The sequence below is a fragment of the Gracilibacillus sp. YIM 98692 genome, assembly GCF_010993965.1.
GTDB lineage: Bacteria > Bacillota > Bacilli > Bacillales > Amphibacillaceae > Gracilibacillus.
The window spans coordinates 119871-177541 of record NZ_WIXM01000006.1; the positions used below are offsets into that span (position 1 = coordinate 119871).

Consider the following 57671-nt stretch of genomic DNA (forward strand, 5'->3'; position numbering starts at 1 on the left):
TAAGGGATAAAAGATTGGTCGTATAATTTGACCAGTAATCTCTTCATCTGCCGCTTTTATGGAGTATTGGAATTCCCCTTTATCTTGAATTTGTTCTTTATCAAAGTTTTCAAACCCCCACTCAAATAACTGTATATGATCTTGCCAATCATCTGGTGCGTTTAATGTGACAGCTATTAATGTATGACCATTTTTTTCCGCAGTCGATACTAATGTTCTGCCAGCCGCTTTCGTATAACCGGTTTTACCTCCCGTACAATACTCGTAATATGCCGTTAACAGCTTATTTTTATTACGCCAAGCATAATCTCTGTCATTTGCTTTATATACTTCCGTTCCCGAAACCTTTTGAAAGGTCTCATTAGTCATAGCATATTGCATGAGAATAGCCATATCCTTTGCAGTAGAATGATGTGTATCACCGTCTAATCCATGGGGATTCTCAAAATTGGTATTTGTCATGCCTAACCATTTAGCTTTCTCGTTCATTAAGTAAACAAATCCTTCTTGACTACCACCTACTTGTTCACTAATAGCTGTAGCAGCATCATTCCCAGATCGCAGCATTAAACCATATACTAATTCTTCAAGTGTAAAAGAATCTTCTTGCTTTAAATAAATGGACGATCCTTCTACCCTCGTTGCTTTTTCACTTATTTTCACCTTCTCTGAAAGATCTCCAGACTCAATCGCTACTATAGCAGTCATAATTTTTGTAATGCTTGCTATCAATTTTTTTTGATCGGCATTTTTTTCAAATAATATTCTTCCTGATGACTGATCCATCAAAATGGCATTTTCTGCTGACACATTTATATTTGCCTGTAAAGTAAAAGGATGGGATAAGATCCCAATACAAATCACCAATATAGCAAATTTATAACGCACACTATTCCACCTCATCTCACTTTCCACCCAGTTTGTACCATTCTATGCGTTAAAGACAAGCATATGCTTTTAGATAAAGAAAAACTTGACCTTAATGATGTAGGTCAAGTTTTTCTTTACTCATTCAATTTGTCAAAAAATAAATCAGCTTCTTGTTCCATCTCACTATCTTGAATGTGATCAGGCAAAGGGGGTAAATCATCAATAGACTTCAAGCCAAAGTATGTTAAGAAATCAAGGGTTGTACCAAATAAAATCGGCCTTCCAATTCCTTCTTTTCGCCCCACCTCTTCCACTAATGCTCTGGCAATCAATGTTTGCACAGGTCGTTCACTTTTCACGCCTCTAATCTGTTCAATTTCGGTTCGAGTAATAGGCTGTAAATAGGCAATGATAGCTAACGTTTCTAAAGCCGCTTGAGATAATTTCGAACTTGTTTTGGTTTCACGTAATTTTGCGAAATATTCACTATGCTCAGGCTTTGTAGTGAAATACAAAGTTTCCTGTGTCTCCACTATCATCATACCTCTACCCGTATTCTCATAATCAAATTTTAATTCATTAATTAGATGTTCCGCCATATCTGTTTCTAAATCAAGAACCTTTCTTATCTCTCTCTTTCTAATCCCTTCATCACCAGATGCAAAAATTAAACCTTCTAAAACAGCTTTTACTTCTTGTATGTCCAATACCTTTACCTCCATCAATTTTCATGCGTTGTCTGATCTTCCGTTGCTGCTTCTGCTTTATATACCATAAGGTCATCAAATTGCTTCTCTTGTCTACATAGAACTCTTCTTTGTTTCATTAATTCTAGAATGGCAATAAATGTAGCTACAATGTAAGACCGGGAAGGCTCAGGGAATAATTGATAAAACGAGATACCTTGATGGCTTTGTGATATAGTTTTCATCACTTCATCCATGCGTTTCTCAATCGGAATTTCCGTTCTTTGTACAGTTGTTTCTAACGGTTGATTCCATTTTTTTCTCTCAAACACTTTACCTATCGCGCTTAACATATCGTATACATCTGCACCGCCTTCAGGGAGTTGGTATGTATCTATTTCTCTAAACGATAATGGGGGCCTTGTGTGTACTTGGCTTTGCTCCATTTCTCTTTCTTTCAACTGAGTGGCAGCTTCTTTATATTTTCGGTATTCAATTAACCGTTTCATTAAATCTTCTCTCGGATCTTCCTCATACTCTTCTTCTACTTCTATAGTAGGGTTTGGCAACAACAGCTTACTTTTTATTTCCAATAAGGTAGCCGCCATAACTAAATATTCACTGGCGATATTCAACTCTAACTCCTGCATCGTTTGAATATAGGAGAAGTATTGTGAGGTGATTTCTGAAACAGGAATATCATATATATCAATCTCGTATTTATTAATTAGATGCAGGAGTAAATCCAAAGGTCCTTCAAAGGCATCTAACTTTACTTGATAATGTTTTGACATTATGGAACCTCCACTAACTATAATAGTATCTCTCACAAACAAATCCTTTTTAACCATTATATCTGCCTATACCATTCATGATATCTCTGCATACATTAATTGCGAAAGATCAATTAAATACAATTGATTCAAAATTCATTATAGGAGGTATTAACATGGGCTACTCTTATGGTGGCGGCTTTGCTTTAATTGTTGTACTGTTCATTTTGTTAATCATTGTTGGAGCTGCATGGTTCTAAGTTAACCTTAAATAAAAACAGCATTTTGATTGAAAAGAACCTTTGCTATAGTCTTAGCAAAGGTTCTTTTCATACATATTATCAAGAAACGTTCAACATTATTGACATTTCGCGAAAAACATTTCTGTGCTTTTATTTGGCTTCACTTCAAATGAAGGACCATAATAATCCTTTACTGCATTTACCATATTTTTACCGATGCCCATATTACGGTGAGACGGATTAACTGTAATATGCTGTACTGTTACCGTATTGTTTTCAATCTCAACACCTATTGCACCGAGAACATCTTCTTCTACTTTCCATAAAAATAATTGCCACTGATCATTTTCTTCATACTCTTTTATGGTATACTGTAGCTTTTTAACTTCTTTTTCATCAGGCATAAATGATAATAAGCCCATTGCAATTTTTTCAAACCTTTTCTTAAATCTAATTAACATATTGAACCCCTCATTATTCATAACATATTGTATTTTAATGATATGTTATGTTATATCGGAGAAGTCGTTACTAGAGAATAATACATTTCAAGACGAAAAAACAATACCAAACCAATAGTAACAACCCCATACAGTTCCTAAAACAAGTAATATGATAAACAATAGCCAATTTTTCGTTGATTGTTTCATAAAAATCTATCCCTTATAGCAATTCCACTATTAACCTATTTCAACCTTAGTTTTACAATAGTATATTCCACCACACATGTCAATGTATTATCCTTTAATTATCAAATACACGTACAGATTCCATGACATCCCCTTTTTTAATGCTTAACACTGTATCCATACCTTCCACTACTTGTCCAAACACAGTATGCACACCATCTAAATGTGGCTGCGGTTCATGAACGATAAAAAATTGACTTCCTCCCGTGTCTTTACCTGCATGAGCCATAGATAAAGAACCAGCCACATGCTTATGCGGGTTACCTTCTGTTTCACATTTTATGGTATAACCTGGCCCACCAGCACCTGTTCCAGTTGGGTCTCCACCCTGTGCAACAAATCCTGGTATTACACGGTGAAAAGTAACACCATCATAAAATTGATCATTCGCCAATTTTTCAAAATTCGCTACTGTATTAGGTGCTGCTTCTTCATACATTTCAATTTTGATTTTTTCTCCATTTTCAAACTCAATAATTGCGTGCTTCATTACTTTTATCCTCCCTATTCATATGATCGATCATTTTGTATGACATCTTGATAAGTTTCTCTCTCGATTACTAGTTTATCTATTCCATTTTCAACAAAAACAACAGCTGCCTTTGGAAATCGATTATAATGATTTGACATAGAATATCCATAGGCCCCTGTACTGAAAACGGCTAAAATATCATTTGAATTTATTTTGGGTAAAGCAATATCCCAAATTAACATATCACCGGATTCACAACATTTTCCAGCAACAGAAACTGTTTCGTCCAAACTACTATTCATTTTGTTAGCCAGTACTGCATCATATTTTGCCTGGTATAAGGCAGGTCGCAAGTTATCTGTCATGCCTCCATCTACTGAAACATACTTTCTAACATCCGGTATTTCTTTTACGGAACCTACTGAATATAAGGTTAAACCAGCATCTCCGACAATGGAGCGGCCTGGTTCAATCCATATCTCAGGAAAATCCATTCCATACTTCTCAGTTTGAATCGTAATTTCATCTATCAGTGCTTCCACATATTTTTCTAATGGCAATGGTTCATCTTCATCAGTATAACGAATTCCGAAACCGCCACCTAAGTTTAAAACACTTGCAACAAATTGATATTGATCTCTCCATGTACTTAATGTTTCAAACAGTCGCTGAACAGCCATCATAAAACCATCTGTTTCAAAAATTTGTGAGCCAATATGACAATGCAACCCTTTAACGTGGATAGAATCTATGGATATAAGGTTAAGCAATGCCTTTTCTGCTTGACCATTTGTTAAATTAAAACCAAATTTTGAATCATCATGACCAGTCAAAATATAATCATGAGTATGTGCTTCAATCCCAGGTGTTACTCGAATTAAAACATCCATCGTTGTATTATATTCCTCGAGTATAGACTGCAACAATTCGATTTCATAAAAATTATCAATAACAATACAGCCTATTTGATGTTTGACTGCCATTTCAAGCTCTTCAAGACTTTTATTATTACCGTGCAAATGAATTTTGTCAACTGGAAAATCAGCTTTTAACGCAGTATAAAGCTCTCCTTGGGAAACAACATCCAGGCTTAAGTTTTCTTGTTTTGCTACTTGTACCATCGCAATGGAAGAAAACGCCTTGCTGGCATAAGCAACTTGTGCATTGACATCATGCTTTTTAAATGTTTCAACAAAAGCGCGAGCATGTTGTCTAATTCTTTCTACATCATAAACAAATAAAGGAGTGCCATATTTATTTGCTAAATCTATAGCATCTATACCACCAATGGATAAATGCCCCTTTTCATTCACATCAAACGGGTGTAACATCTAGTAAACCTCCACATAGATATTTCGAATAATATGTTGAAATGTGCAAAGAAAAACCCCTTATCCTCATTTCCTAACAATGTAGAGAATGAGCAGATAAAGGGATCTCTCGCGTTCCCATTTTCGTCTTTTTTATTCAAAGTATAGAAATAATTTATCACACGTCCTTTAACAGTTCAAGTTTTATATTATGAAGATTGTTTTTTATTGTTTTTGGGATGAACAATACTTGGTCTTGTCTGTGATAATGGATAAGATAATCGAAATAAAATTTGAGCTAAAGCTTTATCGTTAAATGGTATTAATGGCCATAAATAAGGTGTATTTAATGATCTTGTCGATATCAGAAAAAGTAAAAAAACAGTAACACCAATTACAAACCCTTGTACTTGAAAAAGGAAAGTAACGATAACTAAAAGAAGCCTTACCATTTTATTAGCAACACTTAACTCGTAGCTAGGTGTAGCAAAAGAGCCGACCGCACTAATCGCCACATATAAAATCACTTCTGCACTAAATAAACCGACTTGTATGGCAATTTCACCAATTAATACGGCAGCAATGAGGCCCATCGCCGTAGACAAAGGAGTTGGGGTGTGAATAGCTGCCATCCTCAAAAATTCAATACCAATATCTGCTAACAATATTTGGACTAGAATGGGGACATTTCCTGTTTCATTAGGCCCGATAAAATGCAGTTGTTCCGGTAATAAAGCTGGTTCAATTACTAATAACAGCCAGAACGGTAGTAAAAACAAAGCTGCAAATATTCCAAAAAAGCGTACCCAGCGAACAAATGTACCGACACTAGGTGATTCCCGATACTCTTCAGCGTGCTGGACATGATGAAAATAGGTGGTAGGCAGGATGATCATACTAGGGGAAGTATCCACCATGATTAGAACATGTCCCTCAAATAAATGAGTGGAAGCTACATCAGGCCTTTCCGTATAACGTACTTGCGGGTATGGATTAAAGCCTTGATGAACTAAATATTCTTCAATCGTTTTATCTGCCATGGATATCCCATCCACATCAATTTGATTGAGTTCATCTTTAACTAAATTTATTAAGCCTTCATCGGCTACATCTTGTATATAGGAAATGCAAATATCTGTTTTTGATCTTTCTCCAACTTGCAGGATTTCATGACGCAATCGCTCATCTCTCACTCTACGTCTAGTTAAAGCTGTGTTCTCAATAATATTCTCTGTATAGCCATCACGAGACCCTCTGATAACCTTTTCTGTATCCGGCTCCTGAGGTGATCTCCCCGGATAGCTTCTTACATCTACAATAAAACATTCTTCTTCTCCATCAATAAAGATAACCAATAGACCAGAAAGCATTTGATCAATCGCTTCATCATATGTCTTGGATTTTTCTACTTGTTGATGGACAATACGATTATCAACAACACTATACAGATCCGTTCCATCTAATTCATCATCATTAATCGATATTAATTTTTTTATAATTTCAATCACATAATCAGTATCAACTAGTCCTGTCACGTAGTATAGCTGTACATCTTTTTTTAATATCTTTATTTCCCTAAAACCTACATCAAAAGAAACTCCTATACCTAATTTCGACTCCATGTATGACTGAGTTTGCTTTAAAGATGCATAAATATTCGTCATATTTTTGTTCTTTGCCATGATGTATCCCTCATTACTATATTTTTTAACTATTAAATTTATCTACAAAAATAATCCACTGAAATAATGATCCTAAAATTTTCCCGATCACAATAGCCATTAACAACCACAATAATTCTTTATCAATTCCTAATCGTTTCATTAAAATTGGAAATACATTTAATACTTCCGTGAGTGCTGCTGCCAGCATACCAACAAAAATGCCTTGTAATAATCCCCAAAAAGCTAAGATAATCATTGGTACTTCTATCGTTCCACTTGTAAACGAAAGATATGTACCAAGTACCGCTCCAAAAATGACACTTGCCTGATAATATTTTAAAGATTGTACACTTTTACTTAATTGCACTAATCTAGGAATAATACCTAATACTGCTAAAAACGCTACAAACCCAGATCCAACAATTAATCCTGAACCAAACCCAATAAAAATCTCAGCGAAAGTGTGAAATATATGCCCTTTAATCATTTTTGTTTTTCAACAACACATTTTCATGATGAATAAGATATTGATCTAAGTCTTGTTGATAATTAAACATTTCTACTTCCAGTGGGCTTGGTTCTTCATTAAAGCGTTTCTTGAAAATATGATTAAAAAACAGAATCATACCGACACCTAATCCGATTGAATATGGGATTTGAATCCATAATGGCTTTTCTGTTTCCCTGCCAGTTAAATACAAGGAAAGACTTTGATGTACTTCCTGCATACTAACGTCATAGTGAAAATTCATGATAGCCATTGCAGATCCCACACATAATAAAAGCCAAATGAACAAAATGATGAAAATATTTGCTTTTCTTTCTTGCTTTTTCACTTCAATAATGACTTGATTAGGACCTATTAAATCAAAAGCAAGCTTAGGATATGAAACCATTAAAGTATCCAACAGATGGAACCCATCAATAACGGAAACATTTTTATCTTGTTCTGTTATTTGGTATATTTTTATATTTTTTACTTGTTCTAAGTAGGGAACATTACCCGTTACAAAAGCAATATGATCAAGCTTAATCAGATGGTTATGTTCGACGGTTATTTTTTTCTTTAGTTGTATATATACTTTCTCTTCCATAGACCATCGTCCTTTCGCCATCATTTCTTCTTTTTCTTAGTATGGAACGATTAAAATAAAACATACAAAAGAAGAGAAAGAAAAAAAGATTATCGATAACTCGATAATCTTTAACTCTGCATTTCTTCTTTTATTTTGTCCAATATCTTTTTTTCAATTCTAGATACTTGCACTTGGGAAATTCCTAATCTATTCGCTACTTCTGACTGTGTTTGATCTTTATAGTAACGGAGATAGACAATTAGTCTTTCTCGTTGGCCTAAGTCATTAATAACCTGCTCCACTGTGATTTTGTCAAACCAATTATCATTGGAATCAGCAATTTGATCTAGCAAAGTAATAGGATCTCCGTCATTTTCAAACACTGTTTCATGAATAGATTGAGGTTTTTTAGTCGCTTCCTGAGCATGGATAACATCTTCAGGAGTAATCTTTAGTGCTTCTGCAATCTCTTGTACAGTAGGGGCACGCCCAAACTCTTTCGTCAATTCATCTGTCATACGACGTATTTTATTACCTACTTCTTTCAAGGAACGACTAACTTTAACGGTTCCATCATCTCGAATAAACCTTTGAATCTCTCCTATAATCATAGGGACGGCATAAGTGGAAAATTTCACATCATATTCTAAATCAAATTTATCAATGGACTTTAAAAGCCCTATAGAACCTATTTGAAATAAATCATCCTGATCATACCCTCTATTTATAAAGCGTTGAACGACAGACCATACTAAACGGACATTTTTTTCTACTAGTATAGACCTCGCTTCTTCGTCTCCTTGTTGACTCAAAGCTATATATCGCTTTACTTCCTTATCGTCTAAAGTAGATGCATTTGAAATTTGTGTTTTCATTTGCATCACCTAATTAATGTAACTTTTGCTTTTTTGAAAATCTTTCATCATCATGACTTTCGTTCCTTGACCAGGATTTGATGTGATTTTTACTTTATCCATGAAATTTTCCATTATGGTAAAACCCATTCCCGATCTCTCTAGTTCAGGTTTAGAAGTAAATAATGGTTCTTTCGCTAAATCAATATTATCAATACCTATACCTCTATCTTCAATAGTTAATGAAAATGTATGATCATTTAATTCACACGTAATATAAACAGACTGTGTAGGGTCTTCATCATAAGCATGAATAATCGCATTTGTTACCGCTTCTGATACAACGGTTTTGATTTCGGTTAATTCGTCCATCGTTGGATCTACTTGTGAAACAAATGCTGCTACAGATACTCGAGCAAAAGCTTCGTTAGCACTTACACTTTTGAATTCTAATTGCATGGAATTGTTCATGACGCCACCCCCAAAGATAACAATGCGAAGGATTCATCTGACTCTAATCGAACAATCTTAAATATACCTGACATATCAAATAATCGCTTAACGGAAGGAGAAACAGAACAAACAATCATTTCCCCTCCTAATTGTTTCACTTCCTTGTAACGTCCTAAAACGACACCAAGTCCTGAACTATCCATGAAATGTAAGTTTTCAAGATTTAAAATAACATGCTTAATCCTTTCATTTTTCAGATACTCTTGCCACTCCATTTTCAGCCGAGATGCTGAATGGTGATCTAATTCCCCTTCTAAACGAACAATTAGCACTTCTTCAATTGTTGAAAATTGCATGCTTAGTTGCAATATAATCCCTCCCTGCGAATTCTTAAATATATTTTCTCTATTTATGCAGCTAAATCCTGCCACCCGACAAAACTAGTACTCATTCGATGCAACTTATGATGATTCCCTATAATTCAACAGACTACTTTTTAAAGAAAGTTTGGAATGTTCGTTGAATTAATTGGAATACATTAGCTTTATCTACTTCATCCAATAACACTAAATCTGTTTCATTAACAATAGTATCTCCTTCTTTTACTTCAAGCATACCTACTGAGGTACCTGCTTCTAATGGAAGTTCAATATTTTTTCGTATACGAATAGTTGTCTCAATATCATTAATATTTGTTCCTTTTTCATACACTAATGATATTGAGTCATTGGTCACTACATTAATTTCCTTCTTATCAGCTTTTAACCAATCAAGTGTTGTAACAGTTTGATGTTTTTCAAATAGTGGCTTTGTTTCATACTTTGCATAGGCGTAATCTAATAACTGACTAACATCACTATTACGGTTTTTCGTCGTATCTGCTCCCATTACCACCGCAATCGTACGCATTCCATTTATCTCTGCAGTTGCAGTAAGACAGTATTTCGCTTCGCTAGTATATCCGGTTTTTAAACCATCTACTCCATCATAGAACTTAACAAGCTTATTTGTATTTACTAACCAAAACTCGTTTTCTTCACCTTTACGTAAATAGTCCTCATATATACTGGTATAGTCTGTAATAGATTCGTATTTCAACAATTCTTTTGCCATTACAGCCATATCATGAGCAGTAGATATATGATTATCTGCAGGTAGGCCTGTAGCATTTTGAAAGTGTGTATCTTCTAACCCTAGTTGTTCTACTCTCTCATTCATCATTTGAACAAAACTTTCTTCGCTGCCTGCAATCCTTTCGGCTAATGCTACGCTAGCGTCATTACCGGAAGCCACCGCTACTCCTTTTAATAAATCCTCCACAGTCATTTCTTCTCCTTCTTCAAGGAAAATCTGGGATCCGCCCATAGAAGCAGCATTTTCACTAATGCGCACCTTCTCGTCTAATGTTAATTGGCCTTTCTCTAATGCTTCCATAATGAGTAACATTGTCATAATTTTCGTCATGCTTGCAGGGGGTAATTGCTTCCCAGCGCTTTTTTCATATAAAACAGTACCTGTATCCCGTTCCATTAAAATGGCAGACTTCGAATGTGTTGCCAAGTCTACACCTTGAGCGTTAACTTCTTGAGTATGTTCCTCATGATGATCCGCATAAATGATTTGATTGCCTGTAAACGTCATTATCAACAAGGCAGTTAGAGTTAATAATGTTATTTGTTTTATTCCTTTCACTCTCCATCACCTCCAAATATTCACAATTATATTTTTTCCAATTTAAACTAATTATATAACTAAGCTGATAAAAAACTTCTCACATTTTCAAGAAATAAAGATGCAAGCTAATGTATTTTCATATTGTTAATTGCCTAATGACACGCTTGAATAAAACTGCGACATAAGCCTTAAAAAAGCTCTGAATACCGCTCCAGAAATATACTTCGCTTTCCGGGGGCACGGCTTCAGCTTCCTCGGCAGCAAACTGCCTGCGGGACCTTCAGCTCGCGCTGTCCCCAAGGAGTCTACGTATTTTTCTTCCGCTGGTGAGTAGTAAGAATATGTTTTTTTCTCACTTAAAACGAACACTAATCCAAGCTGCGAAAAAATGCGAGACTCCTGTGGGAAAGGAACAGTCTGAAGACCCCGCAGCGTCGATTAAGCACTCACCATGAGACGAGTAGGGAAAATTATTAAAAAGTTATGTTCGTAGTTTATAACTATTGTGCATAAAGTTGATTTTAAGAAAAAGGCCTAAAAAAAGTGATAACGAACCTTCGTTATCACTTTTCGCTTTATTTATTTGATGACGTTGTAAATCATTTTTCTTCTTTCTGATTGTTTTGGTTTAATAGTAAAGGCTGATTTTACTAACTCTGCTACTTCATCTACTTTCTCCTGATTGCTGTGGAGGGTGACTAGAGTATCGCCAGCTTTAACTTGATCACCTATTTTTTTATGAAGAGATACTCCTACCCCATGATCGATTGTATCTTCTTTCGTTGCGCGTCCAGCTCCTAAATGCATAGCTGCTATACCTATCGTGTCTGCTTCCATGCCGTGAATAAACCCGGTGTTTTCTGCTTTAACATCAATATGATATTGTGAGGAAGATAATTGATGAGGATCATCAATCACAGAAGTATCCCCGCCTTGTGCTTTCACAAACTCCTTTAAAGCATGGTATGCATTACCGTTGTCCATAAGCTTTTCTAATTCAGAAGCTGCATGTTCATATGTCTGATAAACTCCTGCTAACAACGTCATTTGAGCGGATAGTTCGATTGCTAGTTCACGCAAGTCACTTACATTCTTTCCTTGTAAAACCTCAATGGCTTCTTTTATTTCATTCGCATTACCTACTTCATATCCTAGAGGCTGATTCATATCACTAATGACTGCAATGGTAGCCTTATCCAATTGATTACCAATCTTCACCATCTCTTTAGCTAATTGTTTGGATTCTTCATATGTTTTCATAAATGCTCCTGAACCAGTTTTAACGTCCAATACAATGCTATCAGCGCCAGAAGCAATTTTTTTGCTCATAATAGAACTTGCAATCAACGGGATCGATTCAACCGTTGCTGTTACGTCTCTTAAGGCATATAGTTTTTTATCAGCCGGAGCTAAATTACCCGTTTGCCCCACTACGGCTAGTTTATGGCGGTTTACATTATCCACAAATTCTTGGTTAGAAATCTCTACCTTAAAGCCAGGAATAGATTCAAGTTTATCAATAGTTCCTCCAGTATGGCCTAGTCCTCTTCCGGACATTTTGGCAACAGGAACTCCTGCTGCAGCAACTAATGGACCAACGATTAAGGTGATTTTATCCCCGACCCCACCTGTAGAATGCTTATCAACTTTGTGACCATTAATCGCAGATAAGTCAATAAGATCACCAGAATCCACCATGCTTTGCGTTAAAACAGCGGTTTCTTGTTGATTCATCCCCTGATAATAAATAGCCATTAGTAAAGCAGAGACTTGATAATCCGGTATGTCGTCATTCATATAATGCTGAATAAAAAAACGAATTTCCTTTTCTGTTAAAGCATCTCCATTTCTTTTCTTTGCAATAATATCAACCATTCTCAATGGCATTCACCCTTTTTGATTTATTATGCTTCATTTGGAAAAGACTTGATCAGAAGCTTCACTAGTGTAATAAAATCATCTCTTACTCTATTTGTTGTATCTATTACTTCTTGATGACTTAATGGTTGATCTAAAATACCTGCAGCCATATTAGAAATACAGGAAAGTCCTAAAACATCCATCTTGGCATGATTGGCAACAATAACTTCTGGAACCGTAGACATTCCTACTGCGTCCCCACCTAAAATACGGAGCATTCTAATTTCTGCCGGCGTTTCATAAGAAGGTCCAGTATTAGCAACATAAACTCCCTTTTGTAACCCTATATTTAATTGATTGGCACAATTTTCTGCATGTTGAATTAAATAAGGAGCATAAGCCTGAGACATATCAGGAAAGCGTTCACCTAGTTCTGGATCATTCTCACCAATTAATGGGTGATCTCCCATGTTATTAATATGATCTGTAATTAACATCAGGTCACCTGCAGAAAAATTTTCATTGACTCCTCCTGCTGCATTTGTAACCACTAACTGTTTTATGCCTAACATTTGCATCACACGAACAGGAAATGTCACCTGTTCTAATGGATACCCTTCATAATAATGAAACCTTCCCTGCATCGCAATGACAGATTTCCCTTCTAATTTCCCAAAAACTAACCGTCCTTTATGTCCTTCCACTGTAGATCTAGGGAAGTGTGGGATTTCATGATAATCTATCACTTCTGCCTCTTCTAATTCATCTGCTAGTACACCAAGGCCTGAGCCTAAAATCAGACCTATTGTTGCAGTTGAATGGACTCTTTGATTTATAAATTGTGTCGCCTCTTGCAGATATGTCTTATTCATATAATTCTCCCTCTATTCTTTAATCTCATGTAAAAAACTTTTTCCATATTGTGGTTCTTCCACTCCAAAATTCTCTGCAATAGTAGCACCAATGTCAGCAAATGTTCTCCGTAATGGTAATTCTTTTCCTAATGATATACTTTTGTGATAGACCAACAAAGGGACATACTCACGTGTATGGTCTGTTCCATGATGAGTAGGATCATTTCCATGATCTGCTGTAATAATAAATAAATCCGTATCAGATAATTTATTAAGCATTTCAGGGAGCCTTTTGTCAAAACTTTCTAACGCATCTGCGTATCCAGCTGGATCTCTTCTATGACCATATTTTGCATCAAAATCAACTAAATTTAAAAAATTCAAACCATGGAAAGGTTTATCCATGGATTTAATGAACTTCTCCATTCCATCATCATTATCTTTTGTACGGATGGTTTCTGTTACCCCTTCTCCATCATAAATATCAGAGATTTTTCCAATTGCTACTACGTCATGATCCTTATCTTTCAAGGAATTCATCACCGTTCGGCCAAATGGTTTAAGTGCATAATCATGGCGATTAGCGGTTCTTTCAAAACTTCCAGGTTTGCCAATGAAAGGCCTAGCAATTACTCTTCCAATCATATACTTCTCGTCTAATGTTAATTCCCTAGCCATTTCGCAAATTTGATAAAGTTCCTCTATTGGGACAATATCCTCATGTGCAGCGATTTGTAAAACGGAATCTGCAGATGTATAAACAATTAAGCTACCTGTTTCCATATGTTCGGGTCCTAGCTTTTTGATGATTTCCGTTCCAGATGCTGGATAATTTCCAATCACCTTTCGTCCGCTACGTTTTTCTATTTCTTGTATTAATTCATCAGGGAAAGCTTCAAAAGTTCGAAAAGGTGTGTCGATATATAGACCCATAATTTCCCAATGACCTGTCATAGTATCTTTTCCGTTCGATTTCTCTTGCATCTTTGCGAAATGAGCCATAGGAGTGTCCGCTTTTTTAATACCTTGGATTTCTCGTATATTACTTAATCCGAGTTTTGACATATTAGGCATATTCAATCCATTTTTAAACTCTGCAATATGCCCTAAAGTATCTGCTCCTTTATCATCAAATTGTTCTGCGTCAGGTGCTTCACCTATCCCTACAGAATCAAGAACTATTAAAAAAACGCGATCAAAATGACTCATGATTCATCCCTCCTAACAACCGATACCCTAAAACGAATATAGTTATGCTTCGATTTCATTACTTATCCTTATCTTTTTCTATAAATTCATTCTCATACTTTGCCACGAAAACAAATTGCCACGACATAACATCGTGACAAAACTATCCACCACCTATCTGCTTACTATGCTCTTGGGTGATGTGATTTATAGATATCTTTTAACCTTGATTTAGACACTTGGGTATAAATTTGTGTAGTAGAAATATCAGCATGTCCTAACATTTCTTGGACAGCCCGCAAATCAGCACCATTTTCTAATAAATGGGTTGCGAAGGAATGACGTAATGTGTGAGGCGATATTTCTTTTTCAATTCCTGCCTCTTTCGCAACTTGTTTGATTATTTTCCAGAAGCCCTGTCTAGATAGTGGTTTGCCATGATGATTAACAAACACTTGCTCTGTTTGTTTACGCTTAACCAATTTTGGTCTACTATCATGTAAATACAGCTCAATAGCTTCTTTTGCGATGTCTCCCATTGGTACAATCCGTTCCTTAGACCCTTTGCCAAAACATCTAATAAAGCCCATTGTAAGATGAAGATCATTTAAAGTTAAATCTATTAATTCCGTCACTCTCAAACCTGTGGCATATAACACTTCCAGCATAGCCTTATTTCTCAATGAAAACTTATCATCATATTGTATATGTAATAATTTCTCGACGTCATTAGTCGATAAAACCTTTGGTAAATGACGTTTAGATTTGGGTGTTTCTATATGTAAACTTGGATCTTCTTTCATATCAAATTCTCTAATTAAAAAAGAATGGAATAACCTTAGTGTGGATAAAGTACGTGCAATAGTAGCAGAAGACTTTCCGCTATCATTTAAAAAATACAGAAACTGCATTACATCTTGCCTCGTAACACGATGCCAGTTTTTTATTTTTCGAAACTCTTTTAAATATTCATAATACTTGATTAAATCCCGTTTATACGCTTGTAATGTATTTTCAGACAATCCTCGTTCTATTTTTAAATAACGGAAAAATTCTTCTACAGGATCTAATAACTCCTCCATAACTACTCACCCAATCGAAAAAATATACTTAATCGTTCCCATGCGCCATTATTTTCTTGTTTAAACACTTTAACAGCATTCCCTTGTGGTGTCTCGTAACGGTCCATTTTTTCATATTCTTGATGCAATGCATTAATTACATAATAAAATAGCAAAGTACAAATAACAAAAATAAAGAAAACTTTCATCATTTCTATACAAACTCGATAAAAGGTTGTCATTTCTCATTCTCCTAATAGAAAATTTATATTCTATTAGAATTTATGCCAAATACAACTAAAAATATACCTTATTCGTTCTATTCTTCTGTTTTATCTTTACTTTGACATTGTCTGCATATACCATGAAATGTTAGCCTGTGATCTTTGACAAGAAACCCCCATTGGCTTTGAACGATGTGTTCTACATCTTCTAATAAGTCATCCATAATTTCTTCTACTGACCCGCATTCTGTACATACCAAATGATGATGGAAATGTTTCGCACCTTCTTTTCGCAGGTCGTATCTAGAAACTCCATCACCAAAGTTTATTTTATCTACTACTTTTAATTCTGTTAACAGCTCCAGTGTTCGATAGACAGTAGCTAAACCTATCTCAGGTGCTTTATCCTTAACTAATAAATATACATCTTCAGCACTTAAGTGATCTTCTTCACGCTCTAGTAATACTCTTACTGTTGCTTCACGTTGTGGAGTTAACTTATAGCTTTGCGCATGCAACTCTTTTTTAATACGGTCTAATCTATGTTCCATAACTCCGACCTCCCTCACAGACTCAATTATAAATATACGGTAAGGAGGTGTCAATTAAAATAATTATTAATTACGAAATAATATTATTTATCAAATAATAATTTTTATTATTTAATAAGGGACTGAGAAATCATCTTCATAGATTCTAACGATATAACAGACTCTAGCATTGCTGCAATACTTACAACAGCTATTAATAAAACGAATACCCCAATATAACGGTAAAAAATTTGAATGATCGGAACCTTATACCTTTTTGATAGAATGCTTTGAAGCAATGTTAAGGAAAATATCATGGCAAAGGTACAGGCTATGATATATATAGGGATAATAATAAGATTTTGCGGGGCAATAGCTGAAAAAGCAAAAAACAACCCTTTCCATCCTAATTGATTAACAAAGAAACCTACAGTAAAGCCAATCGCTACACCCTTTACAAAGAGTAAAACCCATATTATAGGTAGACTGATCACTGCCAGACCTAAGAAAAATAGAAGTGCTAAAAATTGTATGTGGTATAAAAGTGAACTTTTAAATAATGCTCCTTTTGATATTTCTTCTTCATGAAGATAACTCTGGAAAAATCTTTCTAGATAAAAAAATAGATCTTGTTTTTGAACAAACGACATACTATTTACAATTATAGCACCAAAAATAATACCAGTTAAGAAAAGTATAATAGTGAAGATGTATAACGTGTGATATTGTACCAAATGTGAGATAAATATGTTTTGTTGTTTTGGCATAGAGTCACTTCCTTGTTTAGTTTCTCGTTTAACTCTATGTTTTCTAATATAGAAATAGAACTATAACTTAGAAGTGAATTCTGCATTTTTGTTAACATAACACTATTATGGTTATCTAACTTTTTACTTTCCCATACTTACCCCCTCCCCCTTTTTCTATAGAAAGACGTCCATTTCGTAAATCAATAATCCTGTCTGCAATCGGTTGACCCACAATACTAACTAAATGTTGATGCTTCACGAAATGAATGATGTTCATTTCATTTCCAAAGTGATCCAGAAGTTTTTGGTATGTTTTATGTCCTAATCCAGGAATATACTCTAAAGGTACTTGATATATATACGGTGGACGTTTTGATTGATTTATACTGCTTGAGGATATTTCTTTTATTCGGTCCGAAACACCTTTAATATAAGAAGAAGATTGGCATTCACTGCATACTTCCCCATTATGATAAGAAAAGCACTTTTTACAAACTGTCGCATAATATTTTCCTAACCTAGGATTCATCCCATAATTTGCAACAATTTTTCTCTGTCCTTCTTCTTTTAATGCAAGCTTCCATTCATCAAAGCATGGACTATTGAACTGCATGACTTGATACTCCCTTGCTATTTTAGCAAGAGAGTGAGCGTCCGAATTAGTTAAATATGGAAAAGAGTGTAACTCCTTTATTTGGTCTGCCATATCTGTATCAGAGCTTAATCCTAATTCAATCGCATCAATTAACGTTGAATCCAAAACTTCTGTTAAAGATTTGTTTACCCCTTTTCCATATAAACTTTTAAAAGGAGTAAAAACATGAGCCGGAATAAAAAGACCATTTAACTCTCTTACTTTTTGCTGTAATGAAACTGCAGAACCATAAAACCTTTGTGAACTTAACTCGATGTTCTTCATGTAGCTTTGTAGCCACTCAGAGAACCTTTCCATATCTGAAAGTGTTCGAAAGTAGCAAAGAACGTGAATAGGGCCTTTGCAATGGTCATCATATATTTCTAATTCACTACCTAATATAAGAGTAGTTCGGTCAAAGCGAATCCCCCCTCCTTCAATCTCTCGTGCATTTCCTGTTTGTATAGCCTTTTTAATCTCAGTCTGTACAGCAGGCGCATGACAATCAATTACCCCTACCATATCCATTCCTTTATTTTCAGATGCTTCCAACATAATATTAGTTAAAGTTAAATTTTTCGAAGCCGTAATTTTTACAGGCTTATGATAAATATTTCTTCCAATATGTATGTGCAAGTCGACAAAATAAGATTTCATGTTATTCCTTCATACCTTTATTCCTTAAATATAATATCGCATAAGCTGTTTTAGCATCATGAATTTCCTGTGTTAATACTTTTTCTTCCGCTTCTTCTAAAGTTAACTCTACCAATTCTACAAATTCATCTTCATCTAATGATTGAGCCTCTACCAGTTCCTTCAGATCACTTGTTTCATACAAATAAATTATTTCATCAGCAAAACCTGGTGATGTATAAAACGATGTAATGTATGTTAATTGTTTTGTCGTATACCCTGTTTCTTCTTCTAGTTCTCTTAGAGCAGTCACTTTAGGTGATTCTCCATCCTCTAATTTTCCTGCCGGAATTTCTATTAAAGTTTTTTCTAGTGGTTTACGATATTGTTTCACAAAAACGATTTTATTATCCTTTGTTTTTGGAATAATCGCAACCGCTCCTGGATGTTTTACAATTTCACGTTTCGATTGATTTCCATCTGGTAATGTCACATCATCTACTTGTAATCGGATGACTCTTCCTTCAAAAATATGTTCCGAATGAATGGTTTTTTCCGTAAAATTTGTCATCTTTTTATACCTGCCTTTTTTTAGAATAAACTACTATCATTGTATTTCTTAAAATGAATTTGTACAATAAAAATATAATGACTTCAGAAAGGATGGAATGCAATGCGTATAAATCAATTAGGTCAATCCGATTTACATATTTCTGAATTATCACTAGGTTGTATGTCTTTAGGCACGAATCAAAAACATGCTGAAGGAATTATTCACGAAGCTATTGATCTTGGGATTAATTATTTAGATACAGCGGATTTATATAATCAAGGGGTAAATGAAGAAATTATCGGAAAAGCGATTAAGTCTAAGCGGGACGATGTTATTCTAGCAACCAAAGTCGGCAATCACTTAAAAGATGATGGAAGCTGGTTTTGGGACCCATCAAAAGCATACATAAAAGATCAAGTAAAAGCGAGTTTACAGAGGCTTCAAACAGACTATATTGATTTATATCAGTTACATGGCGGTACCATGGAGGATCCAATCGATGAAACCATTGGAGCTTTTGAAGATTTAGTGCAAGAAGGGGTGATTCGATATTATGGTATATCTTCTATCCGTCCTAATGTTATTAGAGAATATGTAAAAAAATCAAATATCATCAGTGTGATGTCTCAATATAGTATCCTGGACAGGCGACCAGAAGAGGAAATTTTACCGTTATTAGAAGAAAATAATATTAGTGTGGTGACTAGAGGTTCTCTAGCTAAAGGTATGTTAAGTAACAAAGCAAGTCAACTGGTAGAACAGAAAGGCCAAGATGGATTCTTGGATTACAATGAATCAGAATTAAAGAGCACAGTGAAAGAACTGCAGAACATTTTAGAGCCAAATCAAACTCTTAATGGGCTTGCTCTCCATTACGTATTACAATCAAAAACGGTAGCATCTAGTGTAACAGGAGCTAGCTCTATTGAGCAGCTAAAAACAAATGTAAAGGCGTTAGAAGAAACATTTTCCGATGACCAATTAGAAAAAGTAAGAAGTATCGCAAAACAAAATGTATACCAAAACCATCGTTAACTATAAGTTTTACTATTAGGCTTTTTCCATATTCATTGTTGTTTTTATAAACTGTTGAACAAAAATACGACATAGTGAAAATGTTAAAAGAGTGCCTATAACTTTCTCATTATTGTTTACTGCTTTCATACGCTCCGACAACATACTTTGCTTTCCGCAGCGTCGATTAAGCACTAATCATAGGACGAGTGGAGTAAAACTATCCAAAGTTACTGCGCTGTTTATAGCTATGGTGAAATATGGTTACAACCTTCTTTTATAAGTAGAGCTCTAGGAAATGTTACCTAGAGCTCCACTGTTATGCTGTTAATTGATTAATGGATATAAAAGGGTTTAAGACTCCTTCATTACTGCTTAATCTAAATGTCTGCCCGTTAAAGTCTAATCGCATTTTATTTGCAAAAAATACTGATTGATGGTAATGAACAGTGACCGTAAAGACATCATTTTCCACCAGTTTATCCGCTTTATCTTGTTCCATTTTAAATTCTATTGTAGGCATTCCATTCACTCCACAGCCACAACCGTCTGTATCATATTTTAATGCTAATATAGAGTGAGAATGAGGTTGTAACTCTTTTAATTTTGAAATCGCTTCTTTCGTTATTTGTAATTTCACGTTTATCCTCCTAAAAATTACTTCTTATAAAATAATGGACGCAGTAATGTTTCCATCAAATGTGGACACAATTGGTATAACTTACTGCCTAATTGCATCCAATTCGGTAAATTTATTTCTCGTTTGGAAGTAAATAAGGTTTGAACAATTTTCTCTGCCACCCTATCAGGATCTAACATATACTTTTTAACATTTTTTATATAAGTACCTTCTGGATCTGCTATTGAAAAAAATGATGTACCGACTGGACCCAAATTAACGGACGTAACATAAACGTTCTCCATGTTTAATTCCAATCGCAACGAATTGGTAAAAGCTATAACAGCAGACTTCGTAGCGCTATAAACAGCAGACTTTGGTGTTTGTATTTTTCCTGCTTGAGAAGCTATATTTATTATATGTGAGACAGATTTTTTCTTTAACAATGGTAAGAAGTATTTGGTTGTGTACATAACCCCTAATACATTTAGATCTACCATCCCTTTTATATCATCTGATTCCAGTTGATCAAATCGTTCAAATAACCCGTAACCTGCATTATTGATTAATGCATCAATTTCTAAAACATCTGCTTCAATCTGTTTCATCGTAGCAAACCAACTCTCATGATTACTTATATCGGATACGTAGATATAAGCGCTCACATTGTATAATTGCTTGAGTTCTCTTTGCAATGCCTTTAACTTTTCTTCCGTTCGCGCAACTAATATAGGTACACCGCCATTTGCTGCAATTGTTTTAGCGACTGCTGCACCAATTCCATCAGATGCTCCAGTGATTAATATTTTCTTTTTATTAATTTCCACTATAACTCCTCCTGCAATTAGTTTAACATGAAAGACAGGTTACAAGAATATGATTGCTTACTAATGGAATATGATATAGCATTATAATCGTCCAACTAAGAAGCGCTTTCCGTATAAAAACGTGTCTAAGGGGTGATATAAGATAATGACTACTATTTATGCTCATCGCGGAGCAAGTAAACAAGCACCTGAAAACACAATGCCTGCCTTTGATTTAGCCTACCATTATGGAGCTGATGGAGTAGAAACGGACGTACAATTAACGAAAGATAATGTGCCGGTATTAATTCATGACGAAAATGTAAGGCGTACGACAAATGGGGTTGGATTTGTTCAAGATTATACATATAATGAACTTAAAAAGCTTGATGCTGGCAGTTGGTTCCATCCATCCTTTAAAGGTACACCCATCCCAACGTTAGACGAATTACTTACATGGAATCAAGAAAAAAAGATGAAATTAAATATTGAATTAAAAAACAATTTAATTGACTACAAAAACTTAGAACAAATCGTTTGTGATAAAATTATAGCTTACGATATGATAGATAAAATAGTGATCTCGACATTTAATGACAAATGTTTGCATCGTCTACATCAATTGCCATACGATATTTCTTATGCCTTCTTAACAAGTAAAAAGCGAAAAGACCTTATTCGTTTTGCAAAGCAACAAGGAGCAAAAGGACTGCATTTACGATATCGATTGTTGAATAAAAGGTTATTAGAAAATACAAACAGAGAGTCGTTATATGTAGCCGTGTATACTGTTAATCAACCTATATCGTTAGCTAGAGTCTTTAAGATAAATTGCCAAGCAGTGTTTACAGACGTGCCAAACATAGCGATTCGAATTCGACAGAAAATTCAAGATTGAAAATAAAGAAAACTCGTCGATTGACGAGCCTATAGCGAAGTTAGAGACGTAGTTGCACTTGTCTATCTTTCTTATCGTGGTATCTACGTCGAATACACTTCACCTGTAACACGATATAAATTTTGATATGGTAAAAAGGAGTTTAACATGAAAGTTTTATTTTTAGGTACTGGGGCTGGATTACCAAGTAAACAAAGAAATGTAACCTCTATCCTCTTAGACATACTTCAAGAAGACCAATCCATTTGGATGTTTGATTGTGGTGAAGCTACACAGCACCAAATATTGCATACATCTATTCGACCACGTAAGATCAATAAAATATTTATTACTCATTTGCATGGTGATCATATATATGGTTTACCTGGTTTCTTAAGTAGTCGTTCCTTCCAAGGGGGTACAGATCCTGTTACTGTATATGGACCAAAAGGTATACAAGAATTCATTGAAACAAGCTTAGCTATAAGCGAAACCAAACTTACTTACCCACTACATTTTCACCATATAACAGAAGGCCTGTTATGCGAAAATGAACATTTTTATGTTTATTCCAAAAAGTTAGATCATGGCATTCCTTCGTACGGATTTCGTATTGTTGAGAAAAATATGCCCGGCCCTTTGTTGGTAGACAAATTAAAACAAGATGGGATTATGCCAGGACCTGTTTATCAACAATTAAAAGAAAAGGAGCAAGTGCAATTAGAAGATGGCAGCATCATACAATCCAGTACATATATAGGGAAAGAAAAGAAAGGTAGAATCATTAGCATAATGGGTGATACTAGATATCGAGAAGAGCATATTTCTTTCGTGCAAAACTCAGATGTCTTAATCCATGAAGCTACCTTTTCTAAAGATCAAACTGACTTAGCTTATCAATACTTTCATTCTACAACGAAACAAGCTGCACAATTGGCTAAAATAGGAAATGTAAAAAAGCTAATGTTGACACATATTTCGGCTCGTTTTCAACAACAAGATTTAGATCATTTATTGCACGAATCGCAAGAGTATTTTCCTAACACCTTTTTAGTCTATGATTTTTTTGAACAAGAAATTTAATCATGATTCCGAGCTTCCTTTCTCTAATTCTTTCTTATATTGAAAAAGATCAAGCTGATAAGTAGCCTCTTGCTTCTTTATTGCTTCCAATACGGTTATCCCAAGTAACCGTATTGCATCACCATTCCAGTGTTGATCAAAAAGCGTGACAATATGACCATATATAACGGTCTGATCATCTGTATAAGTAGAGAGCTTTAACCTCCTAGTAATGGTAGTTCGATCATGATACCTAATGACTAATTGCAGAGTATCTCCAACTGCCTTTTTCCTTTGCAAGCGAATGGATACCCCATTAGCTAAATCCTTTAATTTACTTAACAATTGTTCATAATCAGATATGTCATGTGGAAATGTTTTAGAATTGCCTACACTTTTAAATGTTTGTGCTCTTTCTGGATCAACAGCCCTAGGATCATTTCCTTTTGCTCTAGCTTGTAATTTTTCACCATTTACGCCTAATAATTTTTTTAAGATAATAGGTTCTGCTTCTACTAAATCATTTATTTTGAATATATTACACCGCTTTAATTTTTCAGCTGTTTTCTTTCCAATCCCATACATTTCTTCGATATCAAGAGGCCAGAGCTTTTCAGCAACATCTCGCTTTCTAAGGATGGTAATACCATTAGGCTTCTTCATATCAGAAGCCATTTTCGCTAAAAATTTATTGGGAGCTACCCCAATACTACATGGAAGATGCAGTTCTTTTTTCAATTTAGCCTGAATCCATTCCGCTAATTGTATAGGAGTTCCTAACTGATGACATAATGTGATGTCCAAGTAGGCTTCATCTATTGAGACGGGTTCTACATATGGAGTGAATTCCTCCAACAATTGGAATATTTGAGAAGAAACAGCACGGTAGCGATGGAAATTAGGTCTTTTTACGATTAAATGAGGGCATAATTTTTTCGCTTCCCATAAAGTCATCGTTGTTTTTACCCCATACTTTCTTGCTTCATAACTGCTTGTTACTATAATACCTTTCCGTTCATCCGGATTACCGGCAATAGCGACAGGCTTTCCCCTTAAATCAGGATTGTCAGCTATTTCTACTGATGCATAAAAGCTGTTCATATCTACATGTAAAATAACTCGACCATTTTTAGGATACCATTTATTCATACTTCTCACTTCTTTAACCTAGGCTTTTTTCTAAAATATTGTTGATTTCATTGCACAAAATCCATAAACCACGACGTAAGTTTAGAAAGTTTTTCTCCCACTCGTCTCACGATGAGTGCTTAATCATCGCTGCGGAAAAACACTCGCTTTCCGTGGGGAACGCTTCAGCCTCCTCACGAGCAAAAACCGCTCGCTGCGGGGTCCTCAGACTGTTCCTTTCCCACAGGAGTCTCGCATTTTTCCGCAGCTTAATTAGTTCTCGTTTTAAGTGAGAAAAAAACATATTCTTACTACTCACTAGCGGAAGAAATATACGTAGACTCCTGCTTAGAACACGAGCTGAAGATCCCGCAGACAGCGAAGAATGAGCTGTCGAGGAAGCTGAAGCCGTGCCCGCGGAAAGTGAAGTATATTTCTGGAGCGATATTCAGAGCTTTTTCAAGGTTTATGTCGCAGTGTGGTTCTACTGTGTAATAACAACAACGAATATAAAAAGGGAATTAATCTATTCTGGTTTGTTTTATTATTTCGACCATTAATTCAGGAATTTTTACTAATTCTTGGATAGGCATTCTCTCATTTTTAGTATGGATATTCTCATATCCGATCGCTAGGTTAACCGTCGGGATGCCTTTACCCGATAAATGATTCGCATCACTTCCACCACCGCTGGTTTTTAATATCGGCTTCCGTCCTATTCCTGCTATAGCATTTACTACAGTTTCCACTACTTTATCATTTGATTTAAAATGGTAAGATGGATACATAGATTTCACATTTACTTCTACTTCTCCTCCCATAATAGTTGCAGTATGCTCCAAAGCTTCTATCATATTATGCACTTGTTTTTTTAGCTTATTTTCAGACAATGATCTGGCCTCAGCAATAAGCAATACTTCGTCACAAACTACATTCGTAGGACCCTTTCCTTCAAAGCTGCCAATATTCGCTGTTGTCTCTTCGTCTACTCTTCCCAGCGGCATTTTCGTAATAGCCTTAGCCGTTATACTAATGGCTGAAACACCTTTTTCTGGGTTAACCCCTGCATGAGCGGCTTTTCCTTTTATAGAAGCATATAATTTTGACTGAGCAGGGGCAGCTGTCATCACCTGTCCAACTTGTCCATTACTATCTAGAGCATAACCGTAATCTGCTGGAAGTAATGATGAATCAAAATATCTAGATCCAACAAGCCCGGACTCTTCGCCACTCATGATTACAAAGTATAAATCGCCATGGGAGGTTTCCATTTCTTTTAATACATGAATACATTCAATGATAGCAGCGATTCCAGCTTTATCGTCTGCCCCAAGAATCGTTGTTCCATCTGATAAAATCATATTTTCTCGTATAACTGGTTTAATGGATTTTCCTGGTGCTACGGTATCCATGTGAGCAGTAAAAAATATCGTTTCCGTATCACTAGAATTCCCTTCAAGCTTGCAGATTAGATTTCCGGCTTCATGTCTACTCTTGTCATTGGATTTATCTTCGATTACATCTAGGCCAATGGATTCCATCACGTGTATAAGGTAGTCAGCAATCTTTCTTTCCTTTGATGTTTCTGAATCTATTTGAACTAATTGTAAAAATTGATCTATTATTCTTTTTTCATTGACCATTATATCACCTTTCACCTAAAGATTTACTTGTCCATCCGCTTTATTCCATGTAAAATATATAATAGCAATGCTGTAAAGGAGGCTTATGTATGGCAACCAAACGAGAAAAAAGAGTAAAAGTTATTGTTTATATTATGATTATCGCTATGATATTATCTACTTTCACCGCAGGTTTGGCTGCATTTATTTAAGTAAGAGAATGAAATGATTACACTTAAAAGCGCTTCATTTCATTACCATATAATGATGAAAAAAAGAAAGACACCGATAAACGGTAGTCTTTCTTTTTACGTATTATACTTCTTCACAAAATTCGTCAAATAACCCTTGTAGGTTATTTACAACTTGTACTGGACTGTGTCCTTCAATTTCATGACGTTCAACCATTTTTAAAATTTCGCCATTTTTTAATAATGCAAACGATGGCGACGAAGGAGCATATCCCTTGAAGTATTGTCTAGCTAACTCTGTCGCTTCACGATCTTGACCTGCAAAAACTGTAACAAGTTGATCGGGACGTTTGTCATAGTGAATAGCGCTAGCAGCGGCTGGACGCGCTACTCCACCTGCACAACCACATGTAGAGTTGACCATAACTAGTGTTGTTCCGTCCTTTTCTAAAGCATTCTTTACTTCCTCTGGAGTCGTTAATTCTTCATACCCGGCTTGTCGAATTTCATTTCTAGCGGACTCCACGATGTCTCCCATAAATAGATTAAATTCCATGGTTATACAACCTCTCTTTAACATCCATATTTTATAATCATAGTATCAACTTCTTTTTCACATTTCAATTCATCTGATTGATTTTGTAGATACTATTGGGAAAGTAATTTGAAAAACAGTTCCTCTTTCATCACTTCTATATACTTTAATATCGCCGCCATGATTTGTTATTATCTTTTTTACAACATTTAACCCAAGGCCCGTACCATTAGATTTTGATGTTGAAAAAGGTTCAAACAATGATTTTTTTATATGTTCAGGGATTCCAGATCCATCATCTTCCACAAATAACTCATAATGTTTTCCTTTTACTTGTGACGAGATGCGAATATTCCCCCCCGATTCAATTGCTTCCATACTGTTACGAATTAAGTTAAGTAACACTTGCTTCAATTGTTTGGCATCCGCATAAATACATTCATCTTGCAGCTGTACGCTTAAATCAATTCCTTTTGCGTGTAATGTGTTAGTTAATAAGGGGACTAATTCTTCTAATACTTGTTTTATTTTAATTTTCTCTTTATTTGGTTCGTTTTGCTTAGACATAAGTAGCATCTGTTCCACAATAGAGTAAAGGCGATCCATTTCTTTCATCATTAAAGTGTAATTAAATTTCTCTAGGTCTTCTTCCTGAAGTGTCTCTGCCATCAATGCCAAAAACCCATGAATAACCGTTAATGGATTTCTTATTTCATGTGCAGATGAAGCAGCCATTTCCCCAACTAACGCTAACTTCTCAGATTGAATCATGCGTTTCTCTAATTTTGTTGTTTCTGTAATATCTACAAAATAAAAAGTCCGTCCAATTGGTTCTTGATTCTGATCTTTTAATGATGTTTGCGATACTAAGAATACATGATTTTCGTCGTTCATCATTAACTCAATTTTTTCATTATAATATCCTTTTTCTGAATAAAACATCTCTAACAGCCTATTTTGATTATTACTATGAAAAATATCATCATCTTTCAATTGTTTGTTCGAAATATGAAGCAAATCTTGGGCAAAAGAATTAATTAAATATTCATTTTCCGTATGATCATATGTCATGATACCTACAGGTAATGAATTTAAGACTTGTTCATGTTTTATTTTATCATTCATGATTTTATCAAATGATTGTTGTAAACTACTTGACATTTGATTAATGGATTTCGTCAATTGTTGTATTTCTGCTTGATCAGATGGAGTAATTTGTTCTCCATATTTTCCGTTAGCTATCTCATTTACTTTAGCTACCATTTGTTCAATCGGATTCGTAATAGTTTGACTCATACGGTAAGATAAATAAAATGAAATAGACACCCCAATGATGGTAATTAGAATCAAATACAGTAAAGATTTTTCAATAATAACCGGAAATGAATTAGAGTTTTCTTGGAATGCTGCAAACTCACTATTTCGTCTTTGAATGATTTGCTGCTGCAACCCATTTAATTTCGGCAAAAATTCTGATCGAATGACATTTTTCGCAGCTTCCTCATCATCATATTCTAACAAACCACTTACTTTGTTCATCATGATAAAGTCCAGTAACATAATGTCATTATTTATTTCCTCTAGCTCTTCTGGCAACTTTACGCTATTTACTAGCTGCTCCCTGTCTTCTCCCCAGGTTCCTTGATAATCCGTGATAATATTGGTTTCGGAATCAGTTTCCAAATAATTGGTTACTACATGTTCCTTAATGGCTAACTGTTTTTCCCAAAAATCTAACCAGGATAATTCTGGTAGGTTATCCTCTTTTATTTCATATGTGATATTACTAATCTCATCAATAGATTGTATTAGAAAAAGTGAAAAACCCGTAAAAATTATAATAATAACAAGGAGAATGCTTAATAATTTATTACGGATAGAGAACTGCTGGAACATCTTCTTCATATCGCACTTCTCCTCATTGAAAAATTACTTTAATGTTTAGCCAATATATCATCTTTCTTTTGTTGAATAATCTTCTTCTCCTGTTCGGTAAACATGGGGCCCAAAGGGGCAAGTTCATAAACACCATCTGTAGTATCTAAGTAATGCTTCTCAGAAGTAATGCCACCTTCACTATAATAATCTTTCATAATGGCTAAATAAGCATTTGGTACATTATTTAAAACGCTTGTTAACATTAATTCTTTTGCCATATAGGATTGATCTTCAAGATACCCGATTAAATAGATATCATGCTTTTTAGCAAAATTAATAACGGCCTTGTTATAACTGTTTCCTTTAGTGAATATGATATCTACTTCTTTTTCGACCATATCATTAGCTATCTCAACAGCTTTTGTTTTATTGTCTCTGCTGTACACCACATCATAGACTAGTTGAATCTCAGAATCTATCTCTTCTAATCCTGTAGAAAAGCCCCAATCTTTATCAAGATTATCAATCGCATCAATCACACCTACTTTTTTCGTAGATGTTTTTAGTGCTGCGGCAACTCCCGCAACAAACTCTATTTCTTGTTGATCAAACGTATATATAGCTAAATTAGAGTTTGTATTGTCACCGTGTACCGTGACGAACTCTGTTTCTGGATATTGTGGAGAGATGGAATGAAAAAAATCAGAAAATTCTCGTCCGTGACCTATAATGATTGCTGTATCATCCTGCACACTATTATGTATGATTTTTTCCGTTTGATTATCAAGACCAACCTCTGCATGAATATCCACTACCACATCATATTGTTCTTCTATCAATAATTTTCCTTTATATGCTAAGCTTCCCCAGCTCTGATCCGTGATTTCATCGGTTGTTAAGATGAGTAGTTTATCAGGATTCGTGGCTTGAGCTGTCAAGTTATTGATAATGTGATTAGATTTAACAAATAAGACAACTAAAACAATACTGATTATGATAAATGTGACAGAGAGGATATAAGTTAATTGCTTTTTCGCCTCCATATACCTCCTCCTTCCAAAATAATCACAACACTATTATACATAACTACAGAAGTTTTGGATACATACTTTAACAATTTTCTTCAATTTTCGACAACTATTTTTATGAATTTTCTAGCATATTTCCTCAACCCATATGCATAAAATGGAACAGTTACAATGTACAAGCCCGATTAAGATGGAAAAGAAGGTGATATTTTGGATATCTTTACATTATGGGAACAATTGACAGATATTAGCATGGTCAGTTTATTGCACGTTATTTCCATTGACATTGTACTCTCAGGTGATAATGCACTTGTCATTGCAATGGCCACCAAAAATTTAGACAAAAAATTGCAGAACAAAGCAATTTTGATTGGGGTAGCCGGTGCGATTATATTGAGAGTACTGTTTGCTAGTGGTATTATATTTTTACTAAAGCTCCCTTTTATTTACGCAATCGGAGGACTTCTGCTTATTTGGATAGGTTATAAAATTACTATTAAAAAAGAAGAAGAACAGCAACAGGTGACATCACATTCATCATTACACCGTGCTGTTCTTACGATAATACTTGCTGATGTTATCATGAGCTTAGATAACGTAGTTGCCATTGCTGGTGCTTCAAAAGGAAGCATTACATTGCTAACCATAGGTGTTCTCATTAGTATCCCATTAATGATATATGGCGCAAAGTTTATTGTCATCCTCCTAAAAAAATTCCCATTACTTGTGTATGGTGGTTCAGCTATCCTCGTATACACAGGTGCTGACATGCTTATTCACGATTCATTTGTATTTCACCTTTTTCGATTAAATGATGGTTTTATTACTGTGTTGCTTAACTTAATCATAACTTTCGCTGTTGTTTTTTCCGGTTACATTACAAACCAGCAGGAAACGAAACTAAATTAATCAGCTTGCTTTTGATTTCCGATGTACAACTGGAACATTCCATTTGCATTTCACTGCCAACATTCTTATCGTTAGTGTAACCGTTAAGCATATATACAAGCTTATTGTTGGAGTTAGCCAATCATATGTGGCAATAAGAGCAATGGAACCAGCAATAGAAGCAATCCCATAAACTTCTTTACGAAATACTAATGGGATCTCTTGTGCGAATACATCACGAAGTACTCCTCCACCGATACCAGTAACTAATCCCATAGCAATGATTAGAAAAGGTTGGGAGTAATCTAAGGAAATCGCTGCGTTTGCACCAACGGCTGTGAATACACCTAAACCTATGGCATCAAAAAAAGTAATGCTATGCTTAAATTCATGAATTTTTTCATAGAATAGTATAGTTGATAGACTAGATAATAGCGCTACTAGAAAATATTGAGGATCTGCTAAATTTGTTGGCGGAATATTGCCTATCATCAAGTCACGAATCACACCGCCAGCAAGAGCAGTTGTAAGGCCTAGAAGCAGTACTCCAAAAATATCAAGTCTTTTTTGTATGGCTAATAAAGAGCCTGATATAGCAAAAGCAATTGTACCTATATGAACAAATATATGAATAAGTTCCATGATGTCCTCCTACACATTAAAGTTGTACCTTAATATGCAAAGTATAGTAAACATACGTCAAAATGTCTAGGTCTTTATTAGTTTATTTCTCTTTTTCATTAAATGTTCCACTTTGTTAAAAATCAATTGTAATGCCATCCCCTGTATAGCCACACCTATAACGGAAGTGATCGTTAATAACATAATGGTTGGGAAATGTTCAATCGTCTGTATACTATTAGCAAAGACAAAAAGGTGTTGAAACACAATAACCAAAGCTTCGTGCCATTCTATTAAAATATTTTCCATACGCCATATAATCACAGTTGAAACAATTAAATAACCAAGGATGGTACACAGTATAAACAGCTTCCACATATCTGACATTTTATTTACATACGGTGTAATATAGTATTTTGTGATCGTTTTAATTCTAAATAAATAGATGATCCGTACAATTCGTGCTATTTGAAAAAACTGATCAAAGGGAATTACAGCAAGTAATAAAAAAGGGTTTTTTTTACAAATTCCCATTTGTTCTTAGAAACAAATATTCTGACTAAATAATCTATTAAGAATATCAACCACACAACCGTATTAATTGTTGAGTTCACAGAATGATCGATCCATAACGTTAATATGGTAAGGACAACTAGTAACACCATGATTAAATCATAAATCGTTTTAACTTTTTCACGCATTGTTAACACACCCAAAACCAAACGTATAGGGAAACCCAAAATGAGTTTCCCTTTCCCTGCTATATTATATCGTTTTGTTAATTCTGCGAAACATGTTTTGCAAAATTAATAGATAGGAGTAGTGTCACTTGAAATACTCTCTAAAATCGCTTTAACATGTGACAAAAATGCTCCACATATTACCCCGTCCAACACACGATGATCTAGGGATAAACATAGATTTACCATATCACGAGCGGCAAACATGTCATCAATGATTACTGGGCGTTTTACTATAGATTCCACTTGAAGTATAGCAGATTGAGGATAATTGATGACACCCATAGACTCCACCGAACCGAAAGAACCAGTATTATTGACGGTAAACGTTCCATCCTCCATATCTTCTTTTGACAATGTTCCTGTTCTTGCTTTTCTTGAAAGCTGGTGAATTTCTTTTGCAATTCCTTTGATACTTTTTTCATCTACATTTTTAATAACCGGAACATATAATTCATGTTCATGAGCGACCGCTATCGATAAATTGATATCATTACGTTGAATGATTTTATCTCCAGCCCAACAACTATTCAGCTCAGGGAATTTTTTCAATGCTTTTGCTACCGCATTTAAGAAAAAGGCAAAATACGATAAATTATACCCTTCATTTTCTTTAAATTTATCTTTTTCAGCATTACGGTATGCTACTAAATTGGTAACGTCTACTTCAATCATCATCCAAGCATGAGGAATTTCCGTCTTGGAACGCACCATATTTTGTGCAATCGTTCTTCGTAATCCTGTCACAGGAATTTCACGGTCACCAGGTCTTGCTTCTACTGATTTTCTTCGAATAATAGGAGGCGTAAATTCCTCCAAAGCTTCATTGTTTTGACTTGTTTCTTCCACTTGTGCTTTGTCTGAACGGGAAACTTGTTTTCCTTCTTTTACGATCTTCTCCACATCTTTTCTTGTGATTCGACCGTTTTTACCTGATCCTTCTACAGTAGTTAAGTCAATATCGTTTTCCTGAGCTATTCGCATAACTGCTGGTGAATAGCGATTTTTCATGGAGCGGTCAGACTGTTGAGTTGAAGTCTTTTCTACTGGCTGCTTTTGCTGTGTTTGCTCTGGTGCATTGCTTTCTGTCGTTTCTATGTAACACATTAGCTGTCCGACTTCTATTACTTCTCCCTCTATTGCAATAATTTCTTTTATTACACCGGAAAAAGAAGACGGAACTTCAGCGTTCACTTTGTCAGTCATAACTTCAGCAATCGGATCATATTTGTCCACTTGATCCCCTTCTTTAATCAGCCAGTTACTTATGGTTCCTTCTGTTACACTTTCTCCTAGTTGAGGCATATTGATTCGTTGTGTGGCCAAGGATCGTTACACTCCTTTCTAAAATTCTGCTAAATCTTTAATGGCTGCTTCAATTTTGTCTGGATTCATCATAAATTCCTTTTCTAGAGTTGGTGCATATGGCATTGCTGGTACCTCTGGTCCAGCTAGACGTTGAATAGGTGCATCCAAATCAAACAAGCAATGTTCACTAATAATGGCTGCTACTTCCCCGATAATGCTTCCTTCTTTATTATCTTCCGTTACTAATAAAACTTTTCCTGTTTTAGATGCCGAGTGTATGATTGCTTCCTTGTCAAGTGGGTAAACGGTACGTAAATCTAATATTTCCGTGCTAATACCTTGTTGTTCTAATTTTTCGGCAGCTTCTTTAGCAAAATGTACACATAATCCATAAGTGATAACTGTTACATCACTGCCTGTTCTCTTCACATCAGCTTTGCCAATCGGTAAAGTATATTCACCTTCAGGTACTTCTTCTTTTAATAAACGATAGGCCCGTTTATGCTCCAAGAATAAGACCGGATCGTCATCTCGTATTGCTGCCTTTAATAATCCTTTAACATCATAAGGGGAGGAAGGCATGACAATCTTTAATCCAGGTTGATTTGCGAATACTGCTTCAATCGATTGTGAATGGTATAATGCCCCATGAACACCTCCACCATATGGTGCACGAATCGTTATAGGACAATGCCAATCATTATTAGATCGATAACGAATTTTAGCCGCTTCTGAGATGATTTGGTTCACAGCTGGCATAATAAAATCAGCAAATTGCATTTCTGCAACTGGCCTCATCCCATACATAGCTGATCCTATACCAACACCTGCAATAGCAGATTCTGCTAATGGGGTATCTAATACACGCAGTTCACCAAATTGCTCGTACAATCCTTCAGTTGCACGAAAAACCCCGCCTCGTACACCTACATCTTCTCCCAAAACATATACTTTTTCGTCACGTTCCATTTCCTCTTTCAATGCTTCTTTAACAGCTTGAATATAATTTAAAACAGGCATCGTTTACCTCCTAACCCCATATACATGCTCAGTAATCGTTGAAGCGTCTGCATATGCTGCATTCTCTGCATACTCTGTTGCTTCATTTATCTCTTTTTTAATCATCTCTTCTATTTCACTTTCGATTTCAGCAGTCAAAATATTTTTCTCTTTTAACTGATTGTAGAATGTGTATAGCCCGTCTTTTTCTTTTGCTGCGTCTACCTCTTCTTTTGTACGGTAACCAGAGTCATCATCATCACTTGAATGTGGTGTTAAGCGATAAGAAACAGCTTCAATTAAAGTTGGCCCCTCACCTTTTAAAGCTCTTTCACGCGCTTCTTTAACAGCTTCATAAACAGCGAACGGATCGTTACCATCAACGGTTATACCTGGCATCCCATATCCGTTAGCACGATCTGACAATTTTTCACATGCCACCTGTTTGGATAAAGGAACAGAGATCGCATACTGATTGTTCTCTACCATAAAAATAACCGGCAGCTTATGTACAGCTGCAAAATTTAATCCTTCATGGAAATCTCCCTGGTTGGCAGAACCTTCTCCCATTGTGACAAATGTTGCAAATGACTTTTGTTCCATTTTAGCAGATAACGCAAATCCTACTGCATGTGGCACTTGAGTCGTAACAGGAGAAGAACCAGTTACAATGCGACTAGCTTTTTTACCAAAGTGACTAGGCATCTGTCTTCCACCGGAGTTCGGATCTTCTGCCTTAGCAAATGCCTGAAGAAATAATTCCCTTGTCGTCATACCAAAGTGAAGCACTACTCCAATGTCTCGATAATATGGCAATACATAATCTTCCTCCTTATTTAGTGCAAAGGAGGCTGCGACTTGCTGCACTTCTTGTCCTTGACAGGACACAACAAATGGGATAGTTCCTGCACGATTTAATAACCACATTCTCTCATCAATTCTTCTAGCTAATAAAATTTCTTTATACATACTTAATAATGTTTCTTGATCCTTGTCAAAATTTAAGGTTGACTTAACCATGAATTTTCCTCCCTTCTGCCGCTAAGGCAACTTCCCCTAATATTTCACTTAATGTCGGATGAGGATATATCACTTCTGAAATCTCAAGTCCAGAACCATCAAAGTATTTGGCCATACTTGCTTGTCCAATTAATTCTGTGACATGCTCTCCTACCATATGAATTCCTAGTAAATCATCCGACTCCTTGTCTAAGATAATCTTAGCAAATCCATTTACCTCTCCATTTACATGAGCTTTTCCAATCGATTGAAAAGATGTTTTATTTACTTGCACTTCATAGCCTAGTTCTGATGCTTCTTCTTCAGTCAAACCAATCGCAGCAATCTGTGGACTTCCATAAATGCATGTTGGAATATCTTTATGAGATAAAGTCACGGGTTGTTTTCCGTGAAGATGCTCAACGGCGACACTACCTTCGTATGTAGCAGCATGGGCTAACTGTTTTCCACCATTCACATCTCCAATAGCATATATATGAGACTCTTTTGTTTGGTAGAAACCATTTACCTCAATAAAGCCATGGTCATTTGTCTTTATATCTGTATTTTCTAAACCAATATTTTTCGTATTAGCATTTCGACCAACCGCAACTAAGATTTTTTCGGCAGTTAAAGTAATCGAACCTTCTTGTTGTTGAACCGTTAAGTTGACTTCATCCTTGTTTTTCACAACTTGAGATGGATCTACTGTGGCATTGTTATAAATATGAATACCCTTTCTCTTCAACAACCGCTTCATTTCCTCTGCTACTTCCTTATCAACAGAAGGAAGGATTTGGCTTCCAGCCTCTATAAGAGTAACTTGCACGCCTACATCATGAAAAAATGTTGCCCACTCAATCCCAATTACTCCTGCACCAACTATAACAATAGAAGAAGGCAATGTTTCTAATTGCAAAGCATGATCCGAAGTTATAATTTGATCCCCATCAGCTTCGAAACCTGGGATAGCACGAGGAGAAGACCCTGTTGCAATGATCACATTTTTAGGAACCAATATATCATTCTCTGCCTCTCCCTTATATTCTACAGAAATGGAACCAGACATTGGTGAAAAAATAGAAGGTCCTAAAATCCTTCCATAGCCATTATAAACATCAATTTTTTCTCTTTTTATTAAAGAAGATACTCCATTATGTAATGAATCAATAATATTATTTTTTCGTTCCATAGCTTTCGTTATATCAAAGCCAGTTTTTTCAACGTTTACGCCGTATTGATGGGCGTTTTTCACTTCCTGATAAACGGAGGCACTTTTTAAAAGAGCTTTTGTCGGAATACATCCCTTGTGAAGGCATGTCCCACCGAGGCTGTCTTTTTCTACAATAGCTGTTTTCAACCCTAATTGTGCCGCTCGAACAGCAGTTACATAACCTCCTGTTCCACCTCCTAATATAACTACATCATATTCTACTGCCATAATGACACCTCATTTATTTAAAATCTTTTAATAATTTTTGATCTGCTCTTTTCCTTTCATGGCACGTAATGTACCTTTGGCAAGTGCGAGCATTACATTTTCACCTGGAATTACATATACATCTGCAATCCAATGAATTCGCTCCATTATCTTTTCATTTAACAATGGAATTTTAGCAAGATCTCCTGTTAATACAACAGCATCCACTTTCCCCATTAAAACCGTACCCATGGCACCTATTTCTTTCGCTATTTGATAAGCAAGTGCGTTTATAATAGGAGCAACTTCTTCTTTGTTACGATCTAGCAATTCAAGTACATCATCCACTTTATTTGCTTCGGTATATGCTTTTAGCCCTCCAAAAAAGGTGATTTTATTTTGTATTTCTTCTTTCGTAAAAGAGTTCATAAAGCACAATTCAATTAATTCATTATTGGGAATAGTTCCAGCCCTTTCTAATGAAAACGGACCATCTCCATCAAATCCATTATTTACATCAATCACTTTTCCGAGATAATGAGCACCTACTGTTACTCCTCCGCCCATGTGGGCTACGACCATGCTCGTATTCTCATAAGATTTATTTAACTGCTTTGCAATCTCTCGTGCAACTGATTTTTGATTTAACGCATGAAAGATACTTTTTCTTTGAATATTAGGTAATCCAGTCATCTTAGCCACCGGCTGCATCTCATCCACTACAACAGGATCCACTATAAAAGACGGAATATTTAGATTGGAAGCAATTCTAAAGGCAATTATTGCACCTAAATTGGATACATGCATGCCATTCTCACCTTTATATAAATCATGCAGCATCGCTTTTGTTATTTTATAAGTACCACCACTAATTGGTTTTAACAAGCCGCCTCTTCCACAAACTGCGTCTAGAGAAGTTAAGTTCAATCCGATTAATTGTATTTGATTTAGGATAGCTTTTACTCGAACTGTTTCTTGTTCCATTAGATCGAGATAATTTTCATCTTCAGCCAAAGGCAATTCCATTTCAAATAGGTTTTGCTCTCCTTGAAAGATTGCCATTTTAGTGGCATGAACCAAAGGATTTACAACTAAGATACGGTAGTCCTTGTCTATGACTTACTCCCCCTATCTATGTGAAACTTATCCATTTTATAATAAAGGTTCCTTATTGATATTCCTAACTCTTTAGCTGATTTTGTTTTATGATAATTATTTTTTTTCAAAATCTCTAACAAATAATTTCTTTCAAAATAATCCATTGCTTGTTGTAATGTTTTTGGTTTAAAGATGGTCTGAGTATGTTTATTGACTTGTTGAAAATGCGGGAAATGATCCAATGTTAATATTCTAACATTCATCCCAATGCCTTTCACAGCTTGTTCTAATATCCATTCTAACTCTGCTATATTTTTAGGCCAATCATAATCAGTAAATCTTCTCATAACCTCTTCATCTATATTCTCTATAGCTAAATGATACCTTATATTTAAACATTTCAGTTTATGAAAGGCAATCATTTTTAAATCTGATTTCCTTTCCCTCAATGGTGGAATTTTTAATTTGTAACGATTGATAAGATCTTGAAACTTATCTGTTAAATGCTTGTTCGTAACAGGAGTTGCAGAACTAAAAATAAATTGTATATTAAAAGATTTTTCATTCTCACCTTGTATAAAATCGAATAATTTTTCTTGTGTTTCTTTAGAAAGAAAATTGATTTCCTCCACATATAATGTTCCATTCTTAACCTTATGTAATAAACCAGAATCTGTTTTATGACCGAATAATACACTTTCAAGAGAGTTTAAAGGAACCTCTTTTACATTTAAATGGTAAAAAGGATAAATCCTTCGCACCCCTTCTGAATGCATTGCTTTTGCTAACATAAACTTGCCTGTCCCTATCTCCCCTTCGATAAATATAGGCTCCGTTAAATTTTTATACAACTTAGCTTGTTCTTTTACAACGTTTAATTCAAGAGATTGCCCAATCATGTCGTCCAATTGATAATTTTTTTCAAGGTGACGTATTACTTGCCTAGCTATCTCCAACTCATTATTCTGAGTGTTTTCAAGTTTTTGTTCCATTGTTTGAACAAAACCTATTAACCGGCCTTTAATAAATACAGGCTTTGCATTTATTATATATATGGCCTTTTTGCCATGTCGTTTTACGGTAAAATAGGATTTCTTTTCGCGTCTATACTGCATGGATTGATCGATATTCTTCACAATTGTTGCACATAACTCGTCTGAAGCTTTTTGCATATGAATGAAATGATGCCATTGATCATTAACGAACCATTCTTCTTGATTGGGAAAGAGAAACCGAATCGCCTGTTGCGAATGAGTTGCCAACACTTTCAACACTTCTTGATATAACGAGTAATCTGTGTGAGTTATCACCTTGTGATAAAATTGATCGTAAGGTTGCATCATTAAAAGTACACCAATCAGTTTTTTTTGCTCGTCTAAGAACGGTATATAATGTACCAACATTTTTTTATTTGTTTTATTTAAATATGTGACTTTAGTTAAAGATTGTCTAGATTGTAAAACAGTGGTCACATATGATGTGTCTAAAAAACGATGTATAGGTTGTCCGGTGATACTTGGATGCAGTTCAGAAAGCAAATGGTCTCCTAGCTGATTTACATTGATGATACATTCATTTGTATCAATCAAAATGATTGCAAACGGAAGATGATTTATAATATCTATATGATTAAAGTTTGTATTTGTTCTCATACACACCACACCCTGCATCTTTTTGCATACTACTATCATACGCTTTTCTGCAATCCTTAGCAAGTTTCTTGTGTTTTGCTCTTAAAGAAAAGATTATGCTATACTGTGACAAAATAAAACAGAGTGGAGGAACCAATATGCGAATTATCGCATTCATTATACTAGTATTACCAGCAATCTTTGCTACTTATGGAATCAAATTAATGCGAGATGCTTTTTTTGGGGAACTTACTTTTATATTTTTCCATGTCATCATCCAGTTTATTGTTGGACTGATTCTATTTATTGGCGGACTATGCTTTATTGGAGGATTTATTCTACACAGAGACCGAAAAAGAAAACTGGTTAAAGGAGAAGAACATAACAGATATGAATCATAGGAAAGGCTGTTGAGAAAATTTCTCAACAGCCTAAATTAATACTTTCCAAAGAATCTTCTATTCAAAAAATGTTTCGTATAATGCTCGAACCGATTCATCTACTTTAGAAGCCTTAATACCAAACATCATCGAAACTTCTGAAGAACCTTGATTCATCATTTCGATATTAACATCTGCCTTTGTAAAAGCATGGGTGGCTTTATCCGCTAAACCAACTGTACTATCCATACCTTCACCAACCACCATAATTAAGGCTAAATCGCGCTCTACATCAACTGTATCTGGATCTAATTCTTCCTTAATTCGTGCAATAATTCGTTCTTCTTTCTCTGTTGTTAATTGTGAGTCGCGAATAATGATAGAGATATCATCAATACCAGATGGTGTATGTTCAAATGAGATATCCTCATCCTCTAATATGGTTAATAACTTTCGACCGAAACCTAACTCGCGGTTCATTAAGTACTTGCTCACATAGATACTAATAAAGCCTGTATCACTCGCAATTCCTACCACTGGGTTTGGTTGTGGTTCTTTTTTCGATACGATAATGGTTCCAATTCCCGTAGGATTATTGGTATTTTTAATACAAACTGGAATATCTGCTTTAAAAGCTGGAATCAATGCTTCGTCATGAAAGACAGAAAATCCTGCATAAGATAATTCTCGCATTTCTTTATAAGTTAATGCTGTAATTTCTTTTGGATTATCTACAATGGTTGGATTAACACAATATACCGAGTCAACGTCTGTAAAGTTTTCATAAAGATCTGCTTTCACACCTGCTGCTACAATGGAACCAGTAATATCTGAACCGCCACGCGAGAAAGTAATTAGCTTCCCATCCTTAGAATATCCGAAAAAACCTGGAATAACGACAATTTCTTCACGATCTCTTAACTTATATAAGATGTCATAGCTTTGATCTAAAATTTGTGCACTTCCAGGAGTATCGCTCACTAAAATTCCTGCTTCTTTAGGATTTAAATAGCTTGCTTTCACTCCAATTGATTGTAGGTAGGCACTAAGTACTTTTGCTAAAGAATCTTCCCCTGTTGCCTTGATAGCATCAAGCTTTAGTTCATCACTATCAGAAGAACCAAGGATAGATTCAATACCATCTTTAATTTCTGCAATAATATGGTCTGATATGTTTAATTCTTTCGTAATCTCATGGAAACGATCCAGTACTAATTGTAACTTCTCGTCATGAGGTTGATTATTTAAGTAAGCTTCTGCAACACCAATTAATAAATCCGTTACCTTTGTATCTTCCGAGAAACGCTTGCCTGGTGCAGATACAATAACAACTTTTCGATCGCTGTCATCTTGAATAATATTTGATACTTTTCGTAATTGTTCAGCATTCGCTACTGAACTTCCTCCAAATTTAGCTACTTTCATGATTAATCTCTCCAATAATTATTTTTATACCAATAAAAATATTATCACACTTCCACAGATTTTGTTAAATAAAAGTAGCCTTTATTTTCAACAATACGGAAGAATTTAAAAGTGTATTTCTATGAGAGTTGTGAATTGTTAAAATATTGTGTCAAATGCCTATATACTGTACGAGAGCACTATTTTTATTTTGATATAAACATTTGTGTCCAATAATTTCCGTCTTTTACATACCCTACTCCAATATGGGTATATTGTTCGTTTAAAATATTTTGTCTATGACCGCTTGAATTCATCCATGCATTCACGACTTTATTTGGGGTAGATTGACCTCTTGCAATATTCTCAGCAGCTGCCCTGTAAGATATACCAAAATCTTGCATCATATTAAACGGAGAACCATAAGTCGGACTTTGATGACTGAAATACTGCTTAGTTCTCATATCTTCTGATTTATATCTCGCTACTCTTGATAATTCCCAATCAGGACGTAAAGGCTTTAACCCATATCTTTCTCGTTGCTGATTCGTTAAATCGATCACTTTATGCTCTATACGTTTGATCTCATCAATGGAAGGAATTGTTACTTTTTGACCAGGATAAATCAAATCAGGGTTTTCAATATGATTATTTGCCTCGATAATTTCTGATAAACCTATACGATATTTTACAGATATTTTCCACAAGCTATCACCAGGTTGTACGGTGTAGGTTTCCACAGCAAGCGCATTATTCGGTAATAGAAATAGTGACGCTAATGCAAAGAGAAAAATAATTTTTTTCATTTTTAAAACCTCCAAATCAATTATTTTCCTCTTTATCCTTCCATTTTTTTTATTTAATATACAAAAAGCACTTAAACTCCTGTTGGAATTTAAGTGCTTTACTATCTGATTAGCTTGCCCGATGTTCTAACCTTAAACGGTCTGCCACCATTGCAATGAATTCTGAATTCGTTGGCTTTGCTTTTGATACGCTGACCGTATAACCAAACAGTGAAGAAATGGAGTCCATATTTCCTCTACTCCAAGCCACTTCGATAGCGTGTCTGATCGCTCTCTCTACACGAGAAGCTGTCGTATTATATTTTGTAGCAATATCTGGGTAAAGTAGTACTTTAGTAATGGAACCCAATAATTCAATGTCATTGTATACCATTGTAATGGCTTCACGTAAATACATATACCCTTTAATATGTGCTGGAACACCGATTTCATGAATAATGTGTGTAATATTCGCTTCCAAATCAAACTTTTTATTTGGACTTACTTGTGCAGCAGAAGAATTTTGCTGTAAGCTTATTTGAGCCCCTTGAACTTGACGAACCTGTTCAGCGAGATGCTCTAAATCAAATGGCTTCAAAATGAAGTAGGAAGCTCCAAGGTTAACAGCTTTTTTCGTCACTTCTTCTTGTCCAAATGCCGTTAACATAATGACATTAATATGTTTGGTACTGCTCTGTTTCTTAATTTTAGACAAAACGGCCAACCCATCTATATGTGGCATAATGATATCCAAAACCACAACATCGGGGTTGACATCTTCGATCAAATCTAAACATTCTTTACCATTATAAGCTTTACCTACTACTTCAATATCATCTAAATCCATTAAATATTCATCCATTAATTGAACTAATTCACGGTTGTCATCAACAAGTAACACCTTCGATTTCTCCACAATACTTCCTCCTTCAAGTAAATAAACATTTTTCTATAATTTTCTATAACTATATGTTCGACAAAAGTTAAATATATCCTGCTTTTCCCCTAAAAAACATTGATTTTTTTTGAATATCTCAAGTTTCCTTTAAATATCTACTTTTTTCGATAAATTTATGTACAGACTTAGTTTTGTTTGTCGAAAAATCTTTGTATTAATACTAACAATTTTTTCTATTTAATACAAGTACATTGGAATATTTTTAAAAAAAATAAAGACTACCGCCTAGCGATAGCCTTTGTTTATTAGCTTGCTTTATTCTCTTCTTGTTTATAAATATCGATCCCAGCTTCATTTAACATCCATTCAATATGAACACCATAACCAGATGTTGGGTCATTGACAAAAACATGAGTCACTGCTCCGATAATTTTATCATCTTGTATGATTGGACTGCCACTCATTCCTTGTACTATGCCCCCAGTTGCTTCTAACAATCGCTCATCAGTTATTTCAATAATCAATCCTTTAGTTGCAGGCGCGTCTTGTTCAATGCTATTGACAATCTTTACATCAAAAGCTTCGACTTTTTCATCATCAATGACTGTTAATATTTGCGCCTTTCCTTCTTTTACTTGATGAGGTAATGCAATTGGCATCGGCTTGTTCCATTTATTATCATTAAATGGCTTACTTAAAGTCCCAAAAATACCAAAAGGAGAGTTTTTTGTGATATTGCCTAATTTTACATCGTTAAATAAAAATTCCGCTTTTTTCTCTCCTGGTATACCATGTTCTCCTTTTTTTATTTCTTTAATTTGAGAGCGGACAATAGACCCGTCTTTTATGTCAACAGGTTTTCTAGTGTCCATATCTGAAATAATATGTCCTAATGCACCATATTTTTTACTCTTTGGATCATAAAAAGTCATCGTACCAATGCCTGCTGCAGAATCACGTATATATAAACCAATACGATAATCTTTTTGTTCTACATCATATACTGGCTTTAAGTTAGTTTGAAAAGTTTCTTTTCCTCGTTTTACTTCTACATCTAATGATTCTTCCTTTTCACCAGCTTCTTCCACTAAAGGTGCTACTTGCTCCATTTTTTTAACAGGTTGACCATTGATACTTAATATACTATCTCCAACATTAATTTCAGCTTGTTCACCAGGTGATACTTCTCCATCATTTGTTTGAACTAAATGATGTCCTACAACTAGTACACCATTCGTTTGTAAATTAATACCAATGGATTGACCGCCAGGGATAACTCGAAAATCCTCATATACAGATACATCTACTTTTTTTACAGGGAAATTTGCCACTGAGTAAGTTAACTCATGGTTCCCGCTTTGATTTAGCGGAATTTTGACAAGATCTGTAGCATGAGCTGCTTTTTCCTCTTCATTAGAATAAACCGAAACAGAATCACCAAATACAGGAATGTCTATTTCATCTGCTTCCGAAAAGGTTTGAATATGGTTGGGTATGGAAAGATATATTTGAAATGGTGAATACCATGGTAATGCGATAAAAGAGACAAGGAGTATTAATCCTACAATTTTTCTTAACCAATCTTTTGTCATTACATCACCCTCCTTGTTATTACAGAATTTTAATCTGTATGATTAATTTGACCCTTACAAGAAGTTTTTAAACCCGTTAAACATAACAAATTAGGGTGATGATTTCCACTTATAAAATAAAGAATTTAATACTAACCTTGCTTAAAGGTTTCATTCATTTTAATTAATTCTTTTGCATGTGTTTTGGAAGCATTAGTTAAGGAAGTTCCTGTCATCATTTTTCCAATTTCAGCCACTCTTTCGTCCATTGTTAATTCATTTACAACCGTATGCGTTCTATTTTTTTGGACAGTTTTTTCAATTTTTAGATGATGATCTGCAATCGAAGCCACCTGTGGCAAGTGCGATATACATAACACTTGGGAACCGATAGAAATATTGTACATTTTTTCCGCCATAGCTTGTGCTACTCTCCCGCTAACTCCTGTATCTACTTCATCGAAAATCACACTTGTAATACCTTGATGTTTGGAAAAGATATTTTTTAATGCCAGCATAATTCGAGACATTTCTCCACCTGATACTACTTTATGCAGTTCTTTCAAAGGCTCTCCGGGATTGGTTGAAATGTAAAATCGAACCTGATCTATACCGTTCCTGTTTGGTTTTACTTGTAATCCATTAAGTTCTAACCCTTCTCTTCCTGTTTTGTGATAATCTACACCAACTTTGAAATTCGATTTTTCTAGGTATAATTCTTTTAATTCTTTCATAACAGCCATTTCTAACTCATATGCTACTTTATTTCGTTGCTGATGTATTTCTTTCGCCTCTAATATGAGATCTTTGGATACTTCGTCCATTGTTTCAGCTAATTGCATCAAATGTTGATCCCGATTTTTTATCTCATCCAGTTCTTCCTCAATTTTAGCACTATATTCAATGATTTCTTCTACAGATGTCCCATATTTTCTTTTTAGCTGATCAATTTCATTTAATCTGGATTCAATAATTTGCAATCGCTTAGGTTCATATTCCATTCCTTCTAAATACTGCCTTATTTGGTAAGACAATTCTTCAATTATAAAATAGTGATTAATATATTCCTCATGAACTTTCTTCATTTCCTCACTATGCTCTCCAGCTTCTTCAAGATGAATCGCAGTATGTGACAGCCAATCAATCGCTTTTTGCTCGCCATGTAATGCATTGTATGCATCATTTAAATTTTGAAATATTTGTTCAAAATGTTGTAATTCGTTGCGTTCGTTCTCCAGTTCTTCATCCTCATTTGGTTGCAAATCTGCTTGTTGAATTTCATTTAGTTGAAATGATAATAAATCTAATCGTTGAGCCATTTCTTGTTCATTTTTATTTTTTTCTTCATATTTACTTTTCAGCTCTTGATACTGAGTATACAACCTAACATAATCTGATTTAAATTTTGGTTTTTTTGTTTCGTAATAGAAATCTAAAAGATCTATGTGTTTTTCTTGATTTAATAAAGCCTGTGTTTCATGTTGGCTATGTATATCTAGCAACGTTTGTCCAATTTCTTTTAAGATGGCTAATGTTGTTAATTTTCCATTTACTCGACAGATACTTTTGCCTGTATGTGAAATAGTTCGATGCAACACAAGCATTTGATCCTCTTTTATATCAATACCTAACTCTTTTGTGATTTCATAAATAGGATGACTATTATCTTCTATAATAAACAGACCTTCAAGTTCAGCTTTTTTTTCACCATGTCGCACAAATTCTGCAGAACCGCGTCCACCAACTAATAGACCAAGTGCATCAATGATAATCGATTTACCTGCACCGGTTTCACCAGTTAAAACTGTCAAGCCTTTTTGAAAAGTTATCGAAACTTCTTCAATAATTGCAAAATTCTTAATCGATAGTTCTGTCAGCATTTTTATAATCCCCTTCTTTTTAGAGCATATCCAGAAACTTGTCCTTCAATTGTTCAGCTTCTGCGGTTGTTTTACAAATAATTAAAATTGTATCGTCACCGCAAATAGTGCCAATGATTTCATCCCATCCTAAGTTATCAATTAATGCTCCTATTGCATTGGCATTGCCGGGTAAGGTTTTCATCACAATAAAATGAGTAGCAGTATCTATGCTAATAAAAGCATCCATAATAGAACGCTTCAATTTATTTAATGGGTTAAACTTTTGGTCCGCAGGTAAACTGTACTTATATCTACCATCTGTAGTAGGCACTTTCACCAAATGTAATTCCTTAATATCTCTAGAAATTGTCGCTTGGGTAATCGCATAACCTTGATTACGTAATGTTTCGACTAATTCATCTTGAGTTTCAATCTCTTGGTCTGTAATTAACTCCCTTATTTTTATATGTCGTTGTGCTTTATTCATGAAACTTCCTCCACCATCATATTATTGTAAACATAGGAAATTGGACTACACAGGGTAGTCCAATCATGCTTCTAATTCAACTCTTGATGTGCTTGTTCTGTCACATCTTCTACAAGGTTCATAATAAATCCATCGTTATCTGCATGAGTTTCCGTCTTTCTTAACCACGCTAAAAATTCAATATTTCCATCTCCTCCAGTAATAGGTGAATAGGTCAAAGCCTGTACGGAAAAGCCTGTTTCTTTTGCATAGAATAAAATTTCTGTTAATACTTGACGATGAATGGATTTATTCCGAACAATCCCTTTCTTACCTACTTGTTCTCTTCCTGCTTCAAATTGCGGCTTTATTAATGCCACCACATCGCTTTCCATAGCAAGCACTGTATACAAAGGTGGTAAGATTAATTTTAAAGATATAAAGGAAACATCAACAGTTGCAAAGTTTGGAGTGTCATATATCAACATGTCTGGTGTTACATGTCGAAAATTAGTACGTTCCATAACCACCACTCTTGAATCGTTTCTTAATTTCCAATCAAGCTGGTTATAGCCAACGTCAACCGCATAGCTTAATTTGATACCATTCTGTAAACCGCAGTCGGTAAATCCACCCGTAGAAGATCCGACGTCAATCATGACACGATTCTTTACATCGATTGAGAAAAACTGTAAAGCTTTTTCTAACTTTAAACCGCCTCGGCCGACATAAGGAATATCTTTACCTTTAATATCAATTTCAATATCTTCTTCAACTTTGGTACCAGGTTTATCCAGTCGTTGTCCTTGTGAAAAGACCAAACCAGCCATTATTGTCCTCTTTGCTTTCTCTCTAGATGAGATTAAGCCCTTGTCCACTATTAATTGATCCAATCGAACTTTTTTCACCATAATTATATCAAGCCCTTTTTTGCTTTGTCTCGGTTTCGCTTAATAAACGTTTCATCTCTATAATAATGTTTTCCTCATTTAACCCAATCTCATCTAACAGTTTACCGACATCTCCATGCTCAATGTATTGATCTGGTATTCCCATCCGTTTAATTTGAGGATGTGCTTGGTGATTTTCAGCAAACTCTAACACGGCACTTCCAAAGCCACCCTGTAAGATAGCTTCTTCAATGGTCAAAATAGGTATATTTCTCTCAAAGATTTGCAACAACATTTTTTCATCTAATGGCTTCATAAATCGTGCATTTACTACCTCTATATTAAAACCGTTTTTATGAAAATATTCACTTGCTGCTAATGCCATACCAATTGAGGTTCCAAAGGTTAAAATAACTGCATCTTTTCCTTCCTTCAACACTTCCCAAGTTCCAATAGGAATAGATGATAAATCGGAGTCCATTTCCACTCCTAAACCATTTCCTCTAGGAAAACGTACAGCTATTGGTCCATTATTATATTCTAATGCAGTATGCACCATATGTTGACATTCATTTTCATCTTTTGGCATCATTAAAACCATGTTTGGCAGATGTCTTAAATATGCTATGTCAAATACTCCTTGATGAGTTTCACCATCGGCACCTACTAAACCTGCTCGGTCAATTCCAAATGCAACATTTAGATTTTGACGACATACATCGTGTACAAGCTGATCATAAGCCCTCTGTAAAAAAGTAGAATAAATAGCTAAAAATGGTTTCATCTTTTGAGTTGCAAGTCCTGCTGCCATTGTTGTAGCATGTTGTTCAGCAATACCTACATCAAATAATTTATCAGGATATTTCTTCTGAAATTTATCCAGCTTTGATCCTAAAATCATCGCTGGAGTGATCACTGCTAACCGATCATCATTTGCTGCTATTTTTTCCAATGTGTCGCTCACTACTTGACTCCAAGCTGGCGGAGCATCGACAGGTTTTATTTTCTCCCCTGATTCAATTTTATAAGGACCAACACCATGCCATTTATCTTTTTGATCCGTTTCTGCAGGAATGTAGCCTTTTCCTTTTTTCGTAATGACATGTACAATTACGGGACCTTCCGTTTTAGATGCGTATTCCAAATTTTCTTCTAAATCTTTAAAATCATGACCATCAACAGGTCCAAAATAAGTAAAGCCAAACTCTTCAAACAGCATGCCTGGGACCATAAAATATTTCATGCTGTCTTTCATACGCTCAGCAGTTTGTGCAATTTTACCACCAACAGCTGGAATGCGTTTCATTAACACCTCTAATTCGTCTTTTACCTTATTATATTTCCCTGCACTTCTCATTCTACCTAATGCCTTATGCAATGCACCTACGTTACCTGCAATAGACATTTCGTTATCATTTAATATAACGGTCATATTCTTTTTCTCATGTCCAATATGATTTAACGCTTCTAATGCCATTCCACCAGTTAAAGCTCCATCACCTATAATTGGCACTACAGCATGATTATCTCCCTTTAAATCTCTGGAAACAGCCATTCCCATTGCTGCTGACAAGGATGTTGAACTATGACCTGTTTCCCAAACATCATGTTTACTTTCTCGCATTTTCGGAAAACCACAGAGCCCCTTATACTGTCTCAATGTATCAAACTGGTTTGTTCTTCCTGTCAAAATTTTGTGAATGTAAGACTGATGACCAACATCAAAAATTAGCTTATCAGTTGGACTATTAAAATGTTTATGTAAAGCTAAAGTTAACTCTACAACTCCTAAATTAGCCCCTAAATGTCCGCCAGTCACCGATAATTTTTCAATTAAAAACTGGCGTATGCTTTCTGCTAACACTTCCATTTCTTCTGTTGTTAATTTTTTTAAAAAATGAGGATGGTTAATTTTGGTTAGATCCATCATGGAATCCTCCCTATTCTAATTCAATATTTTGTACTTAATTATTTGACAATACTTTTATTTTAAATTTTTCTTCAATAAATGCAATTATTTTCCCAACAAGAAATATAATATTTGTTGATGCATTTATGGCAAAAAATTTCCCTAACGCTTTACCGCCCACTGTTAATGCAGCAACTAAGCTTGTTAACACAACAGATATAGTAAGATGAAAGGAAGTGCCATCTGCATAACCAAAATTGTTGGATATTTGTAACACGACTATAGCAGATGCTGTACCACTTATTATACCAGAAATATCTCCAATTACGTCATTACAAAAAGTTGCAAATCGATCTGCATTCCGTACAATTAAAATCGCTTGCTTGGAACCGCTTACCTTCTCTGCTGCCATTGCATGAAATGGTACTTCATCTGCTGCAGCCGCAGCAATTCCCAGCATATCAAAAAAAACTCCGGTAAATACAATAACAAAAACAATCAACAAGCCAATAATCGACATAATACCGCTTAAGACAGAAGAAGATACAACTGAAAAAATAGCCGCTAACACAAATGTGATAACGGCAATACTTATACTGAATTTTATAGACCTTTTTAATTGTGATTTATTCATATGCTTACCTCATCATTTAATTAATAAAATTATGTACATGGAATGGTCATTCAAAAGGTAAAAACTGCGGCTTAGGTCCAGTAGGTTTTCCCAAGTAGGTACCGAGTGTTGCCACTCTGGCGGTTCCCCTTTAAACCTACCTTAGCGTTGTCACCAACAGCTAGACTGGATTGCCACTTAGTCCGCACTATAATCCCTTTTAAATGTCCATTTGGAACAGTCTAGGAGATTTCCTCAACAATCTTTGACCATTTCCTAGCCTCTTTTGCAGTACGAATTTCATACAGAAAAACTTGTACTTAATAGTGGCCATCTATTAAGTAAAGCTAAGAGCTGTAATCCCCTTCGTACCACTCAAGGCAGGCTACGCTACGCATAAGAATTTCATATCCTATTACGTAGGTTCATACCCCATTCCATTCTTTTTCCTTGGCTAAGGAAAAAAAACAGATATGGGCCTCCGCGGAAGAAGGGTCTTCGCCCACATGCCTTTGTGGATCGCCCTCCAACCTTAACTCCCAGCATCGACCCAAGGCTGGGCGCCTCAAGCCAACACAAGGAACTTCATCGATATGCCCTTTGGCGGATTTTTAGGCCCGCCTTCAGAAATGGAGGATTGACTAGAATACTGCACCATCCCATCTCGTTACTTTAAATATAACATATGTTTTAATTTTTCTCAATATTACAAGTCTCTATCACTTAAATAATCAGTCAGACACTCCAGCTTTGAGCCAATAAGTCCTACTTCATGTAAATATTGCTTTGCCTTTTGCACATAATAGTTTTTACGAGATATAGCTCCTTCTAGTCCTAACAATGACGTGTATGTATTTTTATCATTTGTTACATCACTTCCAGCTGGCTTCCCCATTATCGTTTCATCACCAATCACGTCTAATATATCGTCTTGAATTTGAAATATTAGTCCAATGCAGTCGCCAAACTCTTTGATCTTTTCAATCACCTCTTCCGATTCTCCCGCTAAATAACTACCTATTTCAACTGCATAAGATAACAATCTACCTGTTTTCAAATGATGAATATGTTCCATTTCTGATATACTTATATTTTTCGTTTCTGATTCGATATCCAAAAACTGACCAGCTACCATACCTTCCATCCCACTAGCTTTAGACAGTTTTTGAACTAGATGAACTTTTTCTTCTGCTGTATAAAAAGGGTTGGAAGAAATAACGTGAAAGCTATTTGTTAATAAAGCATCTCCTGCCAAAATGGCAGTTGCTTCATCAAATTGTTTATGATTTGTTAATCGTCCTCTACGGTAGTCGTCATCATCCATTGCAGGTAAATCATCATGTATGAGCGAATATGTGTGAATCATTTCCAAAGCTATAGCAGCGGGATATATTTTTTCTGCATTGCCATGAAACCCTTCACAGGTTAACTTCATTAGGATAGGGCGTAATCGTTTACCACCTGCATCAACAGAGTATAAGACAGATTCTTTTAGGCGTTTCGGAATATGTAAATCTGACAAATAAGAATGTATACAATCATTTACCAATGTTTGCTCTTCTTTTATATAGCTTTTTAACCAATCATTCACTATTATTAATCCTCCTGCACTTCGAAGGTACTTAATTCCCCTTTTTCATTCACAATTTCTTGTAATTGCTTGTCCGCTTCTTTTAGCTTTTCATGGCAAATTTTTGAAAGCTTAGAACCTTCTGCATAATATTCCATAGCTTTTTCTAAGGGAACATCTCCTTCTTCCATTTTGGTTACGATTTCTTCTAATTGCTTTAAGGCTGCTTCAAAAGATAAACCTTTTTCCTTTTCACTCATTTGATTCACTCCTGTTCATTTCTTTCACTTCACACCGCAATTCACCATTTGTTAATTGTATTGAGATTTCATCACTTTTTTTTACTTGTTCCATTTGCTTTATTATTTCACCATGTTGAGAATAGACAATCGAGTACCCTCGTTTCATGATTCTAATAGGGTTTAACAGGTCTAATTGTGTAAGCATATTTTCGAATTGTTGATGCTTATCATGACTAATTTGTTTGATGCTTCTATCAAGTCTTTCGGCCATCAATTTAACTTCAGAATGAAGCTGATCAATCTTGTGATGCGGAGTAACTTGCTTTAAACGTTTCTCTAGATAAGAAAATTGATTCAGCTTTTCTTTTTGGATCCTCCGGATCTGTTTATCTGACTGATCTAACAAGCGGTCCAATAGCTGCTCTTTTTCTTCTACTAAACGTAGAGGAAATCGAAAAACATATGAGTCTTGAATAGCTTTCAATTTTTGACTTTTTGATTTTTTGTTTTGATCATAGGAATAAGTTAGTCTCTGCTTCAAATGACTAATATGCTCTAGTAAATCTTTTTGTGATGGTACCGCTATTTCTGCTGCACCGGTTGGCGTAGGTGCTCTTAGATCAGCTACGAAATCACTTATTGTAAAATCTGTTTCATGGCCTATTGCTGATATGATAGGAATATCCGATTTGGCAATGGCTCGAGCCACTATCTCTTCATTAAAACTCCACAGCTCTTCTATCGATCCACCACCACGACCTAAAATCATGACATCCATATGTTCCAATTGATTCACATACTGGATGGCGTCAACAATAGATCGTGCAGATTGATCCCCTTGAACTAAAATAGGTACAATTAACACATCAACAATCGGATATCGTCTTTGCAAGGTGATTAAAATATCTTTAATGGCAGCTCCTGTGGGAGATGTTAGGACCGCTAACCTTTTGGGATAGGTTGGTAATGTTTTTTTTCGAGAGTCTTCAAACAATCCCTCATGATTTAATTTATTTTTTAACTGTTCATAAGCTAGATGCAGAGCTCCTACACCATCAGGCTGCATGTCTTGAATGTACAGCTGATACTGTCCTTGAGATTCGAACACACTCACATAGCCCTGCAGTAATACTTTCATTCCGTTTTCTGGAGTGAATTTAATCCTTCTATTTTGACTATGAAACATTACGGCACGAATGCTAGCACGATCATCTTTTATCGTCATATACATATGACCTCTGCTATGGTGTTTGAAGTTAGACAATTCCCCTTTTAACCAAATATTGCTCAAATGCTTGTCTACATCAAACTTTTTTTTAATATATTTGGTTAGCGCTGTCACTGTCAAAAACTTTGGATCCAATGTAACCACCTTCTTTTTATTTACACTTAGCAAAAAGGAGCTGTACTAAAAGCCAGCTCACTGTACACATAACCGGAATATACTCACTTAAGTCAAGCATATTCCAGTGTCTAAAATATCTAACTCATCTGCAAACTTGCTTTTCAAGACAACTCCTTTTTTACACAATAATGTTTTATCACGTTGAACTATCGTACTTATGCCCCACTGATGGAAGTTTTTCTTTATACATTCTGAATATCATTGGCTTTTTTAGCAGACTTGATCGTATTGTGTAATAACATCGTAATTGTCATGGGGCCTACACCTTTTGGAACTGGAGTTATATAGCTTGCTTTTTGCTTAGCTGATTCAAAATCCACATCGCCCGTTAAGGAACCATCCTCTACTCGGTTCACACCTACATCAATGACAACAGCTCCTTCTTTAATATGGTCGCCATTAACAAAATGTGTTTTCCCGACAGCAACGATTAAAATATCCGCTTCTTGAATAAATTTCTCCATATCCTTCGTTCTTGAATGACAATATGTAACCGTAGCATTTTCATTTAAAAGAAGTTGACCTACAGGCTTACCTACAATATTACTTCTACCAATTATAACAGCATGTTTTCCTTCTAAGGAAATCTCCTTCGATTTCATCATTTGAATAATTCCATAAGGGGTACAAGGGAAGAACGTATCTTTCCCTGTCATCATCCGACCAATATTAATTGGATGAAAACCATCGACATCTTTTTCTGCTGATATAGCCTCAATTACTTTTTGTTCGTCAATATGATCTGGAAGAGGTAATTGAACAAGAATACCATGTACAGATTCTTTTTGGTTCAACTGATCAATAAGATCTAATAATTCTTTCTCCGGTGTCGATTCAGGCAATGAGATTAAATCAGAATCTACTCCCACATAATTAGATGCCTTTTGTTTTCCTAATACGTAAGATTTCGATGCAGGGTCCTCTCCAATCAAAATAACCGTAAGGCCAGGAACTACTCCTTTTTCTCTTAATTTGCTAACTTCATCCTTCATTTGATCTCGCATAGACTGCGCTAATTCACTACCATAGATAACTTCGGCTGTCATTATTTCTTCCTCCCCTATTTAATCATTTTAGACAAAACGCCATTTATAAATTTGCCAGATTTATCATCACCATATTTATGCGCAATTTCAATCGCTTCATTTATAACAACACTTTCTGGTGTGTCTACTCCATAATACAATTCATATGTTGCCATTCTTAGAAGTGTTCTTTCTACAGTTGCTAATCGAGAAAGAGACCATTTTTCCAAGTGTTTGGATATTTTGCCATCAATTTCATCCTTATTCTCTACGACACCACTAACCAAATTTAAGAGGAATTCATTTTTCTCCTTATTTTCTATAATATATTCCATCGATGTTTCTAAGTCAAAATCACTTCCATCTAAAGGGAATAATATTTGTAGTGCTTTTTCGCGTGCTGTTCTTCTTTTCATTATCCTTTTATAACTCCTTATCTAAGTTATGTTCGCTTTATTCTCCTACAAATCATAACACTTTAAAAGCAGCATTACCAATAAATGATGAAGAAATAGTGTAAAAAGGTCCACACAGATATAAATCTGCTGGACCATAACTTTTAATCGTGTGATTTATTCTCTTCAACATTTTGTTCTAAATGAACACCCACAACATGAATGTTAATCTCTTTTATATCAATGGCAGTCATATTAGTAATCGCATGACGAATATTATGTTGAATCTTTTCAGCTATTTTCGGAATGGAATAGCCATAATCGATGACTATAAAAACATCTATCAACACACTATCTTCCGTTAGTTCTACTTTGATTCCTTTCCCATGTGCCTTTTTTCCTAACCGTTCTACAACCCCGGAAGCAATATTACCTCTCATACTGGAAACACCTGGAATTTCAGTAGCAGCAATACCTGCGATAACTTCCAAAACATCCGGAGAAATTTCTACTTTCCCTAAATGAGATGGATCACTAACCCTTAACAAGTGATTTTCAGCCATCTTCTTCCTCCTTCATTCAACATAAATTCTTATTACTCATCATCCATTATACTGTATTTTTCTAAGAATCTTGTATTAAAATCTCCATCTACAAATACCGGATGAACCATCATACGTCTATGAAATGGTATCGTTGTATGGACACCTTCAACAACAAATTCATCTAACGCACGTTTCATTCGATTGACTGCTTCTTCTCTAGTATTTCCATATGTAATCAATTTAGCAATCATGGAGTCATAATATGGAGGTATTCGATAGCCAGGATACGCTGCGGAATCCACTCTTACTCCTAAACCACCAGGCGGTAAATAAAAATTTATTAGACCTGCTGATGGCATAAAGTCTTGCTTAGGATTTTCAGCATTGATACGGCATTCCATCGCCCAACCTTCAAACTGGATATCTTCTTGCTTATAAGATAGTGTCTCACTATTAGCAATTTTAATTTGTTCTTTTATAAGATCAACACCTGTGACCATTTCTGTGACAGGATGTTCTACTTGAATTCGAGTATTCATTTCCATGAAATAAAATTTATTTTCCTTCTTATCAAAAATAAATTCAATCGTTCCTGCTCCAGAGTAATTTACTGCTTTTGCTGCTCTAACTGCAGCATTACCCATTTCTTGTCTTATTTTATCATCAATAGCAGGTGAAGGAGTTTCCTCGATCAACTTCTGTAAGCGCCTCTGAACTGTACAATCACGTTCACCTAAATGAATCGCATTGCCATGATTGTCGGCAAGAACTTGTATTTCAACATGACGGAAATCCTCTATAAACTTCTCTAAGTAAACACCTGGATTACCAAATGCTTTTTCAGCTTCATTCTGTGTTACACGAATACCTTTTTGTAAATCTGCTTCATCACGTGCCACACGGATCCCTTTACCGCCACCTCCAGCTGTGGCCTTAATGATGACTGGAAATCCAATTTCTCGTGCTACCTTTAATCCTTCTTCCTCATCTTCAATGATTCCGTTAGATCCGGGTACTACTGGTACACCTGCCTCTTTCATTGTTTCTCTTGCAACGTCTTTTGTTCCCATCTTTTGGATAGCGTATGCACTCGGTCCAACAAAAGTAACATTACACGCTTGGCAAATCTCTGCAAAGTCTGCATTTTCTGATAAAAAACCGTAACCAGGATGTATAGCATCTGAATCTGTTAAAGTGGCAACACTCATAATATTCGTGAAATCTAAATAACTATCCTTACTTAGCTTCGGTCCGATACAATATGCTTCATCTGCTAACTGTACATGTAAAGCTTCCGAATCGGCTTCAGAATATACAGCCACTGTTTCTATACCCATCTCTTTACATGTTCGAATGATTCTTACTGCTATTTCTCCGCGATTCGCAATTAAGAGCTTCTTAATCACATTTTCAACCCCTTATGCCGTCTTTATTCGAAATAACGGTTGCCCGTATTCTACTAGTTCTCCATTTTCAACTAATATTTCCGTAATCGTTCCATTTGTTTCTGCTTCAATTTCGTTAAATAGTTTCATTGCTTCTACAATACAAACAGTGCTATCTTCCTGCACTTTATCTCCTACTTGAACATAAACAGGTTTATCAGGAGATGGCGAACTATAGAATGTACCTACCATTGGTGATACAATCTCATGGTCATAATCAGCTTTTTCTTCCTTGTCCGCTTCCATTGTATCAGCTTTTTCATTTGAATCTTTAGATGGTTGTGCTGTTGATTCAGCTGCTTGCTTTTCAACTACCTGAACAGGAGCTTGGTTAGCAGCAGGGACAACTTCCTGAACATTTGCTTTATTTTTTCTCAATTCAATTTTTGCTCCATTTGCTTCATAAGAAAACTCATCAATAGATGATTGGTCTAATTTTTCAATTAAAGAATGAATATCTTCTATAGATAACATATATTGCTTGCACCCTTTCATCTTTTTTACATTTAACAACAGGTACTAATAACTCCTTATAACATTTTACGCAATCCAAAAGGAAACTGCAACCTTAAAATTATTCTTGATTAAATGTTTTCATTTATTCCTTTCTTAAATCAAGTGTTCTTTCTAACACAAAAATTGACAGTTGCTTTAAGCAAACTGTCAATGCTTTCATCATTATTCTATTCTAGCTTGGTTGATAAACTACTTCAATATTTACTTCCCCAAATTCATCTTTTGTATGTTGAA

Annotated in this window: 63 protein-coding genes (2 of these 63 cut by a window edge); 7 read left to right on the forward strand and 56 right to left on the reverse strand. The window is 35.2% G+C overall.

What is annotated here, in order from left to right:
• From GHD00_RS08335 to GHD00_RS08345, 3 genes are all read right to left on the reverse strand, one after another.
• Positions 1-903, reverse strand: partial view of a D-alanyl-D-alanine carboxypeptidase family protein gene (locus GHD00_RS08335; RefSeq protein WP_163537691.1) — the 5' portion only. The gene continues 225 nt to the left of window position 1, outside the view; only the first 903 of its 1128 coding nucleotides appear in the window; it begins with the start codon at positions 901-903; its stop codon lies off the left edge, out of view.
• Between the two features lie 101 nt (positions 904-1004).
• Complete coding sequence (gene scpB, locus GHD00_RS08340; protein ID WP_163537692.1) at positions 1005-1577, reverse strand: SMC-Scp complex subunit ScpB; 573 nt, start codon at positions 1575-1577, stop codon at positions 1005-1007.
• A gap of 14 nt (positions 1578-1591) precedes the next feature.
• Positions 1592-2350 (reverse strand): segregation/condensation protein A, encoded by a 759-nt coding sequence (locus GHD00_RS08345; protein WP_163537693.1) that lies wholly within the window; start codon positions 2348-2350, stop codon positions 1592-1594.
• A 155-nt stretch (positions 2351-2505) separates the two neighbouring features.
• Here GHD00_RS08345 and GHD00_RS08350 point away from each other — a divergent pair, with 155 nt between their 5' ends.
• Positions 2506-2589 (forward strand): YjcZ family sporulation protein, encoded by an 84-nt coding sequence (locus tag GHD00_RS08350; RefSeq protein ID WP_018931611.1) that lies wholly within the window; start codon positions 2506-2508, stop codon positions 2587-2589.
• 98 nt (positions 2590-2687) lie between these two features.
• Here GHD00_RS08350 and GHD00_RS08355 read toward each other — a convergent pair whose 3' ends face one another.
• The 19 genes from GHD00_RS08355 to GHD00_RS08445 all read right to left on the reverse strand — a co-directional run bounded on the left by GHD00_RS08355 (position 2688) and on the right by GHD00_RS08445 (position 19070).
• Entirely contained in the window at positions 2688-3032 is a 345-nt protein-coding gene (locus GHD00_RS08355; RefSeq protein ID WP_163537694.1) for a GNAT family N-acetyltransferase, read from the reverse strand.
• 283 nt (positions 3033-3315) lie between these two features.
• Positions 3316-3750, reverse strand: a complete 435-nt coding sequence (locus tag GHD00_RS08360; protein ID WP_163537695.1) for a peptidylprolyl isomerase — start codon at positions 3748-3750, stop codon at positions 3316-3318.
• 14 nt (positions 3751-3764) lie between these two features.
• Positions 3765-5063, reverse strand: coding sequence for a diaminopimelate decarboxylase (gene lysA, locus GHD00_RS08365; RefSeq protein ID WP_163537696.1), 1299 nt, complete (start codon positions 5061-5063; stop codon positions 3765-3767).
• A gap of 188 nt (positions 5064-5251) precedes the next feature.
• Positions 5252-6724 (reverse strand): spore germination protein, encoded by a 1473-nt coding sequence (locus GHD00_RS08370; RefSeq protein WP_163537697.1) that lies wholly within the window; start codon positions 6722-6724, stop codon positions 5252-5254.
• Positions 6725-6749: 25 nt separating this feature from the next.
• On the reverse strand, positions 6750-7193 hold the full coding sequence (locus GHD00_RS08375) for a stage V sporulation protein AB (protein WP_163537698.1): 444 nt from the start codon (positions 7191-7193) through the stop codon (positions 6750-6752).
• Positions 7186-7800: a stage V sporulation protein AA gene (locus GHD00_RS08380; RefSeq protein ID WP_163537699.1), complete on the reverse strand. Its 615-nt coding sequence runs from the start codon at positions 7798-7800 to the stop codon at positions 7186-7188. The genes GHD00_RS08375 and GHD00_RS08380 overlap by 8 nt, the downstream gene beginning before the upstream one ends.
• A 110-nt stretch (positions 7801-7910) precedes the next feature.
• Positions 7911-8657, reverse strand: coding sequence for an RNA polymerase sporulation sigma factor SigF (gene sigF, locus GHD00_RS08385; protein ID WP_163537700.1), 747 nt, complete (start codon positions 8655-8657; stop codon positions 7911-7913).
• A 9-nt stretch (positions 8658-8666) separates the two neighbouring features.
• Positions 8667-9107 carry an anti-sigma F factor gene (gene spoIIAB / locus GHD00_RS08390; protein ID WP_163537701.1) on the reverse strand — a complete coding sequence of 147 codons (441 nt, stop codon included), beginning with the start codon at positions 9105-9107 and terminating at the stop codon, positions 8667-8669.
• Positions 9104-9457, reverse strand: coding sequence for an anti-sigma F factor antagonist (spoIIAA, locus tag GHD00_RS08395; RefSeq protein ID WP_481810381.1), 354 nt, complete (start codon positions 9455-9457; stop codon positions 9104-9106). The genes spoIIAB and spoIIAA overlap by 4 nt, the downstream gene beginning before the upstream one ends.
• A 121-nt stretch (positions 9458-9578) precedes the next feature.
• The gene (locus GHD00_RS08400) at positions 9579-10772 is read right to left on the reverse strand and encodes a D-alanyl-D-alanine carboxypeptidase family protein (RefSeq protein ID WP_240468651.1); all 1194 of its coding nucleotides are present in this window, start codon (positions 10770-10772) and stop codon (positions 9579-9581) included.
• Positions 10773-11342: 570 nt separating this feature from the next.
• Complete coding sequence (locus tag GHD00_RS08405; protein ID WP_163537702.1) at positions 11343-12644, reverse strand: pyrimidine-nucleoside phosphorylase; 1302 nt, start codon at positions 12642-12644, stop codon at positions 11343-11345.
• Positions 12645-12667: 23 nt separating this feature from the next.
• Positions 12668-13495, reverse strand: a complete 828-nt coding sequence (locus GHD00_RS08410) for a purine-nucleoside phosphorylase (protein WP_163537703.1) — start codon at positions 13493-13495, stop codon at positions 12668-12670.
• Between the two features lie 12 nt (positions 13496-13507).
• The gene (deoB, locus tag GHD00_RS08415) at positions 13508-14686 is read right to left on the reverse strand and encodes a phosphopentomutase (RefSeq protein WP_163537704.1); all 1179 of its coding nucleotides are present in this window, start codon (positions 14684-14686) and stop codon (positions 13508-13510) included.
• A 164-nt stretch (positions 14687-14850) separates the two neighbouring features.
• Positions 14851-15747 carry a site-specific tyrosine recombinase XerD gene (gene xerD / locus GHD00_RS08420; RefSeq protein ID WP_163537705.1) on the reverse strand — a complete coding sequence of 299 codons (897 nt, stop codon included), beginning with the start codon at positions 15745-15747 and terminating at the stop codon, positions 14851-14853.
• A gap of 2 nt (positions 15748-15749) precedes the next feature.
• The gene (locus GHD00_RS08425) at positions 15750-15968 is read right to left on the reverse strand and encodes a DUF4227 family protein (RefSeq protein ID WP_163537706.1); all 219 of its coding nucleotides are present in this window, start codon (positions 15966-15968) and stop codon (positions 15750-15752) included.
• A gap of 77 nt (positions 15969-16045) precedes the next feature.
• Positions 16046-16501: a ferric iron uptake transcriptional regulator gene (gene fur / locus GHD00_RS08430; RefSeq protein WP_163537707.1), complete on the reverse strand. Its 456-nt coding sequence runs from the start codon at positions 16499-16501 to the stop codon at positions 16046-16048.
• Positions 16502-16608: 107 nt separating this feature from the next.
• Complete coding sequence (gene spoIIM, locus GHD00_RS08435) at positions 16609-17247, reverse strand: stage II sporulation protein M (protein ID WP_163537708.1); 639 nt, start codon at positions 17245-17247, stop codon at positions 16609-16611.
• Between the two features lie 115 nt (positions 17248-17362).
• Positions 17363-18520 (reverse strand): endonuclease Q family protein, encoded by a 1158-nt coding sequence (locus GHD00_RS08440; protein WP_163537709.1) that lies wholly within the window; start codon positions 18518-18520, stop codon positions 17363-17365.
• Position 18521: 1 nt separating this feature from the next.
• On the reverse strand, positions 18522-19070 hold the full coding sequence (locus GHD00_RS08445) for an NUDIX hydrolase (RefSeq protein ID WP_163537710.1): 549 nt from the start codon (positions 19068-19070) through the stop codon (positions 18522-18524).
• A 102-nt stretch (positions 19071-19172) separates the two neighbouring features.
• On the opposite strand from GHD00_RS08445, the gene GHD00_RS08450 reads away from it, so the two are divergent.
• Positions 19173-20087 carry an aldo/keto reductase gene (locus tag GHD00_RS08450; protein WP_163537711.1) on the forward strand — a complete coding sequence of 305 codons (915 nt, stop codon included), beginning with the start codon at positions 19173-19175 and terminating at the stop codon, positions 20085-20087.
• A 298-nt stretch (positions 20088-20385) separates the two neighbouring features.
• Here GHD00_RS08450 and GHD00_RS08455 read toward each other — a convergent pair whose 3' ends face one another.
• Positions 20386-20706 (reverse strand): iron-sulfur cluster biosynthesis family protein, encoded by a 321-nt coding sequence (locus GHD00_RS08455; RefSeq protein WP_163537712.1) that lies wholly within the window; start codon positions 20704-20706, stop codon positions 20386-20388.
• Between the two features lie 17 nt (positions 20707-20723).
• Positions 20724-21515, reverse strand: coding sequence for an SDR family NAD(P)-dependent oxidoreductase (locus GHD00_RS08460; protein WP_163537783.1), 792 nt, complete (start codon positions 21513-21515; stop codon positions 20724-20726).
• A gap of 142 nt (positions 21516-21657) precedes the next feature.
• On the opposite strand from GHD00_RS08460, the gene GHD00_RS08465 reads away from it, so the two are divergent.
• Positions 21658-22389, forward strand: a complete 732-nt coding sequence (locus GHD00_RS08465; RefSeq protein ID WP_346427633.1) for a glycerophosphodiester phosphodiesterase — start codon at positions 21658-21660, stop codon at positions 22387-22389.
• A gap of 147 nt (positions 22390-22536) precedes the next feature.
• Positions 22537-23451, forward strand: a complete 915-nt coding sequence (gene rnz, locus GHD00_RS08470) for a ribonuclease Z (RefSeq protein WP_163537713.1) — start codon at positions 22537-22539, stop codon at positions 23449-23451.
• Here rnz and GHD00_RS08475 read toward each other — a convergent pair whose 3' ends face one another.
• Together GHD00_RS08475 and GHD00_RS08480 are read right to left on the reverse strand one after the other, a co-directional pair.
• Entirely contained in the window at positions 23452-24579 is a 1128-nt protein-coding gene (locus tag GHD00_RS08475; RefSeq protein ID WP_163537714.1) for a DNA polymerase IV, read from the reverse strand. It abuts the gene before it with no gap.
• 500 nt (positions 24580-25079) lie between these two features.
• Positions 25080-26201 (reverse strand): M20/M25/M40 family metallo-hydrolase, encoded by a 1122-nt coding sequence (locus GHD00_RS08480; RefSeq protein ID WP_163537715.1) that lies wholly within the window; start codon positions 26199-26201, stop codon positions 25080-25082.
• Between the two features lie 89 nt (positions 26202-26290).
• Between GHD00_RS08480 and prli42 the strand changes: the two genes are divergently transcribed.
• Positions 26291-26392: a stressosome-associated protein Prli42 gene (prli42, locus tag GHD00_RS08485; protein WP_163537716.1), complete on the forward strand. Its 102-nt coding sequence runs from the start codon at positions 26291-26293 to the stop codon at positions 26390-26392.
• Positions 26393-26495: 103 nt separating this feature from the next.
• Here the strand turns inward: prli42 and GHD00_RS08490 are convergent, their stop codons facing one another.
• The 3 genes from GHD00_RS08490 to GHD00_RS08500 all read right to left on the reverse strand — a co-directional run bounded on the left by GHD00_RS08490 (position 26496) and on the right by GHD00_RS08500 (position 29827).
• Positions 26496-26933, reverse strand: coding sequence for a BrxA/BrxB family bacilliredoxin (locus tag GHD00_RS08490; RefSeq protein WP_163537785.1), 438 nt, complete (start codon positions 26931-26933; stop codon positions 26496-26498).
• A 63-nt stretch (positions 26934-26996) separates the two neighbouring features.
• Positions 26997-28811, reverse strand: a complete 1815-nt coding sequence (locus GHD00_RS08495; RefSeq protein WP_163537717.1) for a sensor histidine kinase — start codon at positions 28809-28811, stop codon at positions 26997-26999.
• A 29-nt stretch (positions 28812-28840) separates the two neighbouring features.
• Positions 28841-29827 carry a BMP family ABC transporter substrate-binding protein gene (locus GHD00_RS08500; protein WP_163537718.1) on the reverse strand — a complete coding sequence of 329 codons (987 nt, stop codon included), beginning with the start codon at positions 29825-29827 and terminating at the stop codon, positions 28841-28843.
• A gap of 195 nt (positions 29828-30022) precedes the next feature.
• Between GHD00_RS08500 and GHD00_RS08505 the strand changes: the two genes are divergently transcribed.
• Positions 30023-30721 (forward strand): TerC family protein, encoded by a 699-nt coding sequence (locus tag GHD00_RS08505; RefSeq protein ID WP_240468644.1) that lies wholly within the window; start codon positions 30023-30025, stop codon positions 30719-30721.
• On the opposite strand, the gene GHD00_RS08510 is transcribed toward GHD00_RS08505, so the two are convergent.
• From GHD00_RS08510 to GHD00_RS08545, 9 genes are all read right to left on the reverse strand, one after another.
• Positions 30722-31342 (reverse strand): trimeric intracellular cation channel family protein, encoded by a 621-nt coding sequence (locus tag GHD00_RS08510; protein ID WP_163537719.1) that lies wholly within the window; start codon positions 31340-31342, stop codon positions 30722-30724.
• A gap of 66 nt (positions 31343-31408) precedes the next feature.
• Entirely contained in the window at positions 31409-31708 is a 300-nt protein-coding gene (locus GHD00_RS21065; protein WP_240468645.1) for a hypothetical protein, read from the reverse strand.
• A 104-nt stretch (positions 31709-31812) separates the two neighbouring features.
• Positions 31813-32022 (reverse strand): hypothetical protein, encoded by a 210-nt coding sequence (locus tag GHD00_RS21070; protein ID WP_240468646.1) that lies wholly within the window; start codon positions 32020-32022, stop codon positions 31813-31815.
• A gap of 105 nt (positions 32023-32127) precedes the next feature.
• On the reverse strand, positions 32128-33387 hold the full coding sequence (locus GHD00_RS08520; RefSeq protein ID WP_163537720.1) for a dihydrolipoamide acetyltransferase family protein: 1260 nt from the start codon (positions 33385-33387) through the stop codon (positions 32128-32130).
• An 18-nt stretch (positions 33388-33405) separates the two neighbouring features.
• Positions 33406-34389 carry an alpha-ketoacid dehydrogenase subunit beta gene (locus tag GHD00_RS08525; RefSeq protein WP_163537721.1) on the reverse strand — a complete coding sequence of 328 codons (984 nt, stop codon included), beginning with the start codon at positions 34387-34389 and terminating at the stop codon, positions 33406-33408.
• A gap of 3 nt (positions 34390-34392) precedes the next feature.
• Entirely contained in the window at positions 34393-35388 is a 996-nt protein-coding gene (locus tag GHD00_RS08530) for a thiamine pyrophosphate-dependent dehydrogenase E1 component subunit alpha (RefSeq protein ID WP_163537722.1), read from the reverse strand.
• Positions 35381-36808, reverse strand: coding sequence for a dihydrolipoyl dehydrogenase (gene lpdA, locus GHD00_RS08535; protein WP_163537723.1), 1428 nt, complete (start codon positions 36806-36808; stop codon positions 35381-35383). Before lpdA ends, GHD00_RS08530 begins: the two co-directional genes overlap by 8 nt.
• Before the next feature lie 27 nt (positions 36809-36835).
• Positions 36836-37903: a butyrate kinase gene (gene buk, locus GHD00_RS08540; protein ID WP_276208262.1), complete on the reverse strand. Its 1068-nt coding sequence runs from the start codon at positions 37901-37903 to the stop codon at positions 36836-36838.
• On the reverse strand, positions 37900-39537 hold the full coding sequence (locus tag GHD00_RS08545) for a sigma 54-interacting transcriptional regulator (protein ID WP_163537725.1): 1638 nt from the start codon (positions 39535-39537) through the stop codon (positions 37900-37902). The genes buk and GHD00_RS08545 overlap by 4 nt, the downstream gene beginning before the upstream one ends.
• Positions 39538-39674: 137 nt before the next feature.
• On the opposite strand from GHD00_RS08545, the gene GHD00_RS08550 reads away from it, so the two are divergent.
• On the forward strand, positions 39675-39917 hold the full coding sequence (locus GHD00_RS08550) for a DUF2627 domain-containing protein (RefSeq protein ID WP_163537726.1): 243 nt from the start codon (positions 39675-39677) through the stop codon (positions 39915-39917).
• A 57-nt stretch (positions 39918-39974) separates the two neighbouring features.
• On the opposite strand, the gene GHD00_RS08555 is transcribed toward GHD00_RS08550, so the two are convergent.
• From GHD00_RS08555 to GHD00_RS08640, 18 genes are all read right to left on the reverse strand, one after another.
• The gene (locus GHD00_RS08555; protein ID WP_163537727.1) at positions 39975-41321 is read right to left on the reverse strand and encodes an aspartate kinase; all 1347 of its coding nucleotides are present in this window, start codon (positions 41319-41321) and stop codon (positions 39975-39977) included.
• A 185-nt stretch (positions 41322-41506) separates the two neighbouring features.
• Positions 41507-42106 (reverse strand): SafA/ExsA family spore coat assembly protein, encoded by a 600-nt coding sequence (safA, locus tag GHD00_RS08560; RefSeq protein ID WP_163537728.1) that lies wholly within the window; start codon positions 42104-42106, stop codon positions 41507-41509.
• A 109-nt stretch (positions 42107-42215) separates the two neighbouring features.
• On the reverse strand, positions 42216-43001 hold the full coding sequence (gene spo0A / locus GHD00_RS08565; protein WP_163537729.1) for a sporulation transcription factor Spo0A: 786 nt from the start codon (positions 42999-43001) through the stop codon (positions 42216-42218).
• Between the two features lie 287 nt (positions 43002-43288).
• Complete coding sequence (spoIVB, locus tag GHD00_RS08570) at positions 43289-44575, reverse strand: SpoIVB peptidase (RefSeq protein WP_163537730.1); 1287 nt, start codon at positions 44573-44575, stop codon at positions 43289-43291.
• Positions 44576-44706: 131 nt separating this feature from the next.
• Positions 44707-46434, reverse strand: a complete 1728-nt coding sequence (gene recN, locus GHD00_RS08575; protein WP_163537731.1) for a DNA repair protein RecN — start codon at positions 46432-46434, stop codon at positions 44707-44709.
• A gap of 19 nt (positions 46435-46453) precedes the next feature.
• Positions 46454-46903 (reverse strand): transcriptional regulator AhrC/ArgR, encoded by a 450-nt coding sequence (gene ahrC / locus GHD00_RS08580; RefSeq protein WP_163537732.1) that lies wholly within the window; start codon positions 46901-46903, stop codon positions 46454-46456.
• 71 nt (positions 46904-46974) lie between these two features.
• Complete coding sequence (locus tag GHD00_RS08585; RefSeq protein WP_163537733.1) at positions 46975-47793, reverse strand: TlyA family RNA methyltransferase; 819 nt, start codon at positions 47791-47793, stop codon at positions 46975-46977.
• A gap of 7 nt (positions 47794-47800) precedes the next feature.
• Entirely contained in the window at positions 47801-49699 is a 1899-nt protein-coding gene (dxs, locus tag GHD00_RS08590) for a 1-deoxy-D-xylulose-5-phosphate synthase (RefSeq protein WP_163537734.1), read from the reverse strand.
• A 37-nt stretch (positions 49700-49736) separates the two neighbouring features.
• Positions 49737-50315 (reverse strand): hypothetical protein, encoded by a 579-nt coding sequence (locus GHD00_RS08595; RefSeq protein ID WP_163537735.1) that lies wholly within the window; start codon positions 50313-50315, stop codon positions 49737-49739.
• Positions 50316-51000: 685 nt separating this feature from the next.
• Positions 51001-51885: a polyprenyl synthetase family protein gene (locus GHD00_RS08600; protein WP_163537736.1), complete on the reverse strand. Its 885-nt coding sequence runs from the start codon at positions 51883-51885 to the stop codon at positions 51001-51003.
• A gap of 5 nt (positions 51886-51890) precedes the next feature.
• Positions 51891-52124: an exodeoxyribonuclease VII small subunit gene (gene xseB, locus GHD00_RS08605; protein WP_163537737.1), complete on the reverse strand. Its 234-nt coding sequence runs from the start codon at positions 52122-52124 to the stop codon at positions 51891-51893.
• Positions 52117-53469 carry an exodeoxyribonuclease VII large subunit gene (gene xseA, locus GHD00_RS08610; RefSeq protein ID WP_163537738.1) on the reverse strand — a complete coding sequence of 451 codons (1353 nt, stop codon included), beginning with the start codon at positions 53467-53469 and terminating at the stop codon, positions 52117-52119. The genes xseB and xseA overlap by 8 nt, the downstream gene beginning before the upstream one ends.
• Positions 53470-53693: 224 nt before the next feature.
• A complete protein-coding gene (folD, locus tag GHD00_RS08615) occupies positions 53694-54557 on the reverse strand; it encodes a bifunctional methylenetetrahydrofolate dehydrogenase/methenyltetrahydrofolate cyclohydrolase FolD (protein WP_163537739.1) in 864 nt (287 codons plus the stop codon).
• Between the two features lie 14 nt (positions 54558-54571).
• Positions 54572-54952 carry a transcription antitermination factor NusB gene (gene nusB, locus GHD00_RS08620; RefSeq protein ID WP_163537740.1) on the reverse strand — a complete coding sequence of 127 codons (381 nt, stop codon included), beginning with the start codon at positions 54950-54952 and terminating at the stop codon, positions 54572-54574.
• 143 nt (positions 54953-55095) lie between these two features.
• Positions 55096-55494 (reverse strand): Asp23/Gls24 family envelope stress response protein, encoded by a 399-nt coding sequence (locus GHD00_RS08625; protein WP_163537741.1) that lies wholly within the window; start codon positions 55492-55494, stop codon positions 55096-55098.
• A 32-nt stretch (positions 55495-55526) separates the two neighbouring features.
• Positions 55527-56882, reverse strand: a complete 1356-nt coding sequence (accC, locus tag GHD00_RS08630) for an acetyl-CoA carboxylase biotin carboxylase subunit (protein ID WP_163537742.1) — start codon at positions 56880-56882, stop codon at positions 55527-55529.
• Positions 56883-56894: 12 nt separating this feature from the next.
• Positions 56895-57395 (reverse strand): acetyl-CoA carboxylase biotin carboxyl carrier protein, encoded by a 501-nt coding sequence (gene accB / locus GHD00_RS08635; RefSeq protein WP_163537743.1) that lies wholly within the window; start codon positions 57393-57395, stop codon positions 56895-56897.
• Positions 57396-57609: 214 nt separating this feature from the next.
• A protein-coding gene (locus GHD00_RS08640) for a SpoIIIAH-like family protein (protein ID WP_163537744.1) crosses the window boundary here: on the reverse strand, positions 57610-57671 show its end. It continues 544 nt past the right edge of the window; the window shows 62 of its 606 coding nt (coding positions 545-606); its start codon lies beyond the right edge, outside the window; it ends in the stop codon at positions 57610-57612.

Bases quoted from the DNA above. Each gene is read 5' to 3' on its own strand.
- GHD00_RS08345 (WP_163537693.1), bottom strand. From the start codon at position 2,350: ATGTCAAAACATTATCAAGTAAAGTTAGATGCCTTTGAAGGACCTTTG.
- GHD00_RS08350 (WP_018931611.1), top strand. From the start codon at position 2,506: ATGGGCTACTCTTATGGTGGCGGCTTTGCTTTAATTGTTGTACTGTTC.
- GHD00_RS08355 (WP_163537694.1), bottom strand. From the start codon at position 3,032: ATGTTAATTAGATTTAAGAAAAGGTTTGAAAAAATTGCAATGGGCTTA.
- GHD00_RS08360 (WP_163537695.1), bottom strand. From the start codon at position 3,750: ATGAAGCACGCAATTATTGAGTTTGAAAATGGAGAAAAAATCAAAATT.
- lysA (WP_163537696.1), bottom strand. From the start codon at position 5,063: ATGTTACACCCGTTTGATGTGAATGAAAAGGGGCATTTATCCATTGGT.
- GHD00_RS08370 (WP_163537697.1), bottom strand. From the start codon at position 6,724: ATGGCAAAGAACAAAAATATGACGAATATTTATGCATCTTTAAAGCAA.
- GHD00_RS08375 (WP_163537698.1), bottom strand. From the start codon at position 7,193: ATGATTAAAGGGCATATATTTCACACTTTCGCTGAGATTTTTATTGGG.
- GHD00_RS08380 (WP_163537699.1), bottom strand. From the start codon at position 7,800: ATGGAAGAGAAAGTATATATACAACTAAAGAAAAAAATAACCGTCGAA.
- sigF (WP_163537700.1), bottom strand. From the start codon at position 8,657: ATGAAAACACAAATTTCAAATGCATCTACTTTAGACGATAAGGAAGTA.
- spoIIAB (WP_163537701.1), bottom strand. From the start codon at position 9,107: ATGAACAATTCCATGCAATTAGAATTCAAAAGTGTAAGTGCTAACGAA.
- GHD00_RS08410 (WP_163537703.1), bottom strand. From the start codon at position 13,495: ATGAATAAGACATATCTGCAAGAGGCGACACAATTTATAAATCAAAGA.
- deoB (WP_163537704.1), bottom strand. From the start codon at position 14,686: ATGAGTCATTTTGATCGCGTTTTTTTAATAGTTCTTGATTCTGTAGGG.
- xerD (WP_163537705.1), bottom strand. From the start codon at position 15,747: ATGGAGGAGTTATTAGATCCTGTAGAAGAATTTTTCCGTTATTTAAAA.
- GHD00_RS08425 (WP_163537706.1), bottom strand. From the start codon at position 15,968: ATGACAACCTTTTATCGAGTTTGTATAGAAATGATGAAAGTTTTCTTT.
- fur (WP_163537707.1), bottom strand. From the start codon at position 16,501: ATGGAACATAGATTAGACCGTATTAAAAAAGAGTTGCATGCGCAAAGC.
- spoIIM (WP_163537708.1), bottom strand. From the start codon at position 17,247: ATGCCAAAACAACAAAACATATTTATCTCACATTTGGTACAATATCAC.
- GHD00_RS08440 (WP_163537709.1), bottom strand. From the start codon at position 18,520: ATGAAATCTTATTTTGTCGACTTGCACATACATATTGGAAGAAATATT.
- GHD00_RS08445 (WP_163537710.1), bottom strand. From the start codon at position 19,070: ATGACAAATTTTACGGAAAAAACCATTCATTCGGAACATATTTTTGAA.
- GHD00_RS08450 (WP_163537711.1), top strand. From the start codon at position 19,173: ATGCGTATAAATCAATTAGGTCAATCCGATTTACATATTTCTGAATTA.
- GHD00_RS08465 (WP_346427633.1), top strand. From the start codon at position 21,658: ATGACTACTATTTATGCTCATCGCGGAGCAAGTAAACAAGCACCTGAA.
- rnz (WP_163537713.1), top strand. From the start codon at position 22,537: ATGAAAGTTTTATTTTTAGGTACTGGGGCTGGATTACCAAGTAAACAA.
- GHD00_RS08475 (WP_163537714.1), bottom strand. From the start codon at position 24,579: ATGAATAAATGGTATCCTAAAAATGGTCGAGTTATTTTACATGTAGAT.
- GHD00_RS08480 (WP_163537715.1), bottom strand. From the start codon at position 26,201: ATGGTCAATGAAAAAAGAATAATAGATCAATTTTTACAATTAGTTCAA.
- prli42 (WP_163537716.1), top strand. From the start codon at position 26,291: ATGGCAACCAAACGAGAAAAAAGAGTAAAAGTTATTGTTTATATTATG.
- GHD00_RS08495 (WP_163537717.1), bottom strand. From the start codon at position 28,811: ATGAAGAAGATGTTCCAGCAGTTCTCTATCCGTAATAAATTATTAAGC.
- GHD00_RS08500 (WP_163537718.1), bottom strand. From the start codon at position 29,827: ATGGAGGCGAAAAAGCAATTAACTTATATCCTCTCTGTCACATTTATC.
- GHD00_RS08510 (WP_163537719.1), bottom strand. From the start codon at position 31,342: ATGGAACTTATTCATATATTTGTTCATATAGGTACAATTGCTTTTGCT.
- GHD00_RS21065 (WP_240468645.1), bottom strand. From the start codon at position 31,708: ATGTCAGATATGTGGAAGCTGTTTATACTGTGTACCATCCTTGGTTAT.
- GHD00_RS21070 (WP_240468646.1), bottom strand. From the start codon at position 32,022: ATGCGTGAAAAAGTTAAAACGATTTATGATTTAATCATGGTGTTACTA.
- GHD00_RS08525 (WP_163537721.1), bottom strand. From the start codon at position 34,389: ATGCCTGTTTTAAATTATATTCAAGCTGTTAAAGAAGCATTGAAAGAG.
- GHD00_RS08530 (WP_163537722.1), bottom strand. From the start codon at position 35,388: ATGGTTAAGTCAACCTTAAATTTTGACAAGGATCAAGAAACATTATTA.
- lpdA (WP_163537723.1), bottom strand. From the start codon at position 36,808: ATGGCAGTAGAATATGATGTAGTTATATTAGGAGGTGGAACAGGAGGT.
- GHD00_RS08545 (WP_163537725.1), bottom strand. From the start codon at position 39,537: ATGAGAACAAATACAAACTTTAATCATATAGATATTATAAATCATCTT.
- GHD00_RS08550 (WP_163537726.1), top strand. From the start codon at position 39,675: ATGCGAATTATCGCATTCATTATACTAGTATTACCAGCAATCTTTGCT.
- GHD00_RS08555 (WP_163537727.1), bottom strand. From the start codon at position 41,321: ATGAAAGTAGCTAAATTTGGAGGAAGTTCAGTAGCGAATGCTGAACAA.
- safA (WP_163537728.1), bottom strand. From the start codon at position 42,106: ATGAAAAAAATTATTTTTCTCTTTGCATTAGCGTCACTATTTCTATTA.
- spoIVB (WP_163537730.1), bottom strand. From the start codon at position 44,575: ATGACAAAAGATTGGTTAAGAAAAATTGTAGGATTAATACTCCTTGTC.
- recN (WP_163537731.1), bottom strand. From the start codon at position 46,434: ATGCTGACAGAACTATCGATTAAGAATTTTGCAATTATTGAAGAAGTT.
- ahrC (WP_163537732.1), bottom strand. From the start codon at position 46,903: ATGAATAAAGCACAACGACATATAAAAATAAGGGAGTTAATTACAGAC.
- GHD00_RS08585 (WP_163537733.1), bottom strand. From the start codon at position 47,793: ATGGTGAAAAAAGTTCGATTGGATCAATTAATAGTGGACAAGGGCTTA.
- dxs (WP_163537734.1), bottom strand. From the start codon at position 49,699: ATGGATCTAACCAAAATTAACCATCCTCATTTTTTAAAAAAATTAACA.
- GHD00_RS08595 (WP_163537735.1), bottom strand. From the start codon at position 50,315: ATGAATAAATCACAATTAAAAAGGTCTATAAAATTCAGTATAAGTATT.
- xseB (WP_163537737.1), bottom strand. From the start codon at position 52,124: ATGAGTGAAAAGGAAAAAGGTTTATCTTTTGAAGCAGCCTTAAAGCAA.
- folD (WP_163537739.1), bottom strand. From the start codon at position 54,557: ATGACAGCCGAAGTTATCTATGGTAGTGAATTAGCGCAGTCTATGCGA.
- nusB (WP_163537740.1), bottom strand. From the start codon at position 54,952: ATGAAAAGAAGAACAGCACGCGAAAAAGCACTACAAATATTATTCCCT.
- GHD00_RS08625 (WP_163537741.1), bottom strand. From the start codon at position 55,494: ATGGCTGAAAATCACTTGTTAAGGGTTAGTGATCCATCTCATTTAGGG.
- accB (WP_163537743.1), bottom strand. From the start codon at position 57,395: ATGTTATCTATAGAAGATATTCATTCTTTAATTGAAAAATTAGACCAA.